General features: G+C 64.5%; 52 protein-coding genes. 34 read left to right on the top strand and 18 right to left on the bottom strand.

Translation table 11 applies throughout. From position 1 onward, the window contains the following. On the bottom strand, positions 1-515 hold a 515-nt coding region (locus NKG59_RS25930), incomplete at its 3' end, for a porin (protein WP_253543096.1). Between the two features lie 175 nt (positions 516-690). On the opposite strand from NKG59_RS25930, the gene gcvA reads away from it, so the two are divergent. The 4 genes from gcvA to NKG59_RS25910 all read left to right on the top strand — a co-directional run bounded on the left by gcvA (position 691) and on the right by NKG59_RS25910 (position 3592). After that, positions 691-1617 carry a transcriptional regulator GcvA gene (gene gcvA, locus NKG59_RS25925; protein WP_045204834.1) on the top strand — a complete coding sequence of 309 codons (927 nt, stop codon included), beginning with the start codon at positions 691-693 and terminating at the stop codon, positions 1615-1617. Between the two features lie 77 nt (positions 1618-1694). Further along, on the top strand, positions 1695-2114 hold the full coding sequence (locus tag NKG59_RS25920; RefSeq protein ID WP_253543094.1) for a VOC family protein: 420 nt from the start codon (positions 1695-1697) through the stop codon (positions 2112-2114). Positions 2115-2164: 50 nt separating this feature from the next. Continuing rightward, positions 2165-2914, top strand: coding sequence for a 16S rRNA (uracil(1498)-N(3))-methyltransferase (locus NKG59_RS25915; protein ID WP_253543087.1), 750 nt, complete (start codon positions 2165-2167; stop codon positions 2912-2914). Positions 2915-2995: 81 nt separating this feature from the next. Further along, positions 2996-3592: a YidB family protein gene (locus tag NKG59_RS25910; RefSeq protein ID WP_253543085.1), complete on the top strand. Its 597-nt coding sequence runs from the start codon at positions 2996-2998 to the stop codon at positions 3590-3592. A gap of 61 nt (positions 3593-3653) precedes the next feature. Here NKG59_RS25910 and NKG59_RS25905 read toward each other — a convergent pair whose 3' ends face one another. Continuing rightward, entirely contained in the window at positions 3654-4598 is a 945-nt protein-coding gene (locus NKG59_RS25905; RefSeq protein WP_045204830.1) for a LysR family transcriptional regulator, read from the bottom strand. A gap of 202 nt (positions 4599-4800) precedes the next feature. Between NKG59_RS25905 and NKG59_RS25900 the strand changes: the two genes are divergently transcribed. The 6 genes from NKG59_RS25900 to araH are packed head-to-tail and all read left to right on the top strand — an operon-like array spanning position 4801 to position 12135. Beyond that, positions 4801-6537, top strand: a complete 1737-nt coding sequence (locus NKG59_RS25900) for an IlvD/Edd family dehydratase (RefSeq protein WP_253543084.1) — start codon at positions 4801-4803, stop codon at positions 6535-6537. Positions 6538-6563: 26 nt separating this feature from the next. Further along, complete coding sequence (locus NKG59_RS25895; RefSeq protein ID WP_253543082.1) at positions 6564-7505, top strand: dihydrodipicolinate synthase family protein; 942 nt, start codon at positions 6564-6566, stop codon at positions 7503-7505. 2 nt (positions 7506-7507) lie between these two features. Beyond that, on the top strand, positions 7508-8446 hold the full coding sequence (locus tag NKG59_RS25890) for a Gfo/Idh/MocA family protein (protein ID WP_253543080.1): 939 nt from the start codon (positions 7508-7510) through the stop codon (positions 8444-8446). 53 nt (positions 8447-8499) lie between these two features. Continuing rightward, the gene (locus NKG59_RS25885) at positions 8500-9504 is read left to right on the top strand and encodes an arabinose ABC transporter substrate-binding protein (RefSeq protein ID WP_045204826.1); all 1005 of its coding nucleotides are present in this window, start codon (positions 8500-8502) and stop codon (positions 9502-9504) included. A gap of 57 nt (positions 9505-9561) precedes the next feature. Then, positions 9562-11091 carry an L-arabinose ABC transporter ATP-binding protein AraG gene (gene araG / locus NKG59_RS25880; protein WP_253543078.1) on the top strand — a complete coding sequence of 510 codons (1530 nt, stop codon included), beginning with the start codon at positions 9562-9564 and terminating at the stop codon, positions 11089-11091. 33 nt (positions 11092-11124) lie between these two features. Further along, positions 11125-12135 (top strand): L-arabinose ABC transporter permease AraH, encoded by a 1011-nt coding sequence (gene araH, locus NKG59_RS25875; RefSeq protein ID WP_253543076.1) that lies wholly within the window; start codon positions 11125-11127, stop codon positions 12133-12135. Positions 12136-12226: 91 nt separating this feature from the next. Here araH and NKG59_RS25870 read toward each other — a convergent pair whose 3' ends face one another. The 3 genes from NKG59_RS25870 to NKG59_RS25860 all read right to left on the bottom strand — a co-directional run bounded on the left by NKG59_RS25870 (position 12227) and on the right by NKG59_RS25860 (position 16096). Continuing rightward, positions 12227-12850: a barstar family protein gene (locus NKG59_RS25870; RefSeq protein WP_045204823.1), complete on the bottom strand. Its 624-nt coding sequence runs from the start codon at positions 12848-12850 to the stop codon at positions 12227-12229. Beyond that, a complete protein-coding gene (locus NKG59_RS25865) occupies positions 12847-13278 on the bottom strand; it encodes a ribonuclease (protein WP_253543074.1) in 432 nt (143 codons plus the stop codon). Before NKG59_RS25865 ends, NKG59_RS25870 begins: the two co-directional genes overlap by 4 nt. Positions 13279-13750: 472 nt before the next feature. Then, entirely contained in the window at positions 13751-16096 is a 2346-nt protein-coding gene (locus NKG59_RS25860) for an NADP-dependent malic enzyme (RefSeq protein WP_253543072.1), read from the bottom strand. A gap of 161 nt (positions 16097-16257) precedes the next feature. Between NKG59_RS25860 and thiL the strand changes: the two genes are divergently transcribed. Genes thiL through NKG59_RS25845 form a run of 3 tightly spaced genes read left to right on the top strand, consistent with a single transcriptional unit; the run spans position 16258 to position 18451 of the window. Beyond that, positions 16258-17343 (top strand): thiamine-phosphate kinase, encoded by a 1086-nt coding sequence (gene thiL, locus NKG59_RS25855; RefSeq protein ID WP_253543070.1) that lies wholly within the window; start codon positions 16258-16260, stop codon positions 17341-17343. Then, positions 17340-17918 carry a phosphatidylglycerophosphatase A family protein gene (locus NKG59_RS25850; protein ID WP_253543068.1) on the top strand — a complete coding sequence of 193 codons (579 nt, stop codon included), beginning with the start codon at positions 17340-17342 and terminating at the stop codon, positions 17916-17918. Before thiL ends, NKG59_RS25850 begins: the two co-directional genes overlap by 4 nt. Positions 17919-17950: 32 nt before the next feature. After that, entirely contained in the window at positions 17951-18451 is a 501-nt protein-coding gene (locus NKG59_RS25845) for a CinA family protein (protein WP_045204842.1), read from the top strand. A 1-nt stretch (position 18452) separates the two neighbouring features. Here the strand turns inward: NKG59_RS25845 and NKG59_RS25840 are convergent, their stop codons facing one another. Beyond that, entirely contained in the window at positions 18453-18671 is a 219-nt protein-coding gene (locus NKG59_RS25840) for a metal transporter (RefSeq protein WP_082076083.1), read from the bottom strand. Positions 18672-18711: 40 nt separating this feature from the next. Then, a complete protein-coding gene (gene pyrF / locus NKG59_RS25835) occupies positions 18712-19527 on the bottom strand; it encodes an orotidine-5'-phosphate decarboxylase (RefSeq protein WP_253543066.1) in 816 nt (271 codons plus the stop codon). A 211-nt stretch (positions 19528-19738) separates the two neighbouring features. Here pyrF and corA point away from each other — a divergent pair, with 211 nt between their 5' ends. Further along, the gene (corA, locus tag NKG59_RS25830; protein ID WP_045204817.1) at positions 19739-20701 is read left to right on the top strand and encodes a magnesium/cobalt transporter CorA; all 963 of its coding nucleotides are present in this window, start codon (positions 19739-19741) and stop codon (positions 20699-20701) included. A gap of 12 nt (positions 20702-20713) precedes the next feature. Here corA and mtgA read toward each other — a convergent pair whose 3' ends face one another. The 7 genes from mtgA to mpl all read right to left on the bottom strand — a co-directional run bounded on the left by mtgA (position 20714) and on the right by mpl (position 28175). Then, positions 20714-21418, bottom strand: a complete 705-nt coding sequence (mtgA, locus tag NKG59_RS25825) for a monofunctional biosynthetic peptidoglycan transglycosylase (RefSeq protein WP_253543064.1) — start codon at positions 21416-21418, stop codon at positions 20714-20716. A 19-nt stretch (positions 21419-21437) separates the two neighbouring features. Next, positions 21438-22355: a shikimate dehydrogenase gene (gene aroE, locus NKG59_RS25820; protein WP_253543057.1), complete on the bottom strand. Its 918-nt coding sequence runs from the start codon at positions 22353-22355 to the stop codon at positions 21438-21440. A gap of 11 nt (positions 22356-22366) precedes the next feature. Beyond that, entirely contained in the window at positions 22367-23281 is a 915-nt protein-coding gene (locus NKG59_RS25815; protein ID WP_253543055.1) for an energy transducer TonB family protein, read from the bottom strand. A gap of 52 nt (positions 23282-23333) precedes the next feature. Further along, positions 23334-25430, bottom strand: a complete 2097-nt coding sequence (locus NKG59_RS25810) for a ribonuclease catalytic domain-containing protein (RefSeq protein ID WP_253543053.1) — start codon at positions 25428-25430, stop codon at positions 23334-23336. Positions 25431-25583: 153 nt separating this feature from the next. Further along, a complete protein-coding gene (locus NKG59_RS25805) occupies positions 25584-26162 on the bottom strand; it encodes a chorismate--pyruvate lyase family protein (RefSeq protein ID WP_253543052.1) in 579 nt (192 codons plus the stop codon). Continuing rightward, positions 26159-26782, bottom strand: a complete 624-nt coding sequence (locus NKG59_RS25800) for a YqiA/YcfP family alpha/beta fold hydrolase (RefSeq protein WP_253543050.1) — start codon at positions 26780-26782, stop codon at positions 26159-26161. Before NKG59_RS25800 ends, NKG59_RS25805 begins: the two co-directional genes overlap by 4 nt. A gap of 7 nt (positions 26783-26789) precedes the next feature. Next, on the bottom strand, positions 26790-28175 hold the full coding sequence (gene mpl, locus NKG59_RS25795) for a UDP-N-acetylmuramate:L-alanyl-gamma-D-glutamyl-meso-diaminopimelate ligase (protein ID WP_253543098.1): 1386 nt from the start codon (positions 28173-28175) through the stop codon (positions 26790-26792). A 78-nt stretch (positions 28176-28253) separates the two neighbouring features. Here mpl and NKG59_RS25790 point away from each other — a divergent pair, with 78 nt between their 5' ends. The 10 genes from NKG59_RS25790 (at position 28254) to NKG59_RS25745 (ending at position 36844) form a co-directional block, all read left to right on the top strand. Further along, complete coding sequence (locus NKG59_RS25790; RefSeq protein ID WP_253543049.1) at positions 28254-28928, top strand: UDP-N-acetylmuramate--alanine ligase; 675 nt, start codon at positions 28254-28256, stop codon at positions 28926-28928. A 64-nt stretch (positions 28929-28992) separates the two neighbouring features. Further along, positions 28993-29517 carry a TlpA family protein disulfide reductase gene (locus NKG59_RS25785; protein ID WP_253543040.1) on the top strand — a complete coding sequence of 175 codons (525 nt, stop codon included), beginning with the start codon at positions 28993-28995 and terminating at the stop codon, positions 29515-29517. A gap of 183 nt (positions 29518-29700) precedes the next feature. After that, complete coding sequence (gene aroQ, locus NKG59_RS25780; RefSeq protein WP_024979128.1) at positions 29701-30168, top strand: type II 3-dehydroquinate dehydratase; 468 nt, start codon at positions 29701-29703, stop codon at positions 30166-30168. A 142-nt stretch (positions 30169-30310) separates the two neighbouring features. After that, a complete protein-coding gene (accB, locus tag NKG59_RS25775; RefSeq protein WP_045204808.1) occupies positions 30311-30778 on the top strand; it encodes an acetyl-CoA carboxylase biotin carboxyl carrier protein in 468 nt (155 codons plus the stop codon). Positions 30779-30908: 130 nt separating this feature from the next. Then, entirely contained in the window at positions 30909-32276 is a 1368-nt protein-coding gene (gene accC, locus NKG59_RS25770) for an acetyl-CoA carboxylase biotin carboxylase subunit (protein WP_045204807.1), read from the top strand. Further along, the gene (prmA, locus tag NKG59_RS25765) at positions 32273-33169 is read left to right on the top strand and encodes a 50S ribosomal protein L11 methyltransferase (RefSeq protein ID WP_024979131.1); all 897 of its coding nucleotides are present in this window, start codon (positions 32273-32275) and stop codon (positions 33167-33169) included. The genes accC and prmA overlap by 4 nt, the downstream gene beginning before the upstream one ends. Before the next feature lie 96 nt (positions 33170-33265). Then, complete coding sequence (locus NKG59_RS25760; RefSeq protein WP_253543038.1) at positions 33266-34717, top strand: DUF3426 domain-containing protein; 1452 nt, start codon at positions 33266-33268, stop codon at positions 34715-34717. 121 nt (positions 34718-34838) lie between these two features. Next, the gene (tpx, locus tag NKG59_RS25755) at positions 34839-35339 is read left to right on the top strand and encodes a thiol peroxidase (RefSeq protein ID WP_024979133.1); all 501 of its coding nucleotides are present in this window, start codon (positions 34839-34841) and stop codon (positions 35337-35339) included. Between the two features lie 92 nt (positions 35340-35431). Further along, a complete protein-coding gene (locus NKG59_RS25750; RefSeq protein ID WP_253543036.1) occupies positions 35432-36367 on the top strand; it encodes a carbohydrate kinase family protein in 936 nt (311 codons plus the stop codon). 9 nt (positions 36368-36376) lie between these two features. Then, positions 36377-36844 (top strand): outer membrane lipoprotein, encoded by a 468-nt coding sequence (locus NKG59_RS25745; protein WP_045204804.1) that lies wholly within the window; start codon positions 36377-36379, stop codon positions 36842-36844. 252 nt (positions 36845-37096) lie between these two features. Here NKG59_RS25745 and NKG59_RS25740 read toward each other — a convergent pair whose 3' ends face one another. Further along, positions 37097-37627: a histone H1-like DNA-binding protein gene (locus tag NKG59_RS25740; protein ID WP_253543034.1), complete on the bottom strand. Its 531-nt coding sequence runs from the start codon at positions 37625-37627 to the stop codon at positions 37097-37099. Between the two features lie 992 nt (positions 37628-38619). Here NKG59_RS25740 and NKG59_RS25735 point away from each other — a divergent pair. The 7 genes from NKG59_RS25735 to NKG59_RS25705 all read left to right on the top strand — a co-directional run bounded on the left by NKG59_RS25735 (position 38620) and on the right by NKG59_RS25705 (position 46176). After that, complete coding sequence (locus NKG59_RS25735; protein ID WP_253543033.1) at positions 38620-38871, top strand: hypothetical protein; 252 nt, start codon at positions 38620-38622, stop codon at positions 38869-38871. A 495-nt stretch (positions 38872-39366) separates the two neighbouring features. After that, a complete protein-coding gene (locus NKG59_RS25730) occupies positions 39367-40146 on the top strand; it encodes a collagen-like triple helix repeat-containing protein (protein ID WP_253543031.1) in 780 nt (259 codons plus the stop codon). Between the two features lie 135 nt (positions 40147-40281). Further along, positions 40282-41394, top strand: a complete 1113-nt coding sequence (locus NKG59_RS25725) for a collagen-like triple helix repeat-containing protein (protein WP_045204839.1) — start codon at positions 40282-40284, stop codon at positions 41392-41394. A gap of 66 nt (positions 41395-41460) precedes the next feature. Beyond that, positions 41461-41916 (top strand): DUF2147 domain-containing protein, encoded by a 456-nt coding sequence (locus NKG59_RS25720; RefSeq protein ID WP_045204800.1) that lies wholly within the window; start codon positions 41461-41463, stop codon positions 41914-41916. A 216-nt stretch (positions 41917-42132) separates the two neighbouring features. Further along, positions 42133-43680 (top strand): methyl-accepting chemotaxis protein, encoded by a 1548-nt coding sequence (locus NKG59_RS25715; RefSeq protein ID WP_045204799.1) that lies wholly within the window; start codon positions 42133-42135, stop codon positions 43678-43680. A 119-nt stretch (positions 43681-43799) separates the two neighbouring features. After that, positions 43800-45143, top strand: a complete 1344-nt coding sequence (locus NKG59_RS25710) for a hypothetical protein (RefSeq protein WP_045204798.1) — start codon at positions 43800-43802, stop codon at positions 45141-45143. A 121-nt stretch (positions 45144-45264) separates the two neighbouring features. Beyond that, a complete protein-coding gene (locus NKG59_RS25705; protein WP_082076085.1) occupies positions 45265-46176 on the top strand; it encodes an EamA family transporter in 912 nt (303 codons plus the stop codon). 4 nt (positions 46177-46180) lie between these two features. Here the strand turns inward: NKG59_RS25705 and NKG59_RS25700 are convergent, their stop codons facing one another. The 3 genes from NKG59_RS25700 to NKG59_RS25690 all read right to left on the bottom strand — a co-directional run bounded on the left by NKG59_RS25700 (position 46181) and on the right by NKG59_RS25690 (position 51720). Then, on the bottom strand, positions 46181-47263 hold the full coding sequence (locus tag NKG59_RS25700; RefSeq protein ID WP_253543029.1) for a M14 family metallopeptidase: 1083 nt from the start codon (positions 47261-47263) through the stop codon (positions 46181-46183). Positions 47264-47419: 156 nt separating this feature from the next. Next, positions 47420-48631: a ribonucleotide-diphosphate reductase subunit beta gene (locus tag NKG59_RS25695; protein ID WP_045204795.1), complete on the bottom strand. Its 1212-nt coding sequence runs from the start codon at positions 48629-48631 to the stop codon at positions 47420-47422. Between the two features lie 116 nt (positions 48632-48747). Further along, positions 48748-51720, bottom strand: a complete 2973-nt coding sequence (locus NKG59_RS25690; RefSeq protein WP_045204794.1) for a ribonucleoside-diphosphate reductase subunit alpha — start codon at positions 51718-51720, stop codon at positions 48748-48750. A gap of 650 nt (positions 51721-52370) precedes the next feature. Between NKG59_RS25690 and NKG59_RS25685 the strand changes: the two genes are divergently transcribed. Genes NKG59_RS25685 through NKG59_RS25675 form a run of 3 tightly spaced genes read left to right on the top strand, consistent with a single transcriptional unit; the run spans position 52371 to position 56822 of the window. After that, positions 52371-54401, top strand: a complete 2031-nt coding sequence (locus tag NKG59_RS25685; RefSeq protein WP_253543027.1) for a LamG domain-containing protein — start codon at positions 52371-52373, stop codon at positions 54399-54401. A gap of 30 nt (positions 54402-54431) precedes the next feature. Further along, on the top strand, positions 54432-54626 hold the full coding sequence (locus NKG59_RS25680) for a hypothetical protein (protein ID WP_045204792.1): 195 nt from the start codon (positions 54432-54434) through the stop codon (positions 54624-54626). 36 nt (positions 54627-54662) lie between these two features. Then, positions 54663-56822 (top strand): phosphocholine-specific phospholipase C, encoded by a 2160-nt coding sequence (locus tag NKG59_RS25675; RefSeq protein ID WP_253543025.1) that lies wholly within the window; start codon positions 54663-54665, stop codon positions 56820-56822. Positions 56823-57013: the final 191 nt, after the last annotated feature.

Raw genomic sequence — 57013 nt, 5'->3', positions numbered from 1 at the left:
AAGCCGCCCCAGGTCGGGCTCTGGTATTCAACGATGTTGTTGGCACCCTGCCAGTTGCGCCCGCGCACCAGCGTGGCCGAGCCGATGAACTGCTGGCCGGTCGGGTCCAGGAACCAGACGTCGTTGCTGATGAAGAGGTTCTTGCCAGCCGTCAACGTGCCCCAGGTCGGGCTGGACAGGCCGACATACGAACGGCGGTTGAAGAGCGCGTCACCGTTGGTTTTGCCCTGGGCCGCGCCAAAGCCGGATTCCAGCCGGAAGACCGCCTGCAGGCCACCGCCCAGATCCTCTTTGCCCATGAACCCGAACATGCTCGTGCCCCACTGGTTGTCGGCGGCGCGCCAGAGGCTGCCGCCCGGCGAGGTCGCGGTGGGAGCGACGTTGTTCTGGTAGTCGATGCCGCTGGCGACGCGGCCGTACAGCGTGACGTTGGTTTGTGCGAGGGCGGGAGCGGTCCAGCCAGCGAGCGCGAGACCGCACACCAGCAATCCGCGAACAGCGGTGGTTCGATTCATGACGTCTCCTGAAATGTTTTTGTAGGCGGGGTCCGGTGCGGCGCGCGGTTTGAGATCGCTGGAGGCACACACCAAGCATCGTCACCGGCCCCAGGCGCATTTGTAGTCGGCGCGGCCTTAACGTGGCAAACTACAAATTCTTCGTTGGACGTTAAATTTTTCTTAACGAGAACGCATGCCCCGGCGCCTCCCTCCCCTTAATGCATTGCGCGTCTTTGAAGTTGCGGGCCGCCACTTGAGCTTCAGCCGGGCTGCGGACGAGCTTTGCGTGACCAACGCCGCTGTCAGCCACCAGATCAAGCAGCTCGAAGATCATCTGGGCAAAAAGCTCTTCGCACGCCGCAACAACCAGCTCACGTTGACAGACGCCGGCGACAATTACCTCCCTCGCGTGCGCGACGCGCTGCGTGCGCTCGAACAAGCCACCGACCTGTTGATGGACACCGCCGATGCGCCGCTGCGCGTGGCCGTGCCCCCAACCTTTGGTGCCAAATGGTTGGTGCCGCGGCTGTACCGGTTCTTCAACCAGCATCCGCACGTGCGTGTCGAAGTCTCGACCGCCGACGTGCAAGACCACGGCCAGTTCGATCTGTGCATCGACGACCGGCAAGTCAACGCGCCCAACCTGCGCGTCGAGTGGTTCACCTCCACCGATTTCTTTCCGGTTTGCAACGCCACGCTGCAGGCTGCCATCCGCATGCCGCAAGACCTCGCCACACACACGCTGCTGCATGAGCGCGGCGGCCGCCATCTGGCGCACCATCCCACTTGGCGGCAATGGCTCGACGAGGTCGGTGTGCCCCACATCGATGCCACGCGCGGGCCGGCGTTTTCCGAAGCCCTGATGGCGCTGCAGGCGGCCATTGACGGCCAGGGCGTCGCACTCGGCCAGGGCATCCTCGTCGAGTACGACATCGCCGCCGGACGTCTGATGCGCCCGCTCGCGACCGAAGCCTCGCTGCGCCTGTCGTACTACCTGATCCATCCGCACCAGGCGGCAGAGCACGCGGGCTTTGCATTGTTCCGCCAGTGGCTCGTCGATGAAGTTGCGCGCAGCGGCGGCCGCGCGCGCAACCAGCCCCCGGCAAGCGAGGTGTTTTGATTTCTTTTTGATTGTGGCGTGGCGGGCGCTCTACACTATTCGTCCCTGGCTGCATTGCGCCGAAGAAGGAGCCCGCCATGAGCTTCCCCCGCCCCGCCAACACCCCGTGGCTTGTCCCGTACCTGACCGTGCGCGACGCATCGGCCGCCATCGCCTTCTATCGCAACGCGTTCGGTTTTGATGTGCAGGATGAAATGCACGACCATGGCCGCCCGATCCACGTCGAGATGACCTACCAAGGCCAGCTCATGCTGATGTTTGCGCCTGAGGGCGTCTTCGGCTCCACCGCGAAAGCCCCGGCCGGCGCGGGCTTTGAATGCCCGCAGAGCTTCCACCTGTATTGCAGCGACGTCGACACCGCGTATCAGAACGCGCTCGACCAGGGCGCCACGTCCATCATGGCGCCGCACGATGCCTTCTGGGGCGAGCGCTACGCCGCTGTGCGCGACCCGGACGGTTATCGCTGGGGCCTCGCCTGCCGCCCAGCGACAGCCTGATCGCTCCATCGCTTGATTGCCTGACCCGATTCACCAAAAGGATTGCTGTAATGGGGCTTCCCCGTTTTTTCGTCGATACGCCGCTTGCCCCCAACACCACCGTCACGCTGCCAGAGGCCGTCACGCGCCACGTCCACGTGCTGCGGCTGGCCGTCGGCGATGACGTCTGCCTGTTCGATGGCTCCGGCAACGAATTCCGTGCTCGGCTCGACGCCATCAACAAGCGCGACGCCGCCGCCAGCCTTGCGGATGCCACGCAGCCCGACACGGAGGCCCGCTACGCCATCACCCTCGCGCAAGGCATTGCCGGTGGCGACAAGATGGATTGGCTGATCGAGAAGGCCGTCGAACTGGGTGTGAATGCGGTGGCTCCGCTACAGACCGAACGCGCCGTGGTGCGCCTCTCCGGCGAGCGTGCCGCCAAGCGTTTGCAGCATTGGCAGGCACTGGTGCAGGCCGCCTGCGAGCAATGCGGCCGAGCCCGCGTGCCGGTGGTTGCACCGGTCGCCACGCTGCGTGACTGGCTTGCCGCCGTCAAATCGACCGACGCGCCGCGCGTGCTGCTGTCACCGCGCGGCACGCAATCGCTCACCCAGTGGGCGGTGCAATCGCGCACGCGCATCGAAGGCAGCGGCATCGTCCTGCTGATCGGCCCCGAAGGCGGTCTTTCGCCCGACGAAGAAGTGCTGGCCGAGGCCGCCGGTTTCTTACCGCTGACACTCGGGCGACGTATTCTGAGAACGGAATCGGCGGCGCTCGTTGCCGTGTCCGCGCTGCACGCCGTGCTCGGCGAGTTCTAAGTTCTGACGACGAAACACTGACCGTTTGATCCCCCGGCGGGCCTTTCCCCCATGCCCGCCACTGACCAAAGGAGCTTCATCATGGGTCTACTCGATTCGATTCTCGGTGGCGGCAATGACGCCAGCGGCGCGCAATCGTCCTTGCTGGGCAACAAGAAGGTGCTGCTTGCCGTGGGCGTGCTGGCTTACCTCGCGATGAAGCACAAGTCGCAAGGCGCAGGCGATGCAGCCGCACCGCAAGGGCAGGAAGATCAGGGCGGCGGCCTGTTCGGTTCGTTGGGTGGTTTGCTGGGTGCGGCAGGCGGTGCCGGCGCGCTGGGCAGCCTGCTCGGCGGCGCTGGCGGAGCGGGTGGCCTTGGCGGTCTGCTCGGCGGTTTGTTGGGCGGCGGCGGCAATGCGGACCAGGCGGCCGTCGGAGGCCTCGGGCCGTTGCAGCAGATCCTGGAGCAAGCCGGCCTGGGCGAACAGGTCAAATCGTGGATCGGCAATGGCCAGAACCTGCCGGTGTCGGGCGAGCAGATTACCCAAGCACTGAGCGGCACGGGTGCGCTGGAGGAGGTGTCAAAACTGGCCGCCCACTTCGGCATCAACGAGGGCGATCTCGCCAACCAGCTCGCCGAAGGCCTGCCCGAAGCGGTCAACCACCTCACGCCGCAGGGCGCAGTGCCGGCGGCCTGAACGTTTTTCGCCGCACAGAAAAAAGCCCGCGATTGCGGGCTTTCTTTTTTAGCGCGGGCAGTCAACCCGCACCGTAGGCCGTTCGGCCCGCGTCGCGCAGTGCCTGCACCACATGCAGCGCCGCCGGAGACAACAACCGGTCCGTGCGCGTGATGATGCCGAAGTCATCCATCTGGCACGGCATCGGCAACGGAAGAATCGCGAGCATCTGATACGTCGCGTAGTACTGCGCGACGTCAGCGCCGATCACGGCCAGCATGTCGCTCTGCTCCAGGATGCGCGTCAGGAAGAGCAGCGCTGAGGTTTCCACCACGCTGGACGGCGCTGTCAGGCTCTCCCGCTGGAACATCAAGTCGAACCGGTGACGCAGCACGCTGCCGATGGGCGGCACCACCCAGGTGGCCGGCTGCACGTCCGCGAGCGTCAGCGATGGTTCCGCCAGCAGCGGATGCCCCGGCCGCGCCACGGCAACCACCGGCTCGTCGGCCAGCGGCTCGTAGCGCAGGTGCAGCTTGTCGTGCTCGGCAAACAGGCGGCCGACCACCAGGTCGAGCTTGTCTTGCGCCAATCGTTCCAGCAACACGTTGCTGCTTTCGATTTCCAGCGACACCCGCAGCCCCGGATGCTCGCGTGTGATCTGTGCCACCACCGGCGGCAGGAGCCGCACGCCCGGCGACGTGATGGTGCCCACCGCCACGTGCCCGAGGTGTCCTGCCTTGAGCCCGAGCACTTCCTCCTGGGCCTGGTCCAGGCTGCCGACCACGGCGCGTGCGTGGCGGATCAGCGCATCGCCATAGCGCGTGGGCCGCATGCCGCGCGGCATGCGCTCGAACAGCTGCACATCCAGCATGGCTTCCAGCTCGCGCAGCAGCTTGGAGGCGGCGGGCTGCGTCATGTTGAGCGCGGCGGCCGCCCGGTGGATGTTGCCCTCCTCGGCCAGGGCAATCAGCAGCAGCAGTTGTCGCGTCTTCAGGCGCGCACGGACGTACCAGGGGCTGTTCGACATCGGGTCTTCCTCGAGATATCAAATCGGATATCGGTCACGGCCAATATTTCATTGGAAGGATATCAGGGCGCTCCGTACACTCGGTCCGATCAAAAAACCACAACCACACCGGAGACAACGGACGTGCCGCGCGGCCCGCAAGTGCCACGCAGCCGATCGATGCGCGCGCGCCTCGACTACCACGTCCGTGACACACGCACCCATGTCGGAATCGAAACCCAAGCTGCGCTCGGCCCAATGGTTCGGCACCGCCGATAAGAACGGCTTCATGTACCGAAGCTGGATGAAGAACCAGGGCATCCCCGATCACGAATTCGACGGCCGCCCGATCATCGGCATCTGCAATACCTGGTCGGAACTGACGCCGTGCAATGCGCATTTCCGCAAGCTCGCCGAGCACGTCAAGCGCGGCATTTACGAGGCGGGCGGGTTTCCGGTGGAGTTTCCGGTGTTCTCCAACGGCGAATCAAACCTACGCCCGACTGCCATGCTCACGCGCAACCTCGCGGCCATGGATGTTGAAGAGGCGATTCGCGGCAACCCGATCGACGCGGTGGTGCTGCTCACGGGCTGCGACAAGACCACGCCGGCCCTGCTGATGGGCGCGGCAAGCTGCGACGTACCGGCCATCGTCGTAACGGGCGGGCCGATGCTCAACGGCAAGCTCGACGGCAAGAACATCGGCTCCGGTACGGCGGTGTGGCAACTGCACGAATCGCTCAAGGCAGGTGAGATCGACCTGCATCGCTTCCTGTCGGCGGAAGCGGGAATGTCGCGTTCGGCCGGCACGTGCAACACGATGGGCACGGCGTCCACCATGGCATGCATGGCCGAAGCGCTCGGCACATCGCTGCCGCACAACGCGGCCATCCCGGCGGTAGATGCGCGGCGCTACGTGCTGGCGCATATGTCCGGCATCCGCATCGTCGAGATGGCGCTGCAAGGGCTGACGCTGTCCAAGATCCTCACGCGCGCCGCGTTCGAAAACGCCATCCGCGCCAACGCAGCCATTGGTGGTTCGACCAACGCCGTGATCCACCTGAAGGCGATTGCCGGGCGCATTGGCGTGCCGCTTGAGCTGGAAGACTGGTCGCGCATCGGCCGGGACACGCCGACCATCGTTGACCTGATGCCCTCGGGCCGCTTCCTGATGGAGGAGTTCTATTACGCGGGCGGCCTGCCGGCGGTGCTGCGCCGACTCGGCGAGGCGAACTTGCTGCCGCATCCCGATGCGCTGACCGTCAACGGCAGGACGCTGTGGGACAACGTCAAGGACGCGCCCATCACCGACGACGAAGTCATCCGCCCACTCACCAACCCGCTGATCGACGACGGCGGCATTCGTGTGCTGCGCGGCAATCTGGCGCCGCGTGGCGCGGTGCTCAAGCCATCTGCGGCGAGCCCGGAGCTGCTCAAGCATCGCGGCCGCGCAGTCGTGTTCGAAAACCTGGAGCACTACAAGGAACGCATCATCGACGAGTCCTTGGAGGTGGATGCCAGCTCCGTGCTGGTGATGAAAAACTGCGGACCGAAGGGATATCCGGGCATGGCCGAGGTCGGCAACATGGGCCTGCCGCCCAAGCTGCTGCGCCAGGGTGTGAAGGATATGGTGCGCATTTCCGACGCACGCATGAGCGGCACCGCCTATGGGACGGTGGTACTGCACGTGGCACCCGAAGCTGCGGCGGGCGGCCCGCTGGCCGCGGTGCAGGACGGCGACTGGATCGAACTCGATTGCGAGGCGGGCACGCTTCACCTGGACATCTCCCCCGAAGAGCTCGCGCGCAGGTTGGCGGCCTACCAGCACCAGCGTTCGCATGGCGAGGCCGGCGGCTACCAGCGCCTGTACGTCAACCACGTGCTGCAGGCGGACGAAGGCTGCGACCTCGATTTCCTGGTCGGCTGCCGTGGCGCCGCGGTACCGCGTCACTCGCACTGAATCGACACACGCGTAGGAGACTGGCTTTGCCAATTGCTCAACCCACCGCGCACGCACCACGCTATCGCGGCATCTTTCCGGTGGTGCCCACCACCTTCACCGAAACCGGCGAACTCGATTTGCCGAGCCAGAAGCGCGCGATCGATTTCATGATCGATGCCGGCTCGGATGGCCTGTGCATCCTGGCCAATTTTTCCGAGCAGTTCTCGCTGTCCGACGACGAGCGCGAAGTGCTCACCCGCACCGCGCTGGAACACGTGGCTGGCCGCGTGCCGGTGATCGTCACCACCTCGCACTACAGCACCCAGGTCTGCGCGCAACGCAGCCGCCGCGCGCAGGACATGGGCGCCGCCATGCTGATGGTGATGCCGCCCTACCACGGCGCCACCTTCCGCGTGCCGGAAGCGCAGATCTACGAATTCTTTGCGCGCGTGTCGGATGCCGTGGGCATTCCGATCATGATTCAGGATGCGCCGGCCAGCGGCACGGTGCTATCTGCGGCGTTCCTCGCGCGCGTGGCCCGCGAGATCGAGCAGGTGGCCTACTTCAAGATCGAAACGCCCGGTGCGGCGGCCAAGCTGCGCGAGCTGATCCGCCTTGGCGGAGACGCCATCGAAGGCCCATGGGACGGCGAAGAAGCCATCACGCTGCTGGCCGATCTGGATGCAGGCGCCACGGGCAGCATGACAGGCGGCGCATATCCCGACGGCATCCGGCCAATCATCGAGGCGCACGCGAAGGGGCAGCACGATCTCGCCTTCGATCTGTATCAACGCTGGTTGCCGCTCATCAACCACGAGAACCGGCAGGCCGGCATCCTTGCCGCCAAGGCACTGATGAAGGAAGGCGGTGTGATTGCCTGCGAGGCATCGCGCCATCCGTTGCCGCCGATGCATCCAGACACGCGCCGCGGCCTGATCGACATTGCCCGGCGGCTCGATCCGCTGGTATTGCGCTGGGGGCGATAGCCATGCACGGTGAACGATCCCCCGTTTCAATCGGCATTGTCGGCGTCGGCAAGATCGCGCGCGATCAGCATCTGCCGGCGCTCGCCGCAGAGCCCGGGTTCAAGCTCGCGGCCTGTGCGAGCCCGCATTCACGCATTGACGGCCTGCCGCACTACCCGACGCTCGACGCCATGCTCGCAGACGAACCCGCGCTGCAGGCGGTCTCGTTGTGCACACCGCCGCAGGTGCGATTTGCACAGGCCCGCGCGGCGCTCGCCGCCGGCAAGCACGTGATGCTGGAGAAGCCCCCGGGCGCCAGCGTGTCGGAAGTTGCGATCCTGGCAGCGCTGGCGCTAGAGCATCGCAGCACGTTGTTCGCCTCTTGGCACTCGCGCCATGCGCCCGGTGTCGAGGCCGCCCGCGACTGGCTTGCAAGCCGCGCCATCGTCTCGGTCGACGTGCAGTGGAAAGAAGATGTGCGCCGCTGGCACCCGAACCAGGCATGGATCTGGGAACCCGGCGGCCTGGGCGTGTTTGACCCTGGCATCAACGCGCTTTCGATCCTGACCCGCGTGCTGCCGCATGCGTTCTTTCTCACGGCGGCCGACCTGTGGGTGCCCGCCAATCAGCAGACCCCGATTGCTGCCCACCTGGCATTCACCGATGCGCGCGGCACGCCGATCCAGGCGGAATTCGACTGGCGACATGACGCAGGCGAGCTGTGGCAGATCGACGTGACCACGCGCGACGGCACCTTGCGGCTGGCACAAGGCGGCAAGCAATTGATCATCGACGGCGTTGAGATCGACGTCGGCCCCGAACGCGAATACCCAAGCCTGTACACACGCTTTCTCGAACTGATCGCCAGCGGCGAAAGCGATGTCGATGTCCGCCCGCTTCAGCACGTGGCCGACGCCATGCTGCTCGGTCGGCGCCATCTGATTGATCCGTTCGTGCCGTGAAGCACGCCCGACTCACGTAGTGCCATAAGAGCCATTCCAACGAGGAGACAACCATGCAACGCAAACTTCGCCGCCTGACCTTATCCGCCCTGGCAGCCACCCTGTGCCTGGGGCCGCTGGCCGCCGCCCTGCCCGCCCACGCCGACGAGCCGCTCAAGATCGGCTTCCTGGTCAAGATGCCCGAGCAGGCGTGGTTCATCAACGAACAGAAAGCTGCCACCGCGCTTGGCCAGAAGGACGGCTTTTCGGTGGTGAACATCGGCACGCCCGACGGTGAGAAGGTGCTGTCCGCCATTGACAACCTGGGCGCACAAGGTGCGAAGGGCTTCGTCATCTGCGCGCCGGACGTGCGCCTCGGGCCGGCTATCTCGGCACGCGCCAAGCACTACAACATGAAGTTCGTCACGGTTGACGATCAACTCGTCGACTCGTCCGGCAAGCCGCTGGCCAACGTACCGCACCTGGGCATGTCGGCATTCAAGATCGGTAACCAGGTCGGCCAGGCCATCTCCGACGAGATGAAGCGCCGCGGCTGGAAGCCCGAGGAAGTGGGCGCGCTGCGCATCACCAACTATGAGCTGCCGACCGCCAAGCTGCGCACCGACGGCGCCACGCAGACGCTGCTGGCCGGCGGCTTCAAGAAGGAAAACATCTTCGACGCGCCACAAAAGACCACCGACGACGCAGGTGGCTTCAATGCCGCGTCGCCGGTGCTGGCCCAGCATGCGGGCATCAAGAAGTGGGTCATCTTCGCGCTCAATGAAGAGAGCGTGCTGGGCGGCGTGCGCGCAACCGAGCAGTTGCACATTCCGGCAGCCGATGTGATTGGCGTCGGCATCAACGGTGCCGGCGAGGCGTTTGCCGAGTTCCAGAAGAAGGAACCGACGGGCTTCTTCGGCACGATTGCCGTCAGCTCGACCAACCACGGCAAGGACAGCGCTGCAAACCTCGTCGATTGGATCAAGACTGGCAAGCAGCCGCCGGCCGATACGCAAACCACCGGCAAGCTGATGGTGCGCAGCAATTGGCAAGAAGTCCGCAAGGAACTGGGCATTTGATGCAACACGCGGCGCGGGCCGGTCCCGCGCCCCACTTGCATCCGCAGAGAGCAACCGATGACAGTCCAATCACTTGATGAGAGCGGCCCACCCGACGCTTCCGCTGGCGCGTACCTGAAGCTTGACGGCATCACTGTGCGCTTTCCTGGCGTGCTGGCGCTCGACCATGTCTCGCTCGACATCCGCCGCGGCGAGGTGCACGGCTTGATGGGCGAAAACGGCGCGGGCAAGTCGACGCTGCTCAAGGTGCTGTCAGGCGTCAACCAACCGGAGGACGGCACGCTGTCGCTCGACGGTATGCCGCAGCAGTTTACGAACACGCGCGCGGCCATTGCGGCGGGCATCGCGATCATCTATCAGGAACTGCACCTCGTGCCTGAGCTGACGGTGGCAGAAAACCTGATGCTCGGCGCGCTGCCCAACCGCTTTGGCGTGCTCGACGAGAAAACGTTGATCGCCCGCGCGCTGCGCGAACTCGAACGGCTGGGGGAGAGGCTTGATCCGGTCCAACCCGTCAAGCATCTGTCGATCGGCCAGCGCCAGATGATCGAGATCGGCAAGGCACTGATGCGCGACGCGCGCGTGATCGCGTTCGACGAGCCAACGAGTTCGCTCTCCTCGCGCGAGACGACGCAGTTGTTCCGCATCATTCGCGCGCTCAAGGCCGAGGGCCGCGCGATCATCTATGTCACCCATCGCATGGAAGAGGTGTACGAACTGTGCGATCGCGTGACCGTGTTCCGTGACGGCCGGCATATCGACACGTTCAACGCCGGCGCGAGCCTCGATCGCGAACGGCTAATCCGCTGCATGGTCGGCCGCTCGATCCAGGACGTGTACGGCTACAAGCCACGCCCGCTCGGCGAGGTGAAGGTCGACGTGCGCGGCCTGATGGGGCCCGGCTTGACCGAACCCGCATCGTTTCGCGCGCATGCAGGGGAAATCGTCGGCTTCTTCGGGCTGGTCGGCGCGGGGCGCTCTGAGCTGATGAAGCTGCTCTACGGCGCGGTCAAACCCACAGCGGGCGAGGTTCACCTCAAAGGCAAGCGCGTTCAGTTCAACACGCCGCGCGATGCGGTGCGCTCGGGTGTCGCGCTCTGCCCTGAAGACCGCAAGCAGGAAGGCATCGTCGCGATCGCCTCGGTGTCGGATAACTTGAACATCAGTTGCCGGCGCCACTTCAGCCGCTTCAGCGTGCTGAACAACCGGCAGGAAGCGCGGACCACCAAGTCGTTCATCGACAAGCTCGCAATCAAGACACGCAACGGTGAAACGCCCATCGGCAAGCTGTCGGGCGGCAATCAGCAGAAGGTGATCCTCTCGCGCTGGCTTGCGGAAGACATCGACGTCTTCCTGATGGACGAGCCCACGCGCGGCATCGACGTCGGCGCCCGCAGCGAAATCTACAGCCTGCTCTACGGCCTCGCCGAAGCGGGCCGCACCGTCATCGTCGTGTCGAGCGACCTGGCGGAAGTCATCGGCGTTGCCGACCGCGTGCTCGTCATGAAGCAGGGCCGCATCGTCGGCGATCTGCCCAGAGAGCACGCCTCGCCTGACACCCTCATCAAACTCGCGCTGCCACGTTAGCGCGCGATTCACGCCCTCATGGAAACCGATCCTATGCAAACGCCATCCACCGAATCCGTGCCGGGCGGCCCGCCCTTGGCCGCCCCGGGCATCCCCAGCCGCGCCGCCCTCACGTGGGAGCTGGTCAACCGATCGGGCATCGTCGTGGTGTTCCTCCTGCTGTTCACCGCGCTGGCGTTCACGGTGCCCGGCTTCGTCAGCAGCCGCAACATCCAGGGCCTGCTGCTCTCCGTCACCTTGATCGGCTCCATCTCGGTCACGATGATGTTCGTGCTCGCGCTCGGCGAGGTGGACCTTTCCGTCGCCTCCATCGTGGCGTTCGCGGGTGTGGTGGCCTCCACGCTCATCACCGCAACCCACAGCGTGGTGCTTGGCGTCGGGGCTGGTGTGCTCGCGGGCGGCCTGGTCGGGCTCGTCAACGGCGTGCTAGTGGCGCGCTACCAGATCAACTCGCTGATCGTCACGCTGGCCATGATGGAAGTCGTGCGCGGCCTCGCCTTCATCACCTCCAACGGCGACGCGGTGATGATTTCCGAAGAGAGCTTCTTCGACCTGGGCGGCGGGTCATTCCTCGGCATCTCGTACCCGATCTGGAGCAATATCGTCGGCTTCGCGCTGTTCGGTTTCCTGCTCAAGAAGACGGTGTTCGGCAAGAACGTGCTCGCCGTCGGCGGCAATGAAGAAGCCGCGCTGCTTGCCGGCCTGCCCGTGACGCGCATCAAAGTCGCTGTGTTCGTTTTGCAAGGCCTGGTGACCGGCTTTGCCGGGGTGATGCTCGCCTCGCGCATGAGCCTGGGCGATCCGAAAACGTCGGTCGGGCTTGAGCTGGGCGTGATCTCTGCCTGCGTGCTGGGCGGTGTTTCGCTCACGGGCGGCGTGGCAACCGTGTCCGGTGTGCTGGTCGGCGTTCTGATCATGGGGTCGGTGCAGAACGCGATGAGCCTGATGAACGTGCCGACGTTCTATCAGTACCTGATCCGCGGCGGCATTCTGCTGCTGGCGGTGTGGTTCGACCGCATTCGCCGCAACAAGCGGGCTGGCTGACCAGCCAGTCGGCACATTCACAAGGCAACAAAAAAGCCCGCATTTGCGGGCTTTTTCATTTCAACGCCGATCAATCAGCGGTCGGGCAAGTTCACGCGAACGAATAGAACACGCGGAACTGAACCTTGCGCTCGCCCCAGAATTCGGCCGCGTCGCGGAATACGTCCAGCAGCACTTCGCGCGCTTCCTTGTCGAACTTGGGCTGGCACGGCAGGCCCTCGAGCACGATGACAAAACCCGGCTGCGGGCCGGCCTTGTAGATCATGTCGGTCAGGCAGTCAGCCAGGGCGTCGAAGTTCTTGCCGAAATGCTTCGGGAACAGGAACTCGCGTGCAATCACGTCAAGCACTTCGCTCTTGGTGGTCGCGGCCGCGCAGTTGGCGTACAGGAAGTGCTGGCCCAGACTGGCCGCCGATTCGGCCAGATCCGCCACGCGAAACGCGCGGATCGACTGCACGATATTCGGACGCACCGTCTTGAACAGGTTCATGGCGTCTTCGCGACCTCCGTCGTCGTCCGTCTGAGTATTGTCCTGCGTCATGATGTTCTGCGGTGCGCTTTGAGGCAACTTGGCCGCTCCCCCGACGCGTGCGCCCAGGGCTTGCATCCCGACCACACCGTCGTACAGATTTTGCGCCTTGTGCCACGCCTCGCGGGCCACGCGCTCATCGCGTGCGGTGAGCGAGTCGTCCAGCCCAAACATGTTGGTCGTCATCGCTGTATCCGTTGAAAACTGTTGTAGTGATCTTCCGTGTAGTAGCAGTCGTTGGCCGCTTGCTGATCGCCGCCGCAAATAATGCGTCGGGCGCCACGGTTGCGTGCCCCTCGCGTCTTCACGGTGTACTCGTGGTAATAGCCACGCCGCTGTGCGGGCAAACGTCGTTCATAGTTACCGAACGTGGTGCCATCTTTTGCATACGGAAACGGGCCGCCCTGCTCAATCAGTGCCAGCGTGCGCTGCGCCTCGTTGGGCAGGTCTACCGGGCGAATGGTTCCCACGGCGGCGGCCATGCCGGTGGTGTCCCGAGCAACCGCATTGACCGGCAGGCCGGCCACCGACAACGCGAGCGTTGCCATCAGCGCGCCACGCGCCATCGCCTGAGATACGGAGCGGCCGATCCACGCTCCAAGTCGCTTTGTCATCAGCAGGCCCTAACGGGAGAATCGCGCCGACCGGAGCCCGGCGCAGGTCACAAGCGCAGGTGGCCGTCCAATAACGATCCGGACAGCCGGTTTGCAGCTGAAAGCGAAGCGGCTCAATGCGTGAGAGGCCTGGCAGGGAATGACAAGTCGGGCGACTGCCGAAGACTTGGGGAATCCTTCCGCCTGCAAAAACCACCCATTGCGCGCACCGAATAAGGCCAACCAGTCAGACGTGTGTACGGAAAACCGCATTTTTTGAAACCCGTCCGGCCGGTTCGGACCTCATGTGCTCAGAAGCACCCCTTCAGCCCATAAGGGTACGCTCATCAATGACAACAATCAACCGACGGTGGAAGTCTGAAGGGTTTTTTGATACGGCTATTTAGTTTGCGGAAATGTGAGCGCACGCAAACTTAGCGAATAAAAAAAGGGAGCGCAGCATCGTGCGCCCCCTTTTTTGGTGCAGTCGCGATCAGCGTTGCGCTTGTGCAGCGGCATCCACGACGGTCAGGGCCGTCATGTTGAGGATGCGTCGCACCGTAGCCGATGGCGTGAGGATATGCACCGGCTTTTTCACGCCCAGCAGGATCGGACCGATGGCGATGTTGTTGCCGGCGGCCGTCTTCAGCAGGTTGTAAGCGATGTTGGCCGCGTCGATATTCGGCATGACCAACAGGTTGGCTTCGCCCTTGAGCGGCGAATCCGGCACCAGCGAGTTACGCAGCTTCTCGTCGAGCGCGGCATCACCGTGCATCTCACCGTCCACTTCCAGGTTCGGGGCACGTTCGCGCAGGATCGCCAGCGCTTCGCGCATCTTGACAGCCGAAGGTGCTTCCGACGAACCGAAGTTCGAGTGCGACATCAGCGCGACCTTCGGCTTGATGCCGAAGCGGCACAGCTCCTCAGCAGCCATGATGGTGATCTCGGCCAGTTCCTCGGCCGTCGGATCGACGTTCACGTGCGTATCCGCCAGGAACACCTGGCGACCCGGCAGAACCAGGCCGTTCATGGCCGCATACACGCAGTTGGTGCCACCCAGGATCTGGTCGATGTAGCGCAAGTGTGCAGCCGTGTTGCTGATCGTGCCGCAGATCATGCCGTCCGCTTCGCCCTTGTGAACCATGACGGCGCCAATGAGCGTATTGCGGCGACGCATCTCCAGCTTGGCGTACTGCGGCGTCACGCCCTTGCGCGCCATCAGCTTGTAATACGTCTCCCAGTAATCGCGGAAGCGCTCGTCGTGCTCGGGGTTGACCACGGCGAAGTCCACGCCTTCGCGCAGACGCAGCCCGAAACGCTCGATGCGGTGGGCGATCACGCTCGGGCGGCCGATCAGGATCGGGCTGGCGAGCTTTTCGTCCACAACGATCTGCACGGCGCGCAGCACGCGCTCTTCTTCGCCCTCGGCAAAGACGATGCGCTTGTTCTCCATCGGCACCTTGCGAGCGGCCGAGAAGATCGGCTTCATCAGCGTGCCCGAGTGGTAGACGAACTGCTGCAGATGCTGACGGTAAGCGTCCATGTCTTCGATCGGACGCTGGGCCACGCCCGACAGCATGGCGGCCTGCGCCACAGCCGGCGCGATCTTGACGATCAGGCGCGGGTCGAAGGGCTTCGGGATCAGGTATTCGGGGCCGAACGACAAGTCCTGGATGCCATAGGCGGAAGCAACGATGTCGCTTTGCTCCTGACGGGCCAGTTCAGCCACGGCGTGCACGGCTGCAACTTCCATCTCACGCGTGATGGTGGTTGCGCCCACATCCAGCGCGCCGCGGAAGATGAACGGGAAGCACAGGACGTTGTTGACCTGGTTCGGGTAGTCCGTGCGGCCGGTGCCCATGATGACGTCGGGGCGCACTTCCTTGGCCAGCTCCGGCAGGATTTCCGGGTTCGGGTTGGCCAGCGCGAAGATGATCGGCTTGTCGGCCATGCGCTTGACCATGTCCTGCTTGAGCACGCCAGCGGCGGACAGGCCCAGGAAAATGTCGGCGCCGTCGATAACTTCTGCCAGCGTGCGCAGGTCGGTCTTCTGTGCGAAGTGCGCCTTGTCCGGGTCCATCAGTTCGGTGCGGCCTTCGTAGACCACGCCAGCCAGGTCCGTCACCCAGACGTTTTCGCGCGGCAGGCCCAGGTCAACCAGCAGGTCAAGGCACGCCAGCGCCGCAGCGCCTGCGCCCGAAGCCACCAACTTCACCTTCTTGATGTCCTTGCCGACGACCTTCAGCGCGTTGGTAATGCCAGCACCCACCACGATGGCGGTGCCGTGCTGGTCATCATGGAAGACGGGGATCTTCATGCGCTTGCGCAGTTCGCGCTCGACGAAGAAGCACTCCGGGGCCTTGATGTCTTCGAGGTTGATCCCGCCGAAGGTGGGCTCCAGCGAGGCGATGATATCGACCAGCTTCTGCGGGTCTTTTTCGTTGATCTCGATGTCAAACACATCGATGCCAGCAAATTTCTTGAACAGACCGGCCTTGCCTTCCATGACCGGCTTCGAGGCTTCCGGGCCGATATCGCCCAGGCCGAGCACAGCCGTGCCGTTGGTCACCACGCCGACAAGGTTGCCGCGGGCGGTGTAGCGGAACGAGTTGGCGACGTCTTCGACGATCTCTTCACAGGCTGCGGCAACACCCGGCGAATATGCCAGGGCGAGGTCGCGCTGGTTCGACAGCGGCTTGGTCGGCGTGACGGAAATCTTGCCCGGGGTCGGAAACTCGTGGTACTCCAGCGCGGCCTTGCGCAAGGCGGCGCGCTGCTGCGCCTTGAGTTCTTCATCCGTGCGGGCGGGCTGCTGAGGCTGGGAATCCACCGTGGTCATGGGTCTCTCGTATCGGGTGGCCAGCGCGCGCGCCGGCCGTCGCATCTAGCGGGCCACCGGGATACCCTCACGAGCGCCACGGGAATACGGTCCGCCTCCTTGGGCCCGTCATTTTATATAGTGAAAAGCGATCTCACAACGGGATTTTGGGTGGGGGTGACATGCGTATTCGCTACAATATTCCACCGTCCTCTCACGGCACCATCGGGCTTGCCCCATATTCTTCCATTGCCGCTGCCGTGTCCAAGCCTGCGAATTCACGCAACTCCGCTCATTCTTCGGCAAATTTGTCCGAATTTGAGCTAATTCGGCGCTACTTCACTCGACCCACGCCAAAAGCAACCTTAGGCGTAGGCGACGACTGCGCCTTGCTGGGGCCTCGCCCCGGGCACGAGTTGGCGATTTCCACCGACATGCTGGTCGCCGGCCGTCACTTTTTTCCACATGCGGAGCCGCGCGCACTTGGGCATAAAGCGCTGGCTGTCAATCTGTCGGATTTGGCCGCGATGGGTGCGGAGCCGCGCGCTTTCACGTTGGCCGTGGCGCTGCCTGAAGCCAACCCTGCCTGGCTTAAACCGTTTTCGGAAGGCCTGCTCGCCCTAGCGGATGCCTTTCACTGTGAACTCATCGGCGGCGACACCACGCGCGGGCCGCTCACGCTGAGCCTGACGGTCTTCGGCGACGTTCCCACCGCTGCGGCACTACGCCGCGACGCTGCCCGGCCCGGCGATGACCTCTGGGTCTCGGGCACCGTAGGCGACGCGCGACTGGCCCTCGGCGCCCTGCGCAACGAATGGGCGCTTACGCCTGACGCGCTCGCACAAGTGCAGCCGCGCATGGACATGCCCACGCCGCGCGTCGCGCTCGGCCTGGCATTGCGCGGTGTCGCCCGGGCAGCGCTCGACATATCGGACGGTTTGTTGGGCGATCTTGGCCACATCCTCACGCAATCCCGCGTCGGGGCGACGATCACGGTCGACGATGTACCGCGCTCGGCGACGCTGGCGACGCAGCCTCTGCCGCTCCAGTTGCAATGCACGCTGGCCGGCGGCGACGACTACGAACTTTGCTTCACTGCTCCTGCCGATGCGCGCGACGCCGTGGTCGCGGCGGGGCAGCGCGCGGGTGTGGCCGTCACCCGCATCGGCCGCATCGACGCCGAAACCGGCTTGCGGCTCGTTGATGCCCACGGCGCGCCAGTCCTCTTCACGCACGGCAGTTTCGACCATTTCTCTTCCGCCTCATGATGTCTTCCGCTCCCTTCCCGCCCTCCAATCCGCCGGGCCAGCCTGAAAGCGTCGTCCTCGAGGCGGGCCAGACCGTGCAGGTGCGGCGCCCGACGGCGCGCTTCATGTTCGGCCATCCGGCACGCATCCTCGCGCTTGGCTTCGGTTCGGGCCTGTCGCCCATCCTGCCGGGCACGGTCGGTACGCTGTACGCGTGGCTGGTCTACGTGGTGTTTGCACGCTGGATTTCCGGGCCGACTTGGCTGCTGATCGCGGCGGTTGGCTTCGTGATCGGCATCTGGGCATGCGCCCGCACCGCACGCGATCTGGGCGTGGCCGATCATGGCGCCATGGTGTGGGACGAGATAGTCGCGTTCTGGCTCGTGCTGGCCTTCGTCACGCCCACCACGCTGGGGGGGCAGTTCGCCGCGTTCCTGTGGTTCCGCTTCTTCGACATGGTGAAGCCCGCGCCCATCCGCTATTACGACCGCTCGCTCAAGGGTTTTGGCGTGCGCGGCGGCTATGGCGTGATGGTCGATGACATTCTCGCGGCGTTCTACACGCTGCTCGTGTTTGCGCTGTGGCGCTCGTTTTGACGTCTGACGTCAGAAGCTTCGAAGGTATTGCAATGGCTGAATCCCGCGCCCTGGCCCAACTGGCCGAACTGGTAGCTGACACGTTGAACAAGCGCAGCCTGATGATGGCATCCGCCGAGTCGTGCACCGGCGGACTGGTGTCTGCCGCCATCACCGATGTATCAGGCTCGTCCGCGTGGTTCGAGCGCGGCTTCGTCGTCTATTCCAATGAAGCAAAATCGCAGATGTTGGGCGTTCCGGCGGCGCTAATCCGCGAACATGGCGCCGTGAGCGAGCCCGTGGCGCATGCCATGGCCGAGGGTGCAGTGCTCAACAGCCGCGCGCAGGTGGCCGTCTCGATTACCGGTGTGGCGGGCCCGACGGGCGGCACGGCCGACAAGCCTGTCGGCATGGTGTGTTTCGGTTGGAGCAACCGCCTGCAGACGCGCGTAGAAACGCGCCACTTCAAGGGCGACCGCAAGCAGGTCCGCCTGCAGGCAGCGGAGCACGCACTGCGTGGCCTGCTCGACTTCCTCGACTCGGCGGAGTCCTGATCTAGATCTCGCTGGGATGATCCGGCCGGCGACGATCTCCGTGATCGTGTTCCGGCTGGTGCTCGTGATCGTGCTCGTGGCGACGGTCGCGATCATGATCGCGACGCGTCGTCTCATGCTCGTGGGTGTCGTCGCGCTCTTTCTCGAGCTTGCGGTCCGGGTCCTTACCGGTCTCTTCCCGGTGCGTGCCGGCAACGGGGCGGTGCGGATGCGTGGTCATGGCGTCCTCGCTCTCACCTCAACCGGACCGACATTGCGGATCAGTTGCGGAACTGGTTGATCTGATCCCTCGTGGCAAGTGCCACGCGGCGGGCGGCATCGGCGAAATCGCTGTCGGTGCTGGCGTAGAGAATGGCCCGAGACGAGTTGATCATCATGCCGGTGCCGTCGGCCGTGCGGCCAGCGCGCACCGTGGCTTCGATGTCGCCGCCCTGGGCACCAACGCCCGGAATCAGAAGCGGCATGTCGCCGACAATCTCTCGCACCTTGGCAATTTCTTCCGGGAACGTCGCGCCCACCACCAGGCCCATCTGGCCGCTGGTATTCCACACGTCGCGCGCACGTTCTGCCACGACCTGATAGACAGGGCGGCCGGCGGTTTCCAGAAACTGCACATCGCTGCCGCCGGCGTTAGACGTGCGGCACAGCACGATCACGCCCTTGTCGGCATGCGCGAGGTACGGCTGCATCGAATCAAAACCCATGTATGGGCTGACGGTGATGGCGTCGGCCTGATAGCGCTCGAAGGCTTCCTTGGCGTAGTGCTCGGCGGTCGAGCCGATATCGCCGCGCTTGGCATCAAGAATGACGGGGATACCGGGGTAGGCCTCGTGGATGTAGTTGATGAGCTGCTCGAGCTGGTCTTCGGCGCGCTGTGAGGCGAAGTAGGCGATCTGCGGCTTGAATGCGCAGACCAGATCGGCGGTCGCGTCCACAATGGCGCGGCAGAACGAGAAGATCGCCCCGCCCGTGCCCGTCAGCGACGCCGGCAGGCGCGACGGGTCAGGATCGAGCCCAACGCACAGCAGGGAATTGTTGCGCTGCCAGGCGGCAGCCAGTTGTTCGGTAAATCGCATGGTGTCGGGAATGTGAGAGCGGCCGGCCGGCCGCATGACTTGTGTGCATTTTACTCGTCGGGCGGCCCGGTGGCGGCATCTTCCGGGCGTGGCGCCTGCCCCACGCGTGCGCGCCAAGCCACCGTTTGTGGCTGAACCTGCCGTCTCTTTACGCTACACTCGGCGCGATTTTTTCGCCGCCCGCTCAACGCCTGCTTCAAGGAAACGTCCAATGATCAACCTGTTCGTCGTGCAAAAAGGCCGTCTCGCGCAGGAACAGGTCGAAGAACGCAGCGAACTGCTGCAGCACAAGCCGATCTGGATCGACGTGATCGACCCCGACGACGAAGAGCTGGCGTGGATCAAGGAAGCCCACGGCGTGGTCCTGCCCGAACTGGAGCAATTGGGGGACCTGGAAGCCTCCGCCCGCTACTTTGAAGGCGAAGACGGCCACATCCATATCCGCACCGATTTCCTGCTCGACGAAGAAACCGCTTCCCGTAACGTGCGCGTGGCCTTCGTCTTGACCAAGGATGTGCTCTTCTCCATCCACGACGAGGATTTGCCCGCATTCCGGCTGGTGCGCATGCGTGCGCGGCTTCGCCCGGGCTCGGTGCGCAACGCCAAAGATGTGCTGATGGATCTGTACGCCACTGACGCGGAATACTCGGCCGACTCCATCGAGGAAGTCTATGAACGCCTCGAAGATGCCAGCAAACGTGTGCTGGCCGATGAGGTGACCGACGCCGCCGCCGCCGATGTGCTGGAGATCATCGCCCGCGTGGAAGACTTGAATGGCCGGATCCGCCGCAACGTGATGGATACGCGCCGCGCGGTGTCGTTCCTGCTGCGCAGCCAGTTGCTCTCGGCCGACCAGCAAGACGAAGCGCGCCAGGTGTTGCGCGACATCGATTCCATCGAGAACCACACGGCGTTCCTGTCGGACAAGGTCAACTTCCTGATGGATGCCACGGTCGGCTTCATCAACATCAACCAGAACAAGATCATCAAGCTGTTCTCGGTGGTGTCGGTGGCGCTGATGCCGCCCACGCTGATCGCGTCGATCTACGGCATGAACTTCAAGGTGATGCCGGAGCTGGACTGGGCAGAAGGCTACCCGTACGCGATCCTGATGATGGTGGTGTCGGCGGCGATTCCGCTGGTGTACTTCCGCCGCAAGGGCTGGCTGAAGTAGGCCTGCGCCGGATTAATCCGGCAGCGTGGCCGAACCCATGCGGTTGGCGATCACGGTGGCCTTGCGCGTGAAGTTGACGTGCACGTTGGCGCAGTAACTCTTCTTGTCGAAGCACTTTGGCGCGGGTAGCGCCGCAGCCAAGCGCGCCGCCTGACCTACGGTGAGCTGCGAGGCCGGGCGCTTGAAGTAATGCTGCGCTGCCGCTTCCGCACCGAACACGCCCTCGCCCCATTCCACCGAGTTCAGATAGATCTCGAGAATGCGTTCCTTGTCGAGCCAGAACTCAAGCATCCACGTGATGACGAGTTCTTCACCCTTGCGCAGGTAGTGGCGCTCGCCTGAGAGGAATAGGTTCTTGGCCAGTTGCTGCGTGATGGTCGAACCGCCCGCGACCACGTGGCCCCGCCGCTTGTTCTTCTCCCACGCGTCGAGCATGGCGTCGACTTCCCAGCCGCTGTGCGAGACAAAATCTGCGTCTTCACTGGCGATGACCGCGCGCTTGAGGTTGCGCGAGATCTGGTCGTAATTGACCCAGCGGTGGTCGACCTTGCACGTGAAGACATTGGCGCCACACAGGCGCATGCGCTCGGCGCGCATGAAGCTGGTGGACGACGGATCGAACACCTGCCAACTTGCGATGGCGGCGAAAAAGTACAGATTGAGCGCGGCCACGCCCGCAACGAAGCAGCCGATCACGTAGCCGAACCAACGCATCATGGCGGGGCTTCGCTCCGGTTCAGCGTGGCGCACGCGCCGCGACGGCGGCTTCGCCCTGCAGCCCCTCGCGCATGGCGAGCAGCACCGGAGCGGTGTCCGGACGCACGTTGCGCCAGACGAAGAACGATTCCGCCGCCTGCTCCACCAGCATGCCCAAACCGTCCCATGCGCGGGCGCCGTTGCGCCGGGCGAACTCCATGAACACCGTCGGCCGCGGTCCGTACATCATGTCGTAGGCCAGTGCGTTGGGGCCAAACACCGTGGTCGGGATCGGCGGCACCTCGGCCTGCAGGCTGCTCGCCGTAGCGTTGATGATGACGTCGAAAACGTCGTCCGCAGCAAGCTCGTCATAGCCGCCGCCCACGAGTTCGACCTCGTGCAGCTTGGCCGAGACCTCGAAGCGCTCGACCAGCTTGTTGGCGCGATCCGCCGTGCGGTTGGCAATGAACACGCGCGCGGGCTTGTGCTCCAGCAGCGGCAGCAGCACGCCACGCGCCGCACCGCCTGCGCCCAGCAGCAGCACGCGTTCGCCTTCGAACGAATTCCCGATGTTGTGGGTGATGTCGTGCATCAGACCGACGCCGTCGGTGTTATCGCCGAAGATCTCTTCGCCATCGAACTTGAGCGTGTTGACCGCACCGGCCGATTCCGCCCGCAGCGACAGCGACGTCGACATGGCATACGCATCGAGCTTGAACGGCACGGTCACGTTGAGCCCGCGCCCGCCTTCGCGCACGAAGTTCATCACCGTTTCGTCGAACGCGATCAGTTCGGCGTAGATGCGGTCGTAGCGGATGAGCTGTCCCGTCTGCTGCGCAAACGCGGCATGGATGATGGGCGACTTGCTGTGCGAGATCGGGTTGCCGATCACGCCATAACGATCTGTGGGCGGGGCGCTCGCAGCTGCGAGGATGGCCTCTTGAAACGACGACGGCATGGACGACGAAATCAGCGGGTCTGCAGGTGGGTTTCCAGGCCTGCGCGGGTGAACTTGAACGTGGCAACCACATCCTGGATGTCGACGCGCTTGCGCATCTCGGCCGGGAAGGCGCCAAACGGAGAAGACGAACGCACGATGGCCACGGCCTGGCGATCCAGCGCGGGGTTGCCCGAGCTTTTTGCGATCTCGATGCCTTCGATCTTGTAGCCGTCCTGGTTGTAGCCGAGCTGGCCTTCGCGGTTGATGCTGATCACGACGATCAGTTCGCCGTACAGCGGGCGGCCGTTCTGGCTGGGAAAGTTGGCGGTGCCGCGCGCTTCGATCTTGCGGCGCACCGAATCGTAGTAGCGGGCGTAATCCACCTGACGCGCGCTAGCGGCCGTCAGCACATTGCGGCGCGGGCGCTTGGCGTAATTCTCGAGGTTGCGGTCGATCTCGGCCTGCAGGCGGGCGATTTCATCTTGCGTGGTGCGGTCGTCGGTGCCATTGGTGGGCGATGGCTGCGGACGCTCGCCGGGCTTGACCTGACGATCGTTAACCAGCGGTGCGCGGTCAGTCGATTGCGTGAGCAGGCGGCGCTGCTCTTGCTCAAGATATTCGACGCGGCGCTGCGTGAGCTTGATGGCATCGCCGGTCTGCTCGTTAGTGTCGGCAGGCAGCGGCGTGGTGGCGCGTTGTTGATCGTATTCGCCACCTCCGTTCAGGTTGACCTGGGCCACGGCCGTCGCCTTGGACGGCGCCGTCGACGACTTGGCATTCACCAGCACCACATCCAGGCCCGGATCTTCGCGCTTGATATCGAACGCTTCGGGGGCCACCACACGCACGAACAGCAGCAGAACATGCACGGCCAGCGACACCACCAATGCCTTGGTGAGCGTGCTGCTGCCGGACCAGTCCGGACGGTTTGCAAGGGCGGCCATGGGGCGATTCCTGGTCGATGCGCGAAGAATGAAGGTCAGACTGCGATTGTAGTTATGCAGCGCCAGGCGTTCCACCGCTCTCGCCGTCTTGCGGCGGCGGCGCCACAGCAGCGTCGGCTTCTGCGCGAGCCTCTTCCTCATCGGCCGCCGGTTGTGGTTCAGCCGGCACATCGGCTTCAGTCTCTGCCTCGGCCAGTTCTTCTTCGATGGCTTCGGCTTCAGCTTGTGCGTCCGCTGCGGGTGTAAGGATTTCGAACACGCGGCACGATACTTCCAGGCTGATCTCGTCGGTGTCCAGGATATCGAGCACGACATGCGTGCCGCGCGGCGTTTGCGCCAGTTCCGGCACCTTCGTCACCAGCGGAATGTCGGCGAAGCGCACGGCTCCTTCCTTGAGCACCACGGCTTGCATACGCGTGCGGTTTTCCTGCTTGAGCCAGCGCAGGCACCAGTAGCGCTCCATGGTCGACTGGTGGTCAGCGTAGGCAGCGTAGGTGGCTTCGAAGTCGGCCACAGCGGCCAGCAGGTCGGCATCTTTCGGCTTGAACGGCGCGATCAGCTTGGCCATCACGCCGTGCTGCGCCACCGCTGCGATCTGCCACTGGTTCACCAGATCGACATAGCGGCGCAGCGGCGAGGTGCTCCACGCGTACTGCGCCACGCCCAGGCCTTCGTGCGGCGCCGGATACGTCTGCATGCGCGTGCGGTGCATGCCCCACGCCTTCTGCGTGCGATAGATGCCCGGCACCCCGGCGTCGGCCAGCATGCGGCCCCACGTGCTGTTGGCCAGGATCATCAGCTCGGCAACGATCTTGTCTAGCGGCGAGCCTCGCTTGCGCTGTTCGATCCGCACGCGCTCGCCACCGCCTTCCGGTTCCGGAATCGCATCGATGTAGAACGAATAATCGCCCTTCTGCGCGCCCTCTGGCTTCAAGCCACTGGCGATGCGTGCCTGCTGGCGGCCGTCGTACAAGGCGCACACAAACGGCCACAGCACCGCCAGTTCGGCCTTGAACGGGTAGTCGCCCGAGCCATCGGCCAACGCGTCGGCGGTGATCACGTCGTCGAGCAGGTTGTGGCGCAGGTTGGCGGCCACGGTCACGGATTCGCAGCGCGTTTCGCTGGCGGTGACTGCCCAGGTGGCGCGGTCGACCGTCGCATACAGCGACAGCGCCGGGCACGCGCGCCCTTCCTGCAGCGTGTAGCGATCAACCACCGACTCCGGCAGCATCGTGATCTTGTCACCGGGGAAATACACAGTCGACAAACGCTGGCGTGCAATCACGTCCAACGGTTCGCCGCGCTGGATGCCAAAGCCCGGCGCGGCAATATGGATGCCGATGCGCACGGTGGCGTCATCAATCGGGGTCACGGAGATGGCGTCGTCGATTTCCGTGGTGGTCACGTCGTCGATCGAGAAGGCGCGCACGTCGGCGGCCGGCAGCTCCATCGCCGGTTCCGGCACGGTCACGTCAGGGAAGCCGGTGCCCTTGGGGAAGCATTCCGACAAAAAGCGCGCCTCGTGCAGCGCGCGGGCATTGGCGATGCCGCCCACCGCCACCATCAGGCGCATCGGCGACAGGCCCAGTGCCGTGCACGCCGCGTCGAGCGCCTTGTATTCGAGACTGTTCTTGTCGGGCTTGAACAACAGTTGCAGCGTCTTGCCGCGAAAGGCCTCGGGCAGGCGCATCGCCTTCAGCTCGGCCTCGTATTCGGCCTGCAGTGCGGCTTGCTGCTTCTTGCGCTCCAGGCCCGCGAGCGCGGCTTTCAGCTGATCTTCGGGTGCGCGCTGATAGCGGCCGCGGCCCTTGCGGCGGAAATAGATCGGCGAGCCATGCAGCGCGATGGCCAACGCGGCTTGCTGCGTGGCATTGGCGCCGGCGCCAAAATACTCCCCTGCCAGATCGGTAAAGCCGAATTCATCGGCCGAAGCGCATTCCCAGAGGAAATCCAGGTCGATCTCTGCCGACAGCGCCTGGGCGGCCTGCGACAACTCGCCGGCGGACGGCTGCGCGAATTGCAGCAACACGTCGCGCGACTTGACCTTGGTGCGCTTGGCGCTCGGCAACTCGACCTGATAGGCCTCGCCCTGTTGGGACAAGACGGTGCCCGCGCGGATCTCGCCGCCTTCTTCAAACAGCAACTGCATGGATTTGTATGGATTGCGGCACTCGCACGACCGAGCGCCGCTTTGAATGAGGTGGAATGGCCGCGCACCCTGACGTCACAACGTAATACGCGGCGATAAAAAGTTGGGGGCGATGATACCGCACTGGCTGGACGCCCGGCCCGCGAAATACGCCTACCGCGGCGGGTGGAAGTTGGCCAGCGCAGGCAGGAAAACCTCAGTCACGAGCATCGCGCTCGCTCCACGCCGGAACACCGATCTGCGGGCCGGCAACCGGGCGGTGCCGGCAACGGGCACGTCGCCTAGCGCCCCGTGCGCACGGCGCACCAGCGGGTGGCGCGCGTCCAGCAAGGCGAATTCGAAACCCCCGCGCTCGACACGTGGATCGGCAAACAGCGAGTGCCCCAGCGGCTGCGTCCCCAGTGCTTTCAGGAACGGCCAGTCAAGCGCCACGCTGCGCGGATGCACGATGGTGTGGGCATAGACCACCGGGATGTCGTCGCAGATCAGCAAAACCTCGCGGACCAACGTGTCAGCTGGGCCTGCCATGCCGAGGGAGCGCCACTCGTCACGCAGCGGCATCGCGCGGCGCTGGCCCAGCAATTGAACGCGGAAGCGCGATGACGCCGCACGAAGCCGCGCAGTCAGCGAGTCGGCGCCAACTGCCCAGCGTGCCCAATGCCGGTCATAGACGACAGCCGGAGGCAACGCGCTGCGCCAGAGGCTGCGCGGGTAAGACGGGGAATCGGTCATGCGGCGCTAAACGGATGCGCGGCCAACAGGTCGGCGGGAACGCCGCAGAAGACGAGCACTTCGTCCATGTACTGGGCGAAATCGCTGATGCCATGGTCGCCACCCTCAATGATGCGGGTGACCGCGCCAGGAAAGTGGCCCAGCATTTCGCGATAGTCGAGCACCTCATCCCCGGTCGCGGCCAGCAGGTAATAGCGCTCTGGTTGCGTGACGGCGGGCACAGCGAGCGCGCGCAGCTCATCAAGGTGATGCGTCTCAACACGAATCGTGCCGCCACCATGCCACAACGGCTGTTCGCCGACGTATTTGGCGAGATCCCGCTCTGGGCGGGTAGCGGGATTGAGCATTGCCGCGCGAAGCCCATGCCGCTCAGCCAGCCAAGTGGCGTAAAAACCACCCAGAGAGGAGCCGATAAGCACAGGCTTGATGCCGTCACGCGTACCCAACTCAGCGATCAGCGCCTCTGTTTCGGCCATCGCCTCGCTCGGTGATACAGGCAATGTCGGGCAAACGTATTGATCTGCCAGCCCCACGGAAGTCATCCGCCGGGCCAACAACTGCGCTTTGAACGAGCGCGGCGACGAACGGAATCCGTGCAGATAGACGATGGATGCCGGCATATACAGATCAGTTGGCGGTACCGACGCGTTCAGCCAAGGCGTTCAGCAGCTTCTGGTGTACGCCGCCGAACCCGCCGTTGCTCATGACAAGGACATGGTCGCCTGGGCGAGCGGCAGCAGTGACGTCTGCGACTAGAACGCCCAGATCAGAGAATGCCTTCGCGCGCTCCCCCAGCGGTGCCAACGCGCCAGCCAGATCCCAGCCGATTGCATCGCGGCCATCGGCAGCCCCGTAAGCGAAGACTTGATCTGCTCCAGACAAACTGTCCGGAAGCGCCTGTTTCATCACACCCAATTTCATGGTGTTTGAGCGTGGCTCCAACACCGCAAGGATGCGCCCCTTCCCTACGCGACGACGCAGGCCCTCGATCGTCGTACGAATGGCGGTCGGATGATGGGCAAAATCGTCGTAGACGGTCACGTCATTGACGGTGCCACGTACTTCCATACGGCGTTTCACATTTTCGAAACGAGCCAGGCTTTCAATGGCTTGCGCAGGCGGCACGCCGACGTGACGTGCGGCGGCAATCGCCGCCAGCGCATTCATGCGGTTGTGATCGCCCTGAAGTGCCCAGCGGACCCGACCCTGCGGTTGGCCGTTGAAAATCACGTCGAAGCTATCGTCTTCACCCAGGTTCGCGATTTCCCAACCGAGGACGTCTTCTGCGCCGAATTGCTCAACTTCCGACCAGCATCCGCGCTCAAGTACACGCTTCAGGCTATCTTCGCGACCATTGACGAGCAGGCGGCCTTGACCGGGCACGGTGCGCACCAGGTGGTGAAATTGGGTTTCGATTGCCGCAAGATCAGGAAAGATGTCGGCGTGATCGAATTCCAGGTTATTCAATATGGCCGTACGGGGGCGGTAATGGACGAACTTGCTGCGCTTGTCGAAGAAGGCCGTGTCGTACTCGTCGGCCTCGATGACGAAGAAGTCGGATTCCGTGAGCCGCGCCGACAGCCCAAAGTTGCGCGGCACACCGCCCACAAGGAACCCTGGGTTGTAGCCTGCGTCCTGCAGAATCCAGGCGAGCATCGACGTGGTGGTCGTTTTGCCATGCGTGCCTGCCACGGCAAGCACCCATTTCTGACGCAGTACGTTGTCGCCCAGCCATTGCGGGCCGGAAATGTAGGGCAGATTGCGATCCAGGATGGCTTCCATCAGCGGATTGCCACGGGAGATCACGTTGCCAATGATGTACAGATCGGCGCCGATGGACAGCTGTTCGAGGTCGAAACCCTCAATCAGCTCGATACCTTGCGCTTCGAGCTGGGTGCTCATCGGCGGGTAGACGTTGGCGTCGCAGCCGGTGACGCGGTGACCGGCCTGGCGGGCAATCAAGGCAATGCCGCCCATGAAGGTGCCGCAGATTCCAAGGATGTGGATATGCATGGGAGCCATCTCAACTTCGTTGCGCCGCATTGTACCTGCGGCTTCAGACCGGCCCCCGCGCTTCAGTAAAATAGAGCCATGTCCAAACGCCCCAGCCTCGACCCCGCCCGCGTGCGGGAAGAAATCGCCATCACCGCCGCTCGCATGATCGCGGAAGACGGCGCTGACTACGCTACAGCCAAGCGCAAGGCCGCGCGCCAGGTGCTCGGCACGGAATCCCGCGCGCCCGGCGAATGGCTGCCCGACAACGAACAGGTCGAAACGGAAGTCCGCGAATACCAGGCGCTGTTCCAGGCCGAGTCCCAACCGCGCGTGCTGGCGTTGCTGCGCCGCATCGCACTCCTGCTGATGGAAGGGCTGGCAGTCCATAACCCATACCTGGCGGGCGCAGTCTTCAACGGGACCGCCAGCGAGCACTCCGACATCCACCTGCAGGTCTTCTGCGACAGCCCGAAGGACGTGGCGATCTTCCTGCTCAACGCCGGCGTGGATTTCGACACAACAGAGAGCGCTCACTTCGCCGGCCGAGACGAGGTGGAAACGCTCAGCTTCCTATGGCGCGGCCAGTGGCCCGCGGGGGCCGAATCCCGGGAGCTTGCGCGCGAGCTGCGCGCTGAAACAGGCACGCCCGTCGGCGTCCATATCGCCCTATATGACATGAACGATGTGCGCGGCGCGCGACGCGCCGACGCCACCGGCAAAACCCAGCGCGGCGACGCGGCGGCAGTGCGTGCCCTACTGTCGCAGGGGTGATCGGCCGACAGGAGTACAATCCCGCACGCTCCGCCTCTGTATATATAGAGACCTCCGCAAAACCATGTCCCGCCGTACCGCACTGATTGCCCTGTTGATTGCCGGCCTGCTTGCCGCGGCGGCGGGCGTCTATTTTGGACATCGCGCCACTGAGCCCCAAACGCCGGCTGACAATGCCGTCGCCGCGTTCTACGGCAGCAAGCTTCCAGACGCCAATGGCGCGCCCCTGGATCTGGCAGCGTTTCGTGGCCAGCCGGTGGTGATCAATTTCTGGGCACCATGGTGCGGTCCTTGCGTGGAGGAAATGCCAGAACTGTCTGCGCTGGCACAGGAGCAAAAAGCCAAGGCAAAGTTCGTTGGCATCGGGATCGACTCGGCGTCCAATATCCAGACTTTTCTGGGTAAGGTACCCGTCACATACCCCATTGCCGTTGCGGGCTTTGGCGGCACGGAGCTGGGCCGCCAGTTCGGAAACGAAGTCGGGGGGCTTCCGTTCACTGTGATTCTCAACGCACAAGGCGAGATCATTTTCCGGAAGATGGGTCGTGTGCATGCTGACGAATTGCGTGAGGCCCTGCAGCGCACGTGAATGTACAAAAACGTCATATGACGTTCATGTGCACGCAACTCCCCTTCTTCTTCGGCAAATGCGTAGACAGCATGCCCAAGATCGGTGAAAACACCGATTTCTCGATAGTTTTTCAGCAAAAACTAGACAAAGCATTCTAAGTTGCTGTAAATTGCGCCCAACTTCGCTCAACCGGTCAAAACCGTGGCTGATAAACCCATCGCCAAAGCGCTTCGCAACGTGCTCGTACTGCACGGCCCGAACCTCAATTTACTGGGGACGCGCGAGCCGGAAGTCTATGGTGCAACCACTCTTGCTGACATCAACGCCGCCCTGGTCGAACGCGCCACGGCGCGCGGCGTGACGCTTGCTCACTTCCAGTCGAACCATGAAGGTGCGCTGGTGGACCGCATCCACGCTGCCAAAAGCGAAGGCATTGAATTCATCATCATCAATCCGGCCGCCTACACGCATACGAGCGTAGCTCTGCGCGACGCGCTGGCCGGCGTGGTGATCCCGTATATCGAAGTGCATCTGTCCAACGTGCATCGTCGTGAGCCGTTCCGCCACCATTCTTATCTGGCGGACCAGGCGGTGGGCGTGATTTGCGGATTGGGCTGGCGCGGCTATCTGGCGGCGCTGGACTTCGCAATAGACCAACACGGCGGCTGATCAGCCGTCTTCTTCCTTTTATTTCAACCACTTAACCAACGCAACGACGCCAGCGCCTGGAGCGCTTTTGACCGATGTGCGGCTGAAGAGCCATTCGCGCGCATCCACTGCCCCAGACCGCCGACGCTGCAGGAGAACGTTCATGGATTTGCGCAAGCTGAAAACGCTGATCGACCTGGTGGCCGAATCGGGCATTTCGGAACTCGAAGTGACCGAAGGCGAAGGCAAGGTCCGCATCGTCAAGTCGGCGCCGCAAGTGGTGGCCCCGATGCAATATGCGCCGATGCCGATGCAGGCAGCACCGGCTATGGGCGCACCCGCCGCAGTGGCTCCGGCCGCCGTTGGCGCTGAGGCCGCTGCCCCGGCCCTGCCGGCTGGCCACATCGTGACGTCGCCGATGGTCGGCACGTTCTATCGCTCGCCGTCGCCGGGCGCGGCCGAGTTCGTCAAGGTGGGCGACACCGTCAAGGAAGGTCAGACGATCTGCATCATCGAAGCGATGAAGCTGCTCAACGAGATCGAAGCGGACAAGGCCGGCGTTATCAAGGAAATCCTGATCGAGAACGGCCAGGCTGTGGAATACGGCCAACCGCTGTTCGTGATCGGCTGATCTTCCGGCATCCGACCCTCATCGTGCGGCGCGCAGCGTGCCGCATCCGAGCGCGAGCCGGCGCACAAGGGCTGCCTGAGCGCAGCCCAGCCACAGCGCCCTCGCCTCTCCTTTTTGTAGCGAGAACACGATGTTCGACAAGATCCTGATCGCGAATCGCGGCGAGATCGCTCTTCGCATCCAGCGCGCCTGCCGCGAACTCGGCATCAAGACCGTGGTGGTCTATTCCGAGGCGGACAAGGAAGCCAAATACGTCAAGCTGGCCGACGAAGCGGTGTGTATCGGCCCGGCACCGTCGCCGCTGTCGTACCTGAACATGCCGGCCATCATCTCGGCCGCCGAAGTTACCGACGCCCAGGCAATCCACCCTGGCTACGGCTTCCTGTCGGAGAACGCCGACTTTGCCGAGCGCGTGGAGCAATCCGGCTTCACCTTCATCGGCCCGACGCCTGAATCGATCCGCCTGATGGGCGACAAGGTCTCGGCCAAGCAAGCGATGATCAAGTCCGGCGTGCCGTGCGTGCCGGGCTCGGAAGGCGCCCTCTCGGAAGACCCGAAGGAAATTCTGGCAACGGCCAAGAAGGTTGGCTATCCGGTGATCATCAAGGCGGCTGGTGGCGGCGGTGGCCGTGGCATGCGCGTGGTCCACACCGAGGCTGCGCTGATCAACGCCGTCAACATGACGCGCGAAGAAGCCGGCCGTGCCTTCGGCAATCCGGAAGTCTATATGGAGAAGTTCCTGGAGCATCCGCGCCACGTGGAGATCCAGATCCTGGCCGACCAGCACCGCAACGCCGTCTGGCTGGGCGAGCGTGATTGCTCCATGCAGCGCCGCCACCAGAAGGTGATCGAAGAAGCGCCGGCACCGCACATTCCGCGCCGCCTGATCGAGCGCATTGGTGACCGCTGCGCCGAGGCCTGCAAGAAGATCGGCTACCGTGGCGCCGGTACGTTCGAATTCCTGTACGAAAATGGCGAGTTCTACTTCATCGAAATGAACACGCGCGTGCAGGTCGAACATCCGGTCACGGAAATGATCACGGGCGTCGACATCGTGCAGGAGCAGATCCGTGTGGCGGCCGGCGAAAAGCTGCGCTTCCGCCAGAAGGACATCGTGCTCAAGGGCCACGCCATCGAGTGCCGCATCAACGCAGAAGATCCGTTCAAGTTCACGCCGTCGCCGGGTCGCATCACGTCTTGGCACGTGCCGGGCGGTCCGGGCGTCCGCGTGGACTCGCATGCTTACAACGGTTACTTCGTGCCGCCTAACTACGACTCGATGATCGGCAAGGTCATCACGTACGGCGCTACACGCGAGCAGGCCATCGCCCGCATGCGTATCGCCCTGTCGGAAATGGTGGTGGAAGGCATCCAGACCAACGTGCCGCTGCACCGCGACCTGATGCTCGACGCCAACTTCGTTGAAGGCGGCACCGACATTCACTACTTGGAGCACCGTCTGGCGCAACAGGAAGTGGCCAAGGGTGGCGGCAAGTGACGTACCGCGAATGCGTGCTCGAAGTGGCGCGAGACGACGCCGAAGCGTTGTCCGAAGCCCTATTTGATCTCGGCGCGCTGTCGGTCTCGGTGGAAGACGCCGATGCCGACACGCCCGAAGAGCAGCCGCTCTTTGGCGAGCCCGGCCACGAGCCGACACGCCTGGCGTGGAACCGCTCGCGCGTGGTTGCGCTGCTCGCTGACGATGCCGACCCGGCACTGCTGGTGGCGGCCGCGGCCAACGAGATCAATCTGACGCCGCTGCCTGCGTACACCGTGCGCGAAGTCGAAGAGCAGGACTGGGTTCGCGTCACGCAATCGCAGTTCGAGCCCATTCATATTGGTGAGCACATCTGGGTCGTGCCGTCGTGGCACGACGCACCGGAGCCCGACGCCGTGGTGCTCGAGCTCGACCCGGGCCTCGCCTTCGGCACGGGCAGCCACCCGACCACGCGCCTGTGCATGGAATGGCTGGAGCAGCACGTGCAACCCGGCGAACGCACGCTCGACTACGGCTGCGGATCGGGCATCCTGGCCATCGTCGCCAAGAAGCTCGGCGCCGGTGAAACCGTCGGTGTCGATATCGATCCGAACGCGGTGGAAGCCTCGCGCTACAACGCCGAGCGCAACCACGTCGAAGCCACCTTCGCCCTGCCCGACGATGCACCGGAAGGCACGTTCGATCTGGTCGTCGCCAACATTCTGTCGAACCCGCTGAAGCTGATGGCTGCCATGCTGTGCGCACGCGTGCGCCCGGGCGGCCGGCTGATTCTGTCTGGCGTGCTCGAGCGCCAAGCCGAAGAAGTGGCCGCCGCGTATGCCTCGGTCATTCCGCTCACCGTTTGGCGTGCACGTGACGGCTGGGTCTGCCTGCACGGTGTGAAGCCCGCGTAATTTCACTGCATTGCGCGCCAGTGTCGCCGGCAAAGGTCGACGCTGGCGCCACTGTCTGCAATACTCGCGCGGTCGGCTTTTTTCTCCTCGTTCCGCATGGCAACTGCGCCACAAGCTACGCCACGTTTGGCCGCCCGCTGCCCCAACTGCCAAACCGCATTCCGCGTTGTCGCCGATCAGCTTCGGCTGCGCGGCGGGCTCGTCCGTTGCGGCCGCTGCAATCACGTCTTCGACGGCCGCGATCATCTGATCGAGCTTGGCGCGGCGCCCACGCCTGCGGCGCCCACCGCCGAAGCACCGCAGCCACAGCAATCGCCAGAACGCGCCGCTCGCATAGCGCCGCTCTCAACGCCCGCCACCCCTGAACCGGAAACGCCCGCGGCGCCACCTGCCGCAGAGGACGATCACGGCTTCGGCATGACGCTGATCTGGGAAGAAGACGTTCCGGAAGAAAGCGTCGCGGAAGTGCATCTGGGGGAAGTGGAAGGCGCAACACCCGTGCCCGACGTGCAATCGACCGCGCCGGACACGCGCCCGCTACCGGCCGAGGCGCCGATCGAGCACGCTGCCGAGTCTGCCGCCGAGCCCGCGCAGCAGGCAGCGCAACCCGAACCGCCTGCCGCGTCCGTCGCTCCCGCCGCCCCCGCCGATCCGTTCCACGGCCTGCCGCCCATCCGCGACCTTGATGACGAGGAAGACGCATTCGCCGCCGCCGTGCCCAAGCAGCCGTCGGCAGACCTGCCGGTAGAGCCGGCCATCGCGCCCACGGCGGCTCCGGTGGTGACCGCGTCTGCGCCGGCAGCTGTCGCACCCCTGAAGCCCGAGGCCGAGAAGCACGATTCGGTCTGGATGCGCCACGAAACCGATCCGCACACGCTTTTTGCGCCGGTGCCACGCCGCCATGGTCACGCACGTCGCACGCAAGCCGAGCTGACCAGTCCGACCCCGCAGCGCACGCTAACTGGCGCTCCGCGCAAGGTGCGTGGCCCGAATCATGGTGTCTCTGCCGCGACGCTGGATTTTTTGCGTGCCGCACAGGCCCGCGAGCAGGCACGCAAAACGACCGGACGCCGTGCCCTCGCGCGCATCGCGATCGGCTTGCTGACGGTGTTGGCGGTGGCGCAGATGCTCTTCCTCGCGCGCGCCGAGATCGCGCGCCGTGTGCCCTCCACGCGCCCGATGCTGGAAGCCCTGTGCCAGCCACTGCGCTGCACGATCGCGCCGCCGCGTGATCTCGATGCATTGCAGATCGAATCGTCGCAACTGCAGCGGCAAGAAGGCGATGCATCCGATCAGTACGTGCTGACGGCTACGTTGCGCAACCGCGCCGGCGGCCCCATCGCGCTGCCGGCCATCGAGCTGATCACGACCGACCTGCAAGACCAACTGCTCTCGCGCCGTGCGCTGCTACCTGCCGACTACCTGAACCCGAGCGACAGTGCATACGGCAAGTCAGGGCTGCCCGCCCGCGCCGAACTACCGATTCGGGTACGATTCCAGTCCCAGCGCCCGACGGCCAATTACCGGGTCCTGATTTTTTACCCCTGAATCTTCACCCCTGGCTTAGAGCCGCTAACAAGACCCTGCCGGCCAAGCGTGCCGACGCAGATGCCAGGAGGGTCCTGTTAGCGGCTTTTCCCCAACACGTATCAAAGGAAGGAGTAACACCATGGCAAACGTGACCCTTGGCGGCAACCCGATCGAAGTCGGCGGCCAATTCCCGACCGCAGGCTCGAAAGCCCCGGCATTCACGCTGGTCGGCGCAGACCTGAAAGACGTCTCGCTCGCTGACTTCGCCGGCAAGCGCAAGGTTCTGAACATCGTGCCGAGCCTGGACACCCCGGTGTGCGCCACCTCGACGCGCAAGTTCAACGAAGCCGCTGCCAAGCTGGATAACACCGTCGTGCTCTCCATCTCTGCTGACCTGCCGTTCGCGGCCGGCCGCTTCTGCACCACCGAAGGCATCGCGAATGTGAAGCCGCTGTCGACCTTCCGCGACAAGGGTTTCAAGCAAGCCTACGGCGTCGATATCACGTCGGGCCCGCTGGCTGGCGTGACCGCGCGTGCCGTGGTTGTGCTCGACGCCAACGACAACGTCCTGTACTCGCAACTCGTGCCCGAAATCAAGGACGAGCCGAACTACGACGCCGCCCTGGCTGCGCTGAAGTAAGCTGAACTGATTGCATCGAGACCGGCTTCCGGTCTCTCGTTCATCACACGGCCGTCCACTGGGCGGCCGTGTCATATCTGGAGTGCTTCAATATGGCCAGCGTGATCTGCGGCTCGGTTGCCTACGACACCATCATGACGTTCGACGGACACTTCCGTGAACACATCCTGCCCGACAAGATCCACATCCTGAACGTTTCCTTTCTGGTGCCGACCATGCGCCGGGAGTTCGGTGGCTGCGCAGGCAACATCGCCTTCACGCTGAAAATGCTCGGCGGCGAACCCATCATCATGGGCACGGTCGGCCAGGATGCGGGCCCGTATCTGGACTATCTGCAGAAGCTCGGTATCTCGACAACGCATGTCACGGAGGTGCCGGACACGTTCACCGCGCAAGCGATGATCACGACCGACCGAGACAACAACCAGATCACCGCGTTTCACCCAGGCGCGATGAGCCATTCGAGCATCAATTCGGTCAAGAATGCGCTGCCGGCCAGGCTCGGCCTCGTTGGCCCCGACAGCCGCGAAGGCATGCTGCACCACGCGACGCAATTTGCCGAATCCGGCGTGCCTTTTATCTTTGATCTGGGCCAGGCAATGCCGCTGTTTGACGGCGCCGACCTCCGCCACTTCGTTGAACTCGCCAGCTACGTGGTGGTCAATGACTACGAAGCGCAGGTCATGCTGTCACGCACGGGCTACAGTGCGGCAGAACTTGCGCAGCGCGTCGAGGCTTACATCGTCACGCGCGGGGAAGAAGGGGCGGAGATTTACGCCGGCGGCAAGCAGTACACTATTCCGGTCGTGCCGGCCGAACGCGTGGTCGACCCGACCGGCTGCGGCGACGCGTTCCGCGGCGGCCTGCTTTACGGCATCGAGAACGGCCTGGACTGGGACACCACCGGCCGCCTCGCCAGCCTGATGGGCTCACTCAAGATCGCTTGCCAAGGCCCGCAGAATCACGGCCTGCCCGTCGACGAGATTGCCCGGCGCTTTGAATCCGCTTTCGGGTACCGGTATCAATAAGGAATCAACATGAAACCCATCTATCGCATCGGCGCCGCGACTCTGCTGGTCGCCGCCCTTGGCCTGCAAGGCTGCGCCATGGGCACCAACTCCAACAGCGCTTACACCTCGGTGCAAGCGCAGCGCGAGCAGACCGTGCGCTTCGGTACGGTGGATTCCGTGCGCAATGTCGTGATCGACCGTGAACAGACCGGCGTTGGCACCATTGCCGGCGGCGCGATCGGCGGCATCGGTTCGGCAGCAGCCATCGGGCGCGGCAACGGCTCGGTGGCGGCGGGTGTGCTCGGTGCGATTCTCGGTGGCGTTGCAGGCAGCGCGCTCGAGGGTCAGATGAACAAGCGTCCGGGTCTGGAAATCACGGTCAAGCTCGACAACGGCGAGTACCGCGCCATCACGCAGGACGCGGACGAGGCCTTCCGCCCTGGAGAGCGCGTGCGTCTGCTCTCATCGGGTGGCGTGACACGCGTAACGCACTGATCGACGACGCTCGGCCGATAGGCCGAGGGGTTGATTGGAAACACCGCACCGGCATCGCGCCGGTGCGGTTTTTTTATGCCCGCGAGAAACGTATGCGCGACGCTCGGGCAAGAAAAAGCCCGCCGGGGCGTGAGCCGATCGGCGGGCGGTGCAAGACACTGAGGTCTTGCGGACCGGATACGCAGTATCCGATCAGGTGGGCGCGACCTGCGCGCCGCTGTGGTCCCGGAGGATCACCGTCGTAAGAATGACTTACGGACGGTTGCCGGTCGGGAACGGCCATGCCGCAGCCGGGTTCAGCGCGGTCTTGGCAGCAGGTGCAGCAGGTGCAGCGGCCGGAGCAGCAGCGGGCTTGGCGACAGCCTTCTTCGCGGGGGCCTTCTTCGCAGCAGGCTTGGCAGCAGCCTTCTTCGCAGCCGGGGCCTTTTTGGCGGCAGCCTTCTTCGCAGCAGGCTTAGCAGCAGCCTTCTTCGCAGCCGGAGCCTTCTTGGCTGCAACCTTCTTCACAGCAGCTTTCTTGGCAGGTGCCTTCTTGGCTGCAACCTTCTTCACAGCAGCTTTCTTGGCAGGTGCCTTCTTGGCTGCAACCTTCTTCACTGCGGCCTTCTTGGCAGGTGCCTTCTTGGCAGCGACCTTCTTAGCTGCGACCTTCTTGGCCGGAGCCTTCTTAGCGGCCGGAGCAGCCTTCTTTGCAGCAGCCTTCTTGGCGGCCGGAGCCTTCTTCACAGCGGCCTTCTTGGCCGGGGCCTTGGCGGCCGGTTTCTTCTTAGCAGCAGTTGCCATGGGAAACTCCTTCAAGATTGGGTATCGAACTATCGAGATTGAGCAACCCGACCGGCCCGATCCCACGATGCATTGGCACCGCCAGACCAACCGAGCGAGCGATTCATCGGCGCACCACCCAACGGCAGTCGCACGCTAATGAATTCGGTAGGAAGATCTGCGACTTGCGCGGCGGAAACACGCAGCAAGTTACACGCCTCGGCTGCGCACACAGGCGTAACCGCAGTCGGCCAGACAGATTGCATCCGGCGAGTCTTCATCAATTGAGAGGACCGGGGCATCGTGGCCACACCGGTCGAAATCTGATCTTGCGCGAATCGCTGCGTGGACCGCAAAGCCGCGTGCAGCGTGACTTTACAGACAGCGAGAAACTGGAGAGCGCGCGTTTTCTTTTGGGGGTAGTACGCCCATCCCGACGGGGGGATCGCAGAGACGGCACCGAGTTCGAACAGCCTTGTCGGCGTGGCGTGCATCAAAGTGGTTACGCTCCTCGACTACCTTTCACTTGCCGCTTGGAACTTCATCGTCGTTGATCGCGCGAAGCTTCCTTGCATCGAAGTCAACGTCTTGTCAAGGCGAATCATAATTCGTTTGCGCGGTGATGTTAAGAGATTTATGCAAAAAGCGCGGTGAGTTTTGGTGAAGGATTGCGCTGCGTCTGTGCGTCGCTGCGATTCGAATCGCGCATGCACGCAGATCGATCTCGCGAAGGCGCATTTTCTTGCGTCATGACATCACGTTACGGCGTTGCTCCACGTTGACACACGCGTCCCGCAAACCCAGTGGTCATGCCGGTTTACAGCAACACGCGATGTTGTGCGCGTGTGCATCGTGAACACACGCACGCGCCTCGCGCGCATTCGCCATCGTCGTGCTCACCGACGTGCGAGCAGCGCGATGCGTGTCGAAAAAAACGATGCGTAGATGCGACAACGCGCGCGAATTTTTCGCGCTCAACACGTCGATACGCACGCAATCGATGCGCTCGACACATGCGCATCGACATGTTGAACGTGTCGATGACGCTGCTGACACGCATCTCGAACACCGTCGATGCGCACCGCGCGAAGTCGATGCGATTGCGATGGTCAACAGCGTGCATGCAGGTACCGCAAGTCGCGTGCCGCGCATCCGATGCGCGACGTGTTAGCGAGAGAGTCGACGCATCGATGCATGCGCGCGCGAATCGCATCGACGCGCGCGATGTTGGTGTCGATGCATGCGACACCGCCCCCCGGGCGTGACGATGCCGAACTGCGGGTGAGCACGACCGTGCGATCGCGACATGCGCTGTGCGAAACGGATCACCAATCGCGGGAAAACCCTGCTCAGCAACCGCTGAAAACTTCACGCAACCGCGTTTGAAACGAGGCTGTTTTACGACGATAGAAGGATTGTTCTACGGCGATCCACAGGCCATTTTTGCTGCGGCTTTTCTGCCCAAAGATTGGCTTCCAGTGTCGTTTTATTCGGAATCAAGTTCGTGAATTGCTGCAACCGCATATCTGGGTGTCAGGTTGACGCTGATTGTCATGCCATTCGGTTTCACTTCACGATCCGCTCACCACATGAGCACGGCATCGATCGCGCGGTGTGGCACGGACCTGCGCGTGGCCCGTGACAAGACAGGGAGGTCGTCGCCAACCCCACAGCCTGGCGACGACAAACCCGACGAGCAAAGAGCGCAAGACAGAAGGGGTCCAACACAAGCGTTCTGTTCTGAGTAGTGGAGGCACAAGATGCGCGATCTAGCGTTCTTGTCGAAATCGAATCCGCCGAAGCGCGGAGTGTTCCTGCAGTGCGTGCTGGCGACGGCATCGCTCGCCATGCTGGCGGGCTGCGCGAATTCGGGCAGCGGCGACATGGGTACGTCGCTTGGCGGCGGCAGCAATTCGCAATCCAAGCCGGCGATCGCGGCATCGAGCTCGCCCACGTGGTCGAACGACAACGGCAGCAATGCAACGGGTGGCACCGGCTCGACCGGCAGCACGCCCATCGCGACGCTGACCGGCCCTGTCGAGCAGGTGACGACCACCACCATCACCGCCATCGTGCCGCTCACCAGCACGCTGACCTCGACCACACAAACGCTGGGCGCGGCGACGGGCCTTGGTGCGCCGGTGAGCAACGTGCTGGCGACGCTGGGCGGCGCGCTTGGCGGCGCGGGCAGCACGATCACGACGGCCGGCAAGGGTGATGCGCTGGTGTCGACGTTGGGCAGCACGGTCGGTGCGCTCGGTTCGATCACCACCGGGTTGTCGACGATGGTCTCGCCGGCGGCGCCGTCTGCCGCGGGTGGTGCGCCGGGTAGTGCGCTGACCGGTGCGCTCGGTGGTGCGCTGGCGCCGGTCACGACGGCAGTCGGTTCGCTGACGGCGGGGCTGCCTGGTGTCGGTGCGCTTGGTTCCGTTGGCGTAGTCGGCGGTGGTGGTACCGGCGGATTGGGCAGCGTCGGCACAACGGTGGGCGGGTTGGTTGGCGGTGTGCTGTCGGGTGTGACATCCGGCGTGCATCACTAGCCACTGCTCTGTAGAACTTTCTTTGCATTCGACAGCAAACGCAGGCGGATGCTACCCGCTGGACGCCAGATGCGCGTTCTTCTGACCCGGCGGTGACACGCGGTACGGGCCGCGCTTACAAGGAGACTCACCATGATGAAAATTCAGAACCCGCTCCACACTTCTTCTTCCGCTTCGTTGTCCGCCGCTTCGGCGTCGCGCACCCTGCTGGCAGCAGCTGCAGTAGCCGTGCTAACGCTGGCCGGTTGCGCTTCGGGCGGCAACCCGAACGGTGATACGACACCCTCATCGTCGGCCAACAACGATCCAGGCGCTGTGCCGGTCGGCAACGTCGCCGGTGGCGGCGGCAACGTCGTCACGCAGACGGGCAAGACCGTCAGCGACCTTGGCACGACGATCGGTACGGCGTCGGTGCCCGTCATCGGCGGCACGGCGGCGCAGAAGGATCTTGGCGCGACGGTCACGTCCGCCGGCAATACGGTCCAAACATTGGGCGGCGGCATCAACAACGGGCTCGGCAAGATCGGCTCGACGCCCGACCCGGTCGGAACCACGGTGCAGAGCTCGGGTGACGTGATCCGCTCCGCCGGGGTGACGGTGGGCAACGCGGGCCAGACCGTCTCGGATCTGGGTGCCGCTGGTAGCCCGCTGGCGCCGTTGAATCCGGTGACGTCGCCGGTGGGCAGCGGTGTGTCTGCGCTGGGTCAGGTGATGCAGGGTGCTGGCGGGCTCGTCACGATTGGCACGTCGAGCGGCCCCGTCCAGCAGATCACGCAGCAGACCAGCAACGCGATCGTGCCGCTGTCGTCGCAGGTGGTGAAGGGCACGCAGACGGTCGGCAGCACGACCATGCTCGGTGGCCCGCTGGCCGGTGCACTCAACACGGTTGGCGGCGGCCTGCAGAGCGCGGGGGCGCAAGTCGGCGCGGCCGGCGGCAACCCACTCACGGCAGACGTTGGCGGTGTGGTCGGCGCCGTCGGCGGCACGGTGGCCAGCACCGGGGGCCTGGTCAATGGCGGTAGCGGCGGCTCGGCGAATCCGCTGGCGCCGATCACGGGCGCGCTCGGTGGCGGCCTCGGCGGCGGAAGCAATCCGCTGGCACCGGTAACGAGCGCACTGAGCGGCGCAGCCGGCAGCGGCAACCCGCTCGCTCCGATCACGAATGCGCTGGGTGGCGTCACGAACGCCGCCGGCACCTCTGGCAGCAATCCGCTGTCACCCCTGACCGGTGCGTTGAGCGCGCATTGATCCCTGCGCCGACATCATCGATCAGCCCTCACCGATTTTTTTGACTGACAACAAGGAGACTCCACAATGAAACATACCCCCCACGCTCTCGCGCGCCTGGCTGGCGCACTGGCACTCGCACTGGCCGCCGGCAGCGCTTTCGCGCAAGTCAGCCCCGCCGGCATCTGGAAGACCATCGATGACAACACAGGCAAACAGAAAGGCGAAGTGACGATCATCGATAACGGCGGCACGTTCTCGGGCAAGGTCAGCAAGATCCTGGTACCCGGCGACGAGAACAAGACCTGCACCAAGTGCACGGACGACCGCAAAGACCAGCCGATCAAGGGCCTGACGATCCTCACGGGTCTGAAGGCGGACGGCAACAACAACTGGGATGGCGGTCAGATCCTGGACCCGGAAAACGGCAAGGTCTACAGCGCCAAGATGTCGCTGTCGGAAGACGGTCAGAAACTGAATGTGCGCGGCTTCCTGGGCATCAGCCTGCTGGGCCGCACGCAAACGTGGGTTCGCGAGCAATGATCGCCAGCTGATAGCAAAACCTAGCGAAACATCCCAACGCGCGGCGGCGCCCCCTCCTTGTGGGTGGGTGCCGTCTCTTCGGGCGCCGGTGCAAGCCGGCGCCTTCTTTTTGTGGAAATCCGCACACTGCGCGCACGGTGTCTCCATTAAAGAAGACCACTCCACCGCCGTTACACCATTGGGGAGACGTCAAACAATAAGTGGAGAAAACGCGACATGCGACAGTGGACACTCAAAGCAAAGCTGCGTCTTGCGTTGGGCCTGATGTGGCTGGGGCTGATCGGCGTCGGCATCTGGAGCGCGATGGAGACCCGCGCGACCATGCTTGACGAGCGCAAAGTCGGCCTGCAAAACCTGGTGGACGCCGCCGAGGGCATCGCCAAGCTGTATCACGGCCGCGCGCAATCGGGCGCCATGAGCGAAGCCGACGCCAAGAAAGCCGCGCTGTCGACGCTGGCCTCGATGCGCTTCGGCTCCACCGGCTATCTCTTCGTGGTCGATTCGCAGTTCATCCTGCTGATGCACCCGACGCTGGCGGACATGGTCGGCAAGAGCACCGCGGGCTTCAAGGACCCGACCGGCAAACCGGTCTACCCGACCATCGTCAACGCCGCCAAAGATAAGGGCTTCGGCTTTGCCGAATACCAGGGCCGCCTGCCCGGCAGCGAGACCGCATTGCCGAAGATCGGCTACGTGAAGCACTTTGTGCCGTGGGACTGGAACATCTCCAGCGCCGTCTTTCTGCAAGAAGTGGATGCGGCGTACCGCCATTCGCTCATCGCCAATCTGATCGTCATTCTGCTGGTGGGCGGCGCGGTGTCGCTGGCCATGTCGCTCATCATCCGCAACGTGCAGCGCGGGCTGGGCGGCGAACCGAGCTACGCCGCCGAGATGGCACGCCGCATTGCCGGCGGTGACCTCGCCGTGCACGTGCAAACCCGCGCCGGCGACCGCGACAGCATGCTGGTCGCCATGGCGCAGATGCAGCAGCAACTGACCGGCACCATCGGCCATATCAAGACGTCGGCGGACTCGATCGCGAGTGCCACCAAGCAGATCGCCGCTGGGAATGCCGATCTGTCGCAACGCACGGAAGAGCAGGCTTCGTCGCTGGAGGAAACCGCCTCGAGCATGGAAGAGCTGACGAGCATCGTGCGTCAGAACGCCGACAACGCGCGCCAGGCGAGCACGTTGGCCGTCAACGCGTCGGACATCGCGACCAAGGGCGGCGAGGTGGTCGGCCGTGTGATCGACACCATGGCCGGCATCAACGAAAGCAGCAAGAAGATTGCCGACATCATCGGCGTAATCGAAGGCATCGCGTTCCAGACGAACATCCTGGCGCTCAATGCCGCGGTCGAGGCCGCGCGCGCCGGCGAACAGGGCCGCGGCTTTGCCGTGGTGGCCGGCGAGGTGCGCAACCTGGCGCAGCGCTCGGCGGGGGCCGCCAAGGAGATCAAGGAACTCATCGGCGATTCGGTTGGCCGCGTAGAAAACGGCACCACGCTGGTAGCCGAAGCCGGCAGCGTGATCGACGAGGTGGTGATCGCCGTCAAGCGCGTGACCGACATCATGGGCGAGATCAGTTCGGCCTCGGAAGAACAAAGCTCCGGCATCGAGCAGGTGAACCAGGCCGTGAACCAGATGGACGAGGTGACGCAGCAGAACGCCGCGCTGGTCGAGCAGGCTGCGGCCGCTGCGCTGTCGCTGGAAGAGCAGGCACAGGTGCTGCGGGACGCGGTGGCGTCGTTCCGCACCGCCTGATGGGTGCGATTTCACGTCCTATTCCCCCAACGAGGGGAGGGACGCGGCGCCGTTCTCTGGTGTGTCGCATGGTGCTATGCTGCGCGCCAGAGAATCGATAAAACCATGTTGGAATAGCCATGCCCGAGCGCAACCGGCCGCCATTCAGGGGCCCTTTTGGCGCGATTGCCGGGTCGACCACCAGCGTCTACGCCGCAGCTGGAGACACCGCCGGCGACGCCCATGAGCCGATGTCCGGCGGCCGCTCCAGTGCGGTGCGTGATGTCGCTGCACAGGATCTGGCCAGCGACACCGCGCTGTGGCGCTTTGCGCTGGCCGCAGAGCACGGCGGCCGCGCGCCCCACCCCGATGCCGCCTTGCGCGACGATCTTTCCGTCCTGCGCATCCTGCGCCACGCTGATGGCTTGCGCCTGCTCCGGCAGGGATTGCGCAGTGCGTTCCCGGGTTCGGCCCTGCGCCTGACCACCTTCTGGCCCGAAGAACAGCCGCACGCCTATCCGGCGCGCGCGGAAGCCCGCCCAGCGGAATTCGGCGATCTGCTCGTGCTGCTGCGCCTGCGCGGCGCGGTGCCGACGCTCGATTGCCGCGCGCTGTTTCTTACCAGCCGCCGCATCGATCAGCCCGACGATGCGCTCGACAAGCACCACGCGCTACCGCAGATCAACCTGTACGAAGGCTGGCCCGATTTCAACGTCTATGCGCGTTCGCCGATCAAGTCGCGCAACGCAACCTTCCTGGGCAAGTTTGACCTGTCGGCCGAGCTGGACCCGCTGCGCCGCGTTGGCCGCGATCAGCGTCAATGGCGCTACCTGACGCCCTGCACTGGCCTGCAGCAGTACGCGCAATGGCCTGGCGCACGGCCGGCTTCGCCGCTGCAATGGCGCTGGCCGTCGGGCGCGCAAGCCGGCGGCACACGACCCAGTTCCGGTTCGTTCACCGGCCTGCTTCGCCAGCTCGCACGCCCGGAAGGCCCCGGCGAAGATTGCTCCGCCGGCACCGATGTGCCGACCTGGGGCCGCCTCATCAACAGACTGCTCGACCACAGCTGGGAAGTCGCCCCGAGCCACGCGCTCAAGAGCGGCAATATCAGCTCGCTGGCGTTCTGGACGCGGCTGCGCGGCTTCCTGACGGCGGAATACCTGCTGGGCTCGCACTCGTTGCAGAAGGGTTTTGGGGCGTCGTTGCAGTTCGAGATGGCCAACGGCCTGCAGGACATCGCCCGCGACGACTGGACGGCCACCACCGGCTTCGACCCTGAAGACCTCGATGTGCCCGGTGTGCGCGGCACGCTGCAGCGCATCGCGGCGTCCAGACTCGCCGTCTTTGGCATGAGCGCTGAAGACCCGGCACCGCTCGCTGCCCCCCGCCCGCAGCGCGGCGTAACTCCGCGCCCCGATGGCGAGCGCGAAGGCCTGCGCGTGTTGCTGATCGACGTGATCCGCCCCAGCGCGGCCGCCCTGTAAGCACGCCAATTCGATAAAAAGCGACGCCCGCGCCGCCGAGAACGCAACGATTTCTCGGTGGCGCGCAGCTATGCTGTGGCGTTGCCCTGCTGCGCTTCCTGCCGCCCCTCCGCTGTCGCCCATGTCTTCCGCTGCTCCCGCCTCCGCCGCTTCCACAACAACAACCTCCCCCTGGATGCCCATCCTCGCGCTGATGGGTTCGATGGCCTCTGTGTGCCTTGGTAACTCGTTTGCCAAGACGCTGTTTCCGGTGCTGGGCGCAGCGGGCACGGTCACGTATCGCGTGACGATTGGCGCGGTGATCCTGCTGGCGTTCTGGCGGCCGTGGCGCCTGCACCTGAGCCGCGCAGATGCCGGCCGCATCGCGCTGTATGGCGTCACGCTGGCGAGCATGAACCTGCTGTTTTACCTGTCGCTGCAGCGGTTGCCGATCGGCATTGCGATCGCCATCGAATTCACGGGGCCACTGGTGCTGGCCGTGCTGCTGTCGCGCCGCGCGCTGGATTTCGTGTGGATCGGGCTGGCGGTGGTCGGCTTGCTCATGCTGACGGTGGCCGACAAGTCGGTCGGTCAGGTTGACCACCTGGGCGCGATGTATGCGCTGGCCGCCGGCGTGTGCTGGGCGCTCTACATCCTGACCGGCAAGAACCTCGGCGGCCTGCATGCGGGCCAGGCTACGTCGATCGGCATGCTGGTCGGTGCGCTGTTTGCGATTCCGTTTGGGGTGGCGCAGGCAGGGTCGGCGCTGCTCTCACCATCGCTCCTTCTGGCGGGACTGGGCATCGGCTTGCTGTCCAGCGCGATCCCGTATTCGCTGGAGATGGTGGCGCTCAAGCACCTCCCGGGCAAGACGTTTTCCGTGCTGCTGAGCCTGGAACCGGCCATCGGCGCGCTGGCCGGGGCCATCGTGCTGCACGAGCAGCTGACCGGGCGCCAGTGGGTGGCAATTCTGGCCATCATCGCCGCGTCGGCGGGGTGTGCGCTGACGGTGCGGGCGCCCAAGCCTTCACCTGATCCTGCCGGCGTCGCCTGACGCCCTAGCCGGAAAACCGCGCCAGCGCTTGCAGAACAGCCATGCGCGTCTGCGCGTAGACCATCCCCTTCCATTCCGGCACGTCGCAATAAAACGCATCGCGTAGCGCCTGGCGAATGCCGGCGCGTTGCGCGGCGCCCTGCTCCGGATGGCGATGCAGCCAATGGTCGGCGCGCAGCGCCTGCAGCACCGCCAGCGGCGCGAGCGTGCCGAACTCCAGCGTCACGCAGGTCTTTTCGATGCCGGGCAGCAGTTCGTATGCGATGCCGACCAGATCGCCCTTGACGACCGACGAGACCGAACCTGCCGCCGCAATCGGCCGAACATCGGCGCCCCAGGTGCGCACGGCGCGCTCCAGTTCGGCTAGATCGGGGCTGTTGAAGATCTTCTCGCCGTGGCCGTAGTGGCCGAGCCCGGTATGCAGGTCGATCCACACCAGGCGCGACATGCCGGCCGCATGCCGCGACACGATCCCGCGCATCTGCAGCGTGCTCCAGCACGGCGCGCTGCCGCCGTAGAACATGCCGTCCGGCACGCGGTATTGGCCGCTCGTTGCGGCGTCTTGCAGGGCCTTCTCGCCGCGGGTGACGATGTAGTGCTGCAACGCTGCCTGAACCGCCTGGCTGGGCGGCCACGTGCGCGGTAGCAAAAGCGGATCGACTTCGAGATAGGCCGGGTTGGCGGAAACGGCCTCGGCAAAGTCGACGCTGTTGCGGTTCAGGTCAACGTTGTCTTCATTCACACGCCTCAAGTGTGCAAAGCCGTACGGATTGACCGCGTGCACCAGCAGCAGTGCTACGTTGGCAGCCGCCAGCCGCGCGAATAGTTCGTCGTCTTGCAGCAAGCCACTCTGGCAACCGGAGCCGCAGAACCCCTCCACACCATGGACGCCGGAGGTGACGATCAGCAGCGTCTGGGCCTGCGCCGGCGCAAGCAGCGCGGTGTCGATGGAAAGCTGCTCGCCGGACGGCCCGACCACATCTGGATGCAGATGACGCTCGATGCGGAGCCCGCGGCTCTGAGCGGCGGCGAGGAACTTGCCGCGCGCTTCATCGTAGGTCTGCGAGAAGAAAGCTTCGACCGTCATGGCGGGAATCCGGGGGCAATGGTAGCCGCAGCGTGCCATGCCCGACAGGCGCGGCGCAACCGCACAAACGTGAATCGGCCACCCCAAAATGCAAACAGGCGACGCTTGTGCGTCGCCTGCTGTTTGCGTTGATGCGGGTCGAGCGGGTGGCTCAGATCACTCCCAGGACAGCGCGCCGCCGGTCTGGTACTCGATCACGCGCGTCTCGAAGAAGTTGCGTTCCTTCTTCAGGTCGATCATCTCGCTCATCCACGGGAACGGGTTTTCTTCGTTCGGGAACAGCGCGTCCAGGCCGATCTGCTGGCAGCGACGGTTGCAGATGAAGCGCAGGTAGCCCTTGAACATCGGCGCGTTCAGGCCCAGCACGCCGCGCGGCATGGTGTCTTCTGCGTAGCGGTATTCCAGGTCGACAGCCTTCTTGAACAGCTCCGTGATCTCAGCCTTGAACTCGGCCGTCCACAGGTGCGGGTTCTCCAGCTTGATCTGGTTGATCAGGTCGATACCGAAATTGCAGTGCAGCGACTCGTCGCGCAGGATGTACTGGTACTGCTCGGCGGCACCGGTCATCTTGTTCTGACGGCCCATCGCCAGGATCTGCGTGAAGCCGACGTAGAAGAACAGGCCTTCCATGATGCAGGCGAAGACGATGAGCGACTTCAGCAGCTTCTGATCGTTCTCGGGCGTGCCGGTCTTGAACGACGGATCGGTCAGCGTGTCGATGAACGGGATCAGGAACTCGTCCTTGTCGCGGATCGACTGCACTTCGTGGTACGCGTTGAAGATCTCGGCCTCGTTCAGGCCCAGCGACTCAACGATGTACTGGTACGCGTGCGTGTGGATCGCCTCTTCAAACGCCTGGCGCAGCAGGTACTGGCGGCATTCCGGCGCGGTGATCTGGCGGTATGTGCCCAGCACGATGTTGTTGGCGGCCAGCGAATCGGCCGTCACGAAGAAGCCCAGGTTGCGCTTGATGATGCGGCGCTCGTCTTCGGTCAGGCCGTTCGGGTCTTTCCACGTCGCGATGTCGCGCGACATGTTGATTTCCTGCGGCATCCAGTGGTTCGCGCAGCCGGCGAGGTACTTTTCCCAGGCCCACTTGTACTTGAACGGCACCAGCTGGTTGACGTCGGTGGCACCGTTGATGACGCGCTTGTCGGCGGCGTTCACGCGGCGGTTGCTCTGTGCGGCCGCGGCGTTCGGGTTATTGCCGAGAATGCCAGTGCCGACGGCGGCGGCCGTGGCCGACGGTGGCAGCACGCCGCCTTGGTCAGCGGTGGCCGTTTGCAGTTGCGGCTGCGGTTGATACACCGGCTGCGGTGCAGCCGAAGGTTGTGCGGCAGGCTTGACGTCGTCGTCCCAGCTCAGCATATGTGTTTCTCCTAATTCTTTGCTCGTCGCTCCCGCTCTTTTGGAGCGCGAGTCCAGTGTCGTTCAGGTCACGGCGCCCCCGCTTGCGCGGGAGCAACCTCAGACACTGTTTTGACTTATTGGCAGGCTTCGCATTCCTCGAAACCGGGGTCGCCCGGGCGCATCGTGCACACGGCGCCTTCAGCTTCCGGCATGGCCTGCGCGGTGGCGGCAGCGGCGTCCAGTGCGCTGGTCGGTGCGGCCGAAGTCACGCCGGATACACCTGCAGCCGACACACCGCCCGTATCGCTACCCGACGACACCGCATTCAGCGTGCCGCGCGACACGGTCGACTTCTCGACGTGCGTGGCGCCGATCGTGCGCAGGTAATACGTGGTCTTCAGGCCGCGCAGCCACGCCAGCTTGTACGTGTCGTCCAGCTTCTTGCCCGACGCGCCGGCCATGTAGATGTTCAACGACTGCGCCTGGTCGATCCACTTCTGGCGACGCGAGGCAGCTTCCACCAGCCATTGCGGCTCCACTTCGAAAGCCGTTGCGTACAGGTCGCGCAGGTCTTGCGGGATGCGGTCGATGCGGGCCAGCGAGCCGTCGAAGTACTTCAGGTCGGCGACCATCACTTCGTCCCACAGGCCGCGTGCCTTCAGGTCGCGCACCAGGTAGTCGTTGACCACCGTGAACTCACCCGACAGGTTCGACTTGACGTACAGGTTCTGGTACGTCGGCTCGATACAGGCCGACACGCCGATGATGTTGGAGATCGTCGCCGTCGGGGCAATCGCCACGCAGTTCGAGTTGCGCATGCCGAACTGCTTGATGCGGCCGCGCAGGCTGTCCCAGTCCATCGTCGACGACATATCCGTTTCCAGATAGCCGCCGCGCTCTTCGGCCAGCAGCTTGAGCGAGTCTTGCGGCAGGATGCCGCGATCCCACAGCGAGCCCTTGTAGCTGCTGTAACGGCCACGCTCTTCAGCCAGTTCGGTCGACGCCAGGTAGGCGTAGTAGCACACGGCTTCCATCGAAGTGTCGGCAAACTGCACCGCAGCATCGCTGGCGTACGGCACACGCAGCACGTGCAGCGCGTCCTGGAAGCCCATGATGCCCATGCCGACCGGACGGTGGCGCAGGTTGGAGTCACGTGCCTTCTTGACCGCGTAGTAGTTGATGTCGATCACGTTGTCGAGCATGCGCATGGCCGTGCGCACGGTCTTCTTCAGCTTCTCGTGATCGAGCACCACGCTGCCGTCCGCCTGCTTGATCAGGTGGGCGACCAGGTTGACCGAACCCAGGTTGCACACGGCGATTTCGCTGTCGTTGGTGTTCAGCGTGATTTCCGTGCACAGGTTGGAGCTATGCACCACGCCCACGTGCTGCTGCGGGCTGCGGATGTTGCACGGATCCTTGAACGTGATCCACGGGTGGCCGGTTTCGAACAGCATGCCCAGCATCTTGCGCCACAGTTGCAGCGCCGGCATCTTCTTGAAGAGCTTGATCTCGCCGCGCGCGACCTTGTCTTCATAAGCCAGGTAGGCCTGCTCGAATGCCTTGCCAACCTTGTCGTGCAGGTCCGGGCAGGTGGACGGCGAGAACAGCGTCCACTCGCCACCTTCCATCACGCGCTTCATGAACAGGTCGGGAATCCAGTTCGCCGTGTTCATGTCGTGCGTGCGGCGGCGGTCGTCGCCGGTGTTCTTGCGCAGTTCCAGGAATTCTTCGATGTCCAGGTGCCACGTTTCCAGGTACGCGCAGACGGCGCCCTTGCGCTTGCCGCCCTGGTTCACGGCCACGGCCGTGTCGTTGACCACCTTCAGGAACGGCACCACGCCTTGGCTCTTGCCGTTGGTGCCCTTGATGTGCGAGCCGAGTGCGCGCACGTTGGTCCAGTCGTTGCCCAGGCCGCCTGCGAACTTGGAGAGCAGCGCGTTTTCCTTCAGCGCCTCGTAAATGCCGTCCAGATCATCCGACACGGTGGTCAGGTAGCACGACGACAGCTGCGAACGGCGCGTGCCCGAGTTGAACAGCGTCGGCGTGCTCGACATGAAGTCGAACGACGACAGCAGCTGGTAGAACTCGATGGCGCGGGCTTCGCGGTCGATTTCGTTCAGCGCCAGGCCCATCGCCACGCGCATGAAGAACGCCTGCGGCATCTCGATGCGGGTTTCGTTGATGTGCAGGAAGTAGCGGTCGTACAGCGTCTGCAGGCCGAGGTAGTTGAACTGGAAGTCGCGCGAGGCGTCCAGCGCCGCACCCAGGCGAGCCAGGTCGAACTGCGCCAGCTTGTCGTCCAGCAGCTCGGCGTTGATGCCGCGCTTGATGAACTGCGGGAAGTAGTCGACGTAACGCGTGCTCATTTCCGCTTGCGTGACTTCTTCGCCGAGGATCTCGCGGCGGATCGTGTGCATCAGGATGCGCGCCGTGACCTGGCTGTATGCCGGGTCCTTTTCGATCAGGGTACGCGAGGCCAGGATGGCCGAGTCGTACACCTGCGTCATCGGCACGCCTTCATACAGGTTCTTGACCGTTTCCTTGAGGATCGGCTCCGGGTCCACTGCTTCGCCCAGCCCTTCGCAGGCCGAGACGATCACGTTGCGCAGCGCTGCCATGTCCAGCGGGCGGGTGATGCCGCCGTCGGTCACGTTGAGGCCGATGAAGGCCGGTTGCTGCTGGGTTTCGCCGGCTTGCGCGCGCTCCTGGGCGCGGCGCTCGCGGTACAGCACGTAGGCGCGGGCCACGTCGTGCTCGCCCGAGCGCATCAGGGCCAGTTCCACCTGGTCCTGCACGTCTTCGATATGGAACGTGCCGCCGTTCGGGCGGCTGCGCAGCAATGCGCGCACGACGTTCTGCGTTTGTTGGTCGACCAGCTCGCGCACACGCGCGGAAGCAGCACCCTGCCCGCCATTCACGGCGAGGAAGGCCTTGGTCATGGCCACTGCGATCTTCGAAGGCTCGAAGCTGACCACGGCGCCGTTGCGGCGGATGATCTTGTAGTCCGCGTAGCCAGTGCTGGGGGCAGCGGCCGTGCCGCCAGCGCTTTGCGCAAATTGGGAGGGGTTGGCGGTGCCGGAGTGGATTTCTGGTTGGGCCGTCTGCATGTGGACTCCTGTTGAACCGTTCGTTTTATTGGCGCGCCGAGGGTGAAGCACCCTGGGCGAATCCTTGCGCTACGCGGAGAAATGAGACGGAAAAGACCCCTGCCTTTCCTCAGCCCCCAAGCGCCGGCTCGACCTGCCGTACGCTCGCCCCCGCGTGGCGCTGAAATAAGAATCCCGGAAAGCGACCACTACATCTAGTGTCCAACTCCGGGATTGACGCTAAGTATAGTGGCCCAATCGAATTTGCCTAGACTTGACAGGTGGGGGCAGAGGACTATTTTTCACCCGCAAATGCAGTGCCGCAAACCCGCCACCCCAGGCAGCACAACGGGTCGGCGGGGCTGGCGTGCGGCGTCGCAATGACCGCCTCTTCAGAATAATTCTTTCTATCGACGTCGCAAGCTCAATAGACGTCACCTCATCCACGGTAGGGGCACGTGTGCCGCGCACTGCACTGGTGCAGGCGTGCTGCGCCCCGCGCCCTCCTAGACATTCCCCCCGCTCAAGAAATCCGAATAGCCGCATCAGCATTCTTGCCGCGGCTGTCACTTGAGCGACAGGCCCCCACCCTACGCTTCGGTCGCATTGCAGGGAGCGCAATCACAGCGGCGGGACACCGAGCGCCGCACACAACGACCGAGGAAATCGACATGGCTTGGAATCAACCCGCCCGCCGCCTGCTGACGGCTGCGCTGGGCACGACGGTGGCCGCTACGCTGGCGACCACCTTGACCGCATGCGGCGGCGGCGACGGCAGCCCCATCGCCAACCAGGGCAACACGGATGCGCCGACCACCAGCGCCAGCAAGAAAGTGCTGGTGGTCGGGGTAGACGGTGCCACCTATGCGCAGGTGCAGAGCGCGCTCCTGCAGCGCAGCTTGCCGAACCTGGGCACCCTGGCGGTGATGCCGGCTTCGACCGGCGGCACGCTGGGTACCACCACCGCCCAACCGCCGCTGGACACGCCAAGCTGGGCCACCGTGCTGACCGGCACCTGGCAGAACCGCCACAGCGTGACGGACGACACCGTCACCGCCTTGGCCGCCCCGAGCGTCTTCAGCTATGCGCGCAGCGCCGCCAAGGCGGCCGGCACCACGCAACGCCTGGGCGCCGCCGTCAGTTCGGCCGTGCTGCCCGCGCTGCTCAAGTCGGATCAGCAAGCCGGCAATCTCGACACGCTCGTCGACTGCGCCCAGGTGGACACCTGCGTGACGCAGAACAGCGTGAAGCTGGTGCAGTCGGGTTACGACGTCGTCTTCGCGCAATACACCGCGCCGGCTGCGGCCGCGCTGGCTTCCGGCGTGCAAAGCGACGCGTACGCGGCTGCGCTGGCCAACGTCGATCAGGCGCTGGGCACGTTGCAGGCTGCCATCGCCCAGCGCCGCACCGCCAACCCGAACGAAGACTGGCTTGTCGTCGTGACCACCAGCCACGGTCTGGACGCCACAGGTGCCACGACGTCGGCGCCGACGCTGGAAAACCGCACCGCGTTCATCGCACTGAACAAGAGCGTCAATCCGGTGCTCGGCAAGAACGGCATGGCCGCGCCCACGTCGGAAGCCGCGCTCGCTGCCCTGCCGAGCGAGGCCGACATCGTGCCGACCGTGCTGGCGCAATTGAACGCCGCCGTGCCGGCCACCGCCCACAAGTTGGATGGCGCAGCGCTCACCGCCAACGCGATCGGCGTGCGCAACCTCCAGAGCGCCGTGGGCGCGTACAGCGCATCGCTGGTGCTGAACTGGCAGAACCCGACAGCAGCGAGCGGCCCCATCACCGTGCTGCGCGACGGCAAGCCGGTTGCCACGCTACCCGCCACGGCCACGCAGTACACCGACAGCAACATCGCGACCGCAAGCGGTATCTACCGCATCAACTACACGCTGGTGCGCAACAACGTGCCGGTGTCGATGCTTGCGCAGATCGCCTACGTTGCACCGACGCCGCTGGCGACGTCGCTCACCAACGGCCTGGCCGCGTACTACAGCTTCGACCCGCTGCCGCCCACCGACCGTAAAGCCAGTTCGACGATCGGCCCGTGGGTGGCAGGCACCGACGGCGGTTCTGCGGCAACCGACCCGTTTGGCGGCACGGCGCTTTCGGTCGATTCGCGCATCGACGCCTACAAGCTCACGCAGAACGGCGCCGACATCGCGCAGAGCCCGCAGTTCACGATTGGCTTCTGGTTCAAGTCGGATTGCTCCCAGGGCAACGGCACCGGCGAGCCGATCCTCGCCAACAAGGACTACTACTCCGGCTCCAATGCCGGCATCGCTATCGGCCTGTGGGGCGGCTGCGAAGTGCGCTTCAACCTGGGTAGCGGCGGCAAGCGCGACGACATCCAGGGCATGAAGTTCAGCGCCAATCAGTGGGCCTATCTCGCCCTGTCGGTCGACGCGCAGGCCAAGCTTTTCAGCGCTTACATCCTCGACCCGGTGCTCGGCGAGCAGAAGTTGGAAGACAAGGCCATCGCCAATACCGACGTCACCAAGCTCAATGGCCTGGCCACCAAGGTCTGGGGCCTGAACGACGACGCCACACACAACTACGTGCCCAACAACCCGGGCTCGCTCAAGGGCGTGATGGCCTACGACGACCTCGCCATGTGGACGCGCCGGCTGACGCTGGACGAACTCAAGACGATCAACGGCTCGCACCAGCCGCTGTCGTCGCTGAACCCCTGATCCCCTCCCCCAACCCGAACGAGATCGCTCATGAAGCCCTTCATCAACCCTCTCGCGCGGCCGCACTGGCTGGCCGCCGTGCTGCTGTGCGCCGCCACCTTGTCGTTGACAGCCTGCGGCGGCGATTCGAACGACGGCACGCCGAGCACGGGCCCTGGCGCCGCCCAGCCGGATCAACCCGGCCAGCCGCCGGCCAACAAGCCGACCCTGCACTGCGCTCCGTAACGCGCGGCTTCCCATCGACTTGCGTTTGAGACCGACATGACTTCCGACACGAACCACGCCAACAACGGCAGCCGCCGCAACTTCCTCAAGATGGCCAGCACGGGGGCGATTTCCGCCGCCGCGCTCGCCGCCTTCCCGCCGTCGATCCGCCATGCGCTGGCGATTCCCGCCAACAACGCCACCGGCACGATGCGCGACGTTGAACACGTGGTGATCCTGATGCAGGAGAACCGCTCGTTCGACAACTACTTCGGCACGCTGCAAGGTGTGCGCGGCTTCGGCGACCGCTTCCCCATCCCGCTGGCCGGCGGGCTGAACGTCTGGCAGCAGACCTACGTGCCAAGCAGCGGGCCGAGCCGCACGGTGCTGCCGTATTACCTCGACAGCAGCGCCGGCAACGCGCAGCGCGTGTCGGGCACGCCGCACAGCTACCCCGATGCCCAAAACGCATGGGACCTCGGCCGCATGAGCAAGTGGCCGACCTACAAGCAGACGCAGTCGATGGGCTATTACAAGCAGGCCGAGCTGGACTTCCAGTTTGCGCTGGCCAACGCCTTCACGCTGTGCGATGCGTACCACTGCTCGTTCCACGGCGGCACCAACACCAACCGCCTGTTCCACTGGACGGGCACGAACGACCCGACGGGCGCTGCAGGCGGCCCAGTCATCGACAACAGCGGCGACCACCTCGACGCCGGCGTCACGTACAACTGGAAGACCTACCCGGAACGCCTGCAGGCTGCCGGCGTGTCGTGGAAGGTCTACCAGAACATGCCGGACAACTTCACCGACAACCCGCTCGCCGGCTTCAAGGCCTACCGCGATGCCAACACCGCGCGTGGCAACCTGGCCGACGGCAGCCCGTTCCCACCGTACACGCCGGCCGACGAAACCGTCAGCCCGCTCATCAAGGGCGTCGGCAACACCATGCCCGACGGCGGCTTCCTGCAGGCCTTGAAGGACGACATCGCCGCAGGCCTTCTGCCGCAGGTGTCGTGGATCGTGGCACCGGCCACGTATTCCGAGCACCCCGGCCCGTCAAGCCCCGTGCAGGGCGCGTGGTACACGCAGGAAGTGCTCAACGCACTCACCGCCAACCCGGCCGTGTGGAGCAAGACCGTGCTGTTCATCAACTTCGATGAAAACGACGGCTTCTTCGACCACGTGCCGCCGCCCGCAGCCCCCGCCTATGACAACGGCGTGCTGGCCGGCAAATCGACGGTCAGCACGGCCGGCGAATACCACACGGACCAACACCCCTATGGCCCCGGCCCGCGCGTGCCGATGTACATCGTCTCGCCGTGGAGCCGCGGCGGCTGGGTCAACTCGCAGGCGTTCGATCACACCTCGGTGCTGCGTTTCCTCGAACTGCGCTTCAACGTCCAGGAGACGAACATCAGCGCATACCGTCGCGCCGTGCTGGGCGACCTGACCAGCGCCTTCAACTTCGTCAACCCGAACAACGAGACGCTGCCGACGCTGCCCAGCCGCGACAAGGCAACCGCCGACTCCATCCGCACCGCGCAAGGGTTGCAGCCGCAAGTGCCGCTGCCCTCGGTGACGGCGCAGCAGATGCCGACACAAGCCTCCGGCACCCGCCCCTCGCGCGCCCTGCCGTACGAGCTGCATGTCAGCGCGCGCGAAGACGCCACCAACCGCGCGTTGCGCCTGATCTTCAGCAACACCGGCACGGCCGCCGCCGTCTTCCACGTGTACGACCGCCTGCATCTGGACCGCGTGCCGCGCCGCTATGCGGTCGAGCCCGGCAAGATGCTCGACGATGCGTGGGACGTCTTCACCGCCGACAAGGGCAAGTACGACCTGTGGGTGCTCGGCCCCAACGGCTTCCACCGCGCGTTCTCGGGCGATGTGAGTGCCATGTCGGCAGCGGGATCAAGCGCACCGGAAATCCGCGTCTGCTACGACCTGGCCAACGCCGAGGTCTACGTGACGATGATGAACACCGGCACCGCCGGCTGCACCTTCACCGTCAAACCCAACGCCTACCGCACCGACGGCCCGTGGACGTTCGACATCCCGGCCGGCAAGCAGCTCGACCAGCACTGGCCGATCGCGCGCCAGGGCAACTGGTACGACTTTACGGTGACGGTGCCGCAAGGCGGCTTCACGCGGCGCTTTGCCGGCCGCATGGAAACGGGCAAGGACAGCGTGTCAGACCCGGCGATGGGCGCCTGAGGCAGGTCGCGAAGTAGAAAGAGAAGCAAGGGAAGATGCGGGCGGCCCCCGAAAGGAGGCTGCCCGCTTGCGTTTCGGCGCGTGCGTAGGGCGTGCGTGAATCGCCCCGGCTTTCCTAGACACCCGCGAGCCGTTGGGAATGGCGTTGTTCGAACTCTACCGGTGATAGACCGTTGGCGCTCGAATGACGC

The organism is Ralstonia chuxiongensis, from assembly GCF_024158925.1.
Classification (GTDB): domain Bacteria; phylum Pseudomonadota; class Gammaproteobacteria; order Burkholderiales; family Burkholderiaceae; genus Ralstonia; species Ralstonia chuxiongensis.
The sequence above is the reverse complement of the archived record's forward strand: the minus strand, read 5'-3'. Positions and strand labels throughout refer to the sequence as shown.

What these genes read in the sequence shown, in the direction of transcription:
- NKG59_RS25800 (WP_253543050.1), bottom strand. Translation starts at nt 26,782, where the DNA reads ATGCCGGCATCCATCGTCTATCTGCACGGATTCCGTTCGTCGCCGCGC.
- NKG59_RS25760 (WP_253543038.1), top strand. Translation starts at nt 33,266, where the DNA reads ATGGCAACTGCGCCACAAGCTACGCCACGTTTGGCCGCCCGCTGCCCC.
- NKG59_RS25870 (WP_045204823.1), bottom strand. Translation starts at nt 12,850, where the DNA reads ATGACGACCAACATGTTTGGGCTGGACGACTCGCTCACCGCACGCGAT.
- NKG59_RS25815 (WP_253543055.1), bottom strand. Translation starts at nt 23,281, where the DNA reads ATGGCCGCCCTTGCAAACCGTCCGGACTGGTCCGGCAGCAGCACGCTC.
- NKG59_RS25920 (WP_253543094.1), top strand. Translation starts at nt 1,695, where the DNA reads ATGAGCTTCCCCCGCCCCGCCAACACCCCGTGGCTTGTCCCGTACCTG.
- NKG59_RS25735 (WP_253543033.1), top strand. Translation starts at nt 38,620, where the DNA reads ATGCGCATCGACATGTTGAACGTGTCGATGACGCTGCTGACACGCATC.
- NKG59_RS25685 (WP_253543027.1), top strand. Translation starts at nt 52,371, where the DNA reads ATGGCTTGGAATCAACCCGCCCGCCGCCTGCTGACGGCTGCGCTGGGC.
- NKG59_RS25720 (WP_045204800.1), top strand. Translation starts at nt 41,461, where the DNA reads ATGAAACATACCCCCCACGCTCTCGCGCGCCTGGCTGGCGCACTGGCA.
- NKG59_RS25740 (WP_253543034.1), bottom strand. Translation starts at nt 37,627, where the DNA reads ATGGCAACTGCTGCTAAGAAGAAACCGGCCGCCAAGGCCCCGGCCAAG.
- NKG59_RS25725 (WP_045204839.1), top strand. Translation starts at nt 40,282, where the DNA reads ATGAAAATTCAGAACCCGCTCCACACTTCTTCTTCCGCTTCGTTGTCC.
- NKG59_RS25845 (WP_045204842.1), top strand. Translation starts at nt 17,951, where the DNA reads ATGGCTGAATCCCGCGCCCTGGCCCAACTGGCCGAACTGGTAGCTGAC.
- NKG59_RS25890 (WP_253543080.1), top strand. Translation starts at nt 7,508, where the DNA reads ATGCACGGTGAACGATCCCCCGTTTCAATCGGCATTGTCGGCGTCGGC.
- thiL (WP_253543070.1), top strand. Translation starts at nt 16,258, where the DNA reads ATGCGTATTCGCTACAATATTCCACCGTCCTCTCACGGCACCATCGGG.
- NKG59_RS25785 (WP_253543040.1), top strand. Translation starts at nt 28,993, where the DNA reads ATGTCCCGCCGTACCGCACTGATTGCCCTGTTGATTGCCGGCCTGCTT.
- NKG59_RS25900 (WP_253543084.1), top strand. Translation starts at nt 4,801, where the DNA reads ATGTCGGAATCGAAACCCAAGCTGCGCTCGGCCCAATGGTTCGGCACC.
- NKG59_RS25865 (WP_253543074.1), bottom strand. Translation starts at nt 13,278, where the DNA reads ATGACAAAGCGACTTGGAGCGTGGATCGGCCGCTCCGTATCTCAGGCG.
- gcvA (WP_045204834.1), top strand. Translation starts at nt 691, where the DNA reads ATGCCCCGGCGCCTCCCTCCCCTTAATGCATTGCGCGTCTTTGAAGTT.
- tpx (WP_024979133.1), top strand. Translation starts at nt 34,839, where the DNA reads ATGGCAAACGTGACCCTTGGCGGCAACCCGATCGAAGTCGGCGGCCAA.
- NKG59_RS25680 (WP_045204792.1), top strand. Translation starts at nt 54,432, where the DNA reads ATGAAGCCCTTCATCAACCCTCTCGCGCGGCCGCACTGGCTGGCCGCC.
- NKG59_RS25690 (WP_045204794.1), bottom strand. Translation starts at nt 51,720, where the DNA reads ATGCAGACGGCCCAACCAGAAATCCACTCCGGCACCGCCAACCCCTCC.
- NKG59_RS25730 (WP_253543031.1), top strand. Translation starts at nt 39,367, where the DNA reads ATGCGCGATCTAGCGTTCTTGTCGAAATCGAATCCGCCGAAGCGCGGA.
- NKG59_RS25675 (WP_253543025.1), top strand. Translation starts at nt 54,663, where the DNA reads ATGACTTCCGACACGAACCACGCCAACAACGGCAGCCGCCGCAACTTC.
- NKG59_RS25905 (WP_045204830.1), bottom strand. Translation starts at nt 4,598, where the DNA reads ATGTCGAACAGCCCCTGGTACGTCCGTGCGCGCCTGAAGACGCGACAA.
- araG (WP_253543078.1), top strand. Translation starts at nt 9,562, where the DNA reads ATGACAGTCCAATCACTTGATGAGAGCGGCCCACCCGACGCTTCCGCT.
- NKG59_RS25705 (WP_082076085.1), top strand. Translation starts at nt 45,265, where the DNA reads ATGTCTTCCGCTGCTCCCGCCTCCGCCGCTTCCACAACAACAACCTCC.
- corA (WP_045204817.1), top strand. Translation starts at nt 19,739, where the DNA reads ATGATCAACCTGTTCGTCGTGCAAAAAGGCCGTCTCGCGCAGGAACAG.
- NKG59_RS25850 (WP_253543068.1), top strand. Translation starts at nt 17,340, where the DNA reads ATGATGTCTTCCGCTCCCTTCCCGCCCTCCAATCCGCCGGGCCAGCCT.
- araH (WP_253543076.1), top strand. Translation starts at nt 11,125, where the DNA reads ATGCAAACGCCATCCACCGAATCCGTGCCGGGCGGCCCGCCCTTGGCC.
- NKG59_RS25745 (WP_045204804.1), top strand. Translation starts at nt 36,377, where the DNA reads ATGAAACCCATCTATCGCATCGGCGCCGCGACTCTGCTGGTCGCCGCC.
- NKG59_RS25810 (WP_253543053.1), bottom strand. Translation starts at nt 25,430, where the DNA reads ATGCAGTTGCTGTTTGAAGAAGGCGGCGAGATCCGCGCGGGCACCGTC.
- NKG59_RS25910 (WP_253543085.1), top strand. Translation starts at nt 2,996, where the DNA reads ATGGGTCTACTCGATTCGATTCTCGGTGGCGGCAATGACGCCAGCGGC.
- NKG59_RS25790 (WP_253543049.1), top strand. Translation starts at nt 28,254, where the DNA reads ATGTCCAAACGCCCCAGCCTCGACCCCGCCCGCGTGCGGGAAGAAATC.
- NKG59_RS25710 (WP_045204798.1), top strand. Translation starts at nt 43,800, where the DNA reads ATGCCCGAGCGCAACCGGCCGCCATTCAGGGGCCCTTTTGGCGCGATT.
- NKG59_RS25700 (WP_253543029.1), bottom strand. Translation starts at nt 47,263, where the DNA reads ATGACGGTCGAAGCTTTCTTCTCGCAGACCTACGATGAAGCGCGCGGC.
- mtgA (WP_253543064.1), bottom strand. Translation starts at nt 21,418, where the DNA reads ATGATGCGTTGGTTCGGCTACGTGATCGGCTGCTTCGTTGCGGGCGTG.
- mpl (WP_253543098.1), bottom strand. Translation starts at nt 28,175, where the DNA reads ATGCATATCCACATCCTTGGAATCTGCGGCACCTTCATGGGCGGCATT.
- NKG59_RS25805 (WP_253543052.1), bottom strand. Translation starts at nt 26,162, where the DNA reads ATGACCGATTCCCCGTCTTACCCGCGCAGCCTCTGGCGCAGCGCGTTG.
- NKG59_RS25915 (WP_253543087.1), top strand. Translation starts at nt 2,165, where the DNA reads ATGGGGCTTCCCCGTTTTTTCGTCGATACGCCGCTTGCCCCCAACACC.
- NKG59_RS25885 (WP_045204826.1), top strand. Translation starts at nt 8,500, where the DNA reads ATGCAACGCAAACTTCGCCGCCTGACCTTATCCGCCCTGGCAGCCACC.
- pyrF (WP_253543066.1), bottom strand. Translation starts at nt 19,527, where the DNA reads ATGCGATTTACCGAACAACTGGCTGCCGCCTGGCAGCGCAACAATTCC.
- NKG59_RS25840 (WP_082076083.1), bottom strand. Translation starts at nt 18,671, where the DNA reads ATGACCACGCATCCGCACCGCCCCGTTGCCGGCACGCACCGGGAAGAG.
- accC (WP_045204807.1), top strand. Translation starts at nt 30,909, where the DNA reads ATGTTCGACAAGATCCTGATCGCGAATCGCGGCGAGATCGCTCTTCGC.
- NKG59_RS25695 (WP_045204795.1), bottom strand. Translation starts at nt 48,631, where the DNA reads ATGCTGAGCTGGGACGACGACGTCAAGCCTGCCGCACAACCTTCGGCT.
- NKG59_RS25860 (WP_253543072.1), bottom strand. Translation starts at nt 16,096, where the DNA reads ATGACCACGGTGGATTCCCAGCCTCAGCAGCCCGCCCGCACGGATGAA.
- NKG59_RS25715 (WP_045204799.1), top strand. Translation starts at nt 42,133, where the DNA reads ATGCGACAGTGGACACTCAAAGCAAAGCTGCGTCTTGCGTTGGGCCTG.
- NKG59_RS25750 (WP_253543036.1), top strand. Translation starts at nt 35,432, where the DNA reads ATGGCCAGCGTGATCTGCGGCTCGGTTGCCTACGACACCATCATGACG.
- aroE (WP_253543057.1), bottom strand. Translation starts at nt 22,355, where the DNA reads ATGCCGTCGTCGTTTCAAGAGGCCATCCTCGCAGCTGCGAGCGCCCCG.
- accB (WP_045204808.1), top strand. Translation starts at nt 30,311, where the DNA reads ATGGATTTGCGCAAGCTGAAAACGCTGATCGACCTGGTGGCCGAATCG.